This window comes from Micromonospora sp. C31, assembly GCF_018070575.1.
In the GTDB taxonomy this organism is placed as follows: Bacteria; Actinomycetota; Actinomycetes; order Mycobacteriales; family Micromonosporaceae; genus Micromonospora.
In genome coordinates this window covers 1-57671 of the sequence record NZ_JAGPXN010000013.1, presented here as the reverse complement: position 1 = coordinate 57671, position 57671 = coordinate 1, and the positions used below count along the sequence as shown (strand labels likewise).

The following is a 57671-nucleotide window of genomic DNA, read 5'->3' as shown; positions in this document are numbered from 1 at the left end:
CGACCACCTCGGGCCACAGGCGCTGGCCCGGATGGTGGCCGCAGCCGACGAGTGGGGCTCCGACGTGCTGCTCGGCCGGATGGTCGGGGTCAACGAGCGCTACGTGCACCAGGCGGTCTTCGAGAGCACCCGGGCCGAGGTGGACCTCTTCGCCTCCGCGTTGCCGTTCGCCCTGTCGAACACCAAGCTGTTCCGGCGCGACCTGATCGAGAAGCACGCGCTGCGCTTCCCGGAGGACATGCCGGTCGGCAGCGACCAGCCGTTCACCCTGGAGGCCTGTCTGCGGGCCGGGCGCATCTCGGTGCTCGCCGACTACGACTACTACTACGCGGTGAAGCGGCTCAACGCCGGCAACATCACCTACCGCAGCAACCACCTGGCCCGGCTGCGCAGCGTCGAGCGCGTCGTCGACGTGGTGGCGGAGCTGATCGAGCCCGGCGAGCGGCGCGACGCGGTGCTGTACCGGCACTTCACCTGGGAGATCGCCAAGCTGCTCCAGGACGACTTCCTCACGCTGGAGCCCGACGTGCAGGAGCAGGTCCGCTCCGGCGTGGCGAACCTGGCTCGCAACCACCTGACGGACCGCATCCGGGACCGGCTGGGCGTCATCGCCCGGGTCCGCATCGGCGCCGCCTGGCTCGGGTCGCTCGCCGACCTGCGCGCGGTGATCAGGCAGGACGTCGAGGAGGGCCTGCCGCCCACGGTGGTGCAGGACGAGCGCTGGTACGCCCTCTATCCCGGCTTCGGCGACCCCCGTTCCGCCCTGTCCGAGGAGTGGTTCGAGATCAGCCGCTCCGACGCCAGGTGGCTCGCCCGGCTGGAGACGGTCGCCGCGACCTGGTCGCCCGACCGGGGCGGGGAGCGGACGTTGACCCTCGCCGCGCGCAGCCCGTGGCCCGAGCTCGCCGAGCTCGCCGACGGCGGGCTCACCTTCAAGGTGGGTTCGGCCACCGGCACGGTCACCGGCCTGACGGAGGACCCGCTGGGCACCACCGTGCGGATCTCGTTCCGGGCCGCCGACCTGCTCGCCGGCCTGCCGCCGGGCGGGCGGACCCGTACCGTCCGGGTCACCGCCGTGGCAGCCGGGCAGGGCGGCACCACCCCGCTACGCGGGCCGCGTCCGCCGCTGCGGCAGCGGGTGCTGCACCGGCACGGCGGGCAACTGCACGTGTTCACCACGACCACGAACCACAAGGGGCACCTGGTGATCGCCGTCTCGCCGGTGACGCTGCGCCGGGTGGTGGCCCGACTGCGGCGCAGGCTCCCGCCCAAGGGAAGGTAGTTCCCTCACCGTCTGCGCGTCTTCTCGGGCATCGGCGGCTCAGCCGCGTCCGGCCCGGTCACTGCGACGCCAGGATCGACACGACCCGCTCGGCGGCCTGCCCGTCGCCGTAGGGGGTCCCGCGGTCGGCGGTGGGTGCCGGCCGGGTCGCCACGTCGATCCAGCCCGCCCGGCCCAACGCGTCCGGCTCGGGCACCAGGCGGTTCCAGTCACCTTCGAGGGTCTCGACCCACTCCGTCTCCGGGCGCAGCGTGGTGCACGGCCGGGCGAGCAGGTGGGCCTCCTTCTGCAACCCTCCGGAGTCGGTGACGACACCGACGGAACCGATGACGGCGGCGACCATGCCCGCGTACGGCAGTGGCCGCCCGACGTGCACCGCGCCCCGGGCGAGCTTGACGCCGTGCTCCTCGGCCTTGGCCACCAGGCGCGGATGCGCCAGCAGCGCGACCGGCAGGGGCAGGTCGGCCAGCGCGTCGGCCAGGGCGGCCAGCCGCTCGGCGGAGTCGGTGTTCTCGGCGCGGTGCACGGTCGCCAGCAGGTACGGCTCGCCGGGGTCTACGCACTCCGGCAGCGCGGGGGCCGGGTGCCGGCCGGCCAGCACCGCGTCGCGTACGGCGAGACAGATGTCGGCCATCACGTCCCCGGCGAGCACGGACCGGTCGGCGAGTCCTTCCGCCCAGAGGTGCCGCATCGCCTCCTGCGTCGGTGCGAGGAGCAGGTCCGCGGCGTGGTCGGTGAGGATCCGGTTGTGTTCCTCCGGCATCCGCCGGTTGAACGAGCGCAGCCCGGCCTCCAGGTGCGCGACGGGCAGGTGCAGCTTGACCGCGCAGACGGCGCCGGCGAGGGTGGAGTTGGTGTCGCCGTAGACCAGGACCCAGTCGGGCTTCTCCGCCACGAACACCGGGTCCAGCGCGGCGAGGGCCCTGCCGGTCTGCACCCCGTGGGAAGCGGAACCGACGCCGAGGTGCACATCCGGGTCGGGGATACCGAGCCCGGAGAAGAAGACGTCGGAGAGGTCGACGTCGTAGTGCTGCCCGGTGTGCACGATGACGTGCTCGTGTTCCGTGCGGGCGAAGGCCGCGGCGACGGGTGCGAGCTTGACCAGCTGGGGACGGGCCCCGACCACGCTGATGACCTTCACCTGACTGGCTTCTCCGAGTGGTTACGGCAAGACGGCCACGCGCCCTCACTGGCGCGGCAGAATGCCATGAACCGGATAAAACCGGCGGAAGCGATACTGCATCCCTAACCGGGCGCAGGGCAAGTCCGTGAGGGGGGCCCTGAGCAGCAAGGACGGGACCGTCGTCGGCGGCCGCGACCGCGCGCCTCTCCGACGACGCTCGGATGTCACCGACCGGCCACCCGGGTGCCGTACACTCGCCGGGGTCCCGCCCGGGCCGCCGTCACAGTGAGAGGCAGACGATGAGGTTCGACGGGGAGAGCGTCCGGCCCAGCGTGCCGGATGTCAGCGTCGTCGTCGCGGTCTACGACACGATGCCCTACCTGACAGCCTGTCTGACCTCCCTGGTCGAGCAGACCATCGGCCGGGACCGGCTGCAGGTCGTCGCCGTGGACGACGGATCGACCGACGGCAGCGGCGAGGAACTGGACCGGTTCGCGGCGCGGTACCCGGAGACCTTCGTCGTGCTGCACCAGGCGAACTCCGGCGGGCCGGCCGCACCGAGCAACCGGGCGCTGGAGCGGGCCACCGGGCGGTACGTCTTCTTCGTCGGCTCCGACGACCACCTCGGGCCGGAGGCCCTGGAGCGCCTGGTCACCGCAGCGGACCGGTGGGAGTCCGACGTCGTGCTCGGCCGGATGGTGGGCACCAACAAGCGTTACGTGCACCAGGCGGTCTACGCCCGCAGCGAGCCCGACCTCGACCTGTTCGACAGCGACCTGCCCTGGTCGCTGTCGAACACCAAGCTGTTCCGTCGCGACCTCGTCGAGCGGCACCGGCTGCGCTTCCGCGAGGACATGCCCATGGGCAGCGACCAGCCGTTCACGCTGGAGGCCTGCTACCGCGCCCGGCGGATCTCCGTGCTCGCCGACTACGACTACTACTACGCCGTACGCCGCGAGAACGCCCAGAACATCACCTACCGCAGCCGGCACGAGCAGCGGCTGTGCTGCGCGGAGAAGATCGTCGACTTCGTCGCCGGCCTGATCGAACCCGGCGAGCGCCGCGACGCGGTGCTGGTGCGGCACTTCACCTGGGAGGTCGCGAAGCTGCTCCGCAAGGACTTCCTCGACCTGTCCGAGGACGTCCAGCAGCAGGTGCACACGGGGGTACGCAAGCTGGCCGAGCAGTACCTCACCGACGGCGTCCGGAGCCGGCTGCCGGCCGATGTCCGGCTGCGGCTGGCCGTCGCGCAGCAGGGCGACCTGACCCACCTGCGCGACCTGGTCCGCCAGGAGGCGGACCGGGACCTGCCCCCCGTGACGGTCGAGGACGGCCGGTGGTACGCGGCCTACGTCGGCTTCCGCGACCCCCGGCTGTCGCTCCCGGACGACCTCTACGACGTCACCCACCGCGCCGGCGAGATCATGTCCCGGCTCACCGCCACCGGCCTGACCTGGCGGCGGCACGCCGGGCGGCGGGTGCTGACCCTCACCGCCCACCCGTCGTGGACCGGCCCCGGCACGCCGACGTACGGGCCGCTGCGCGTCGGTGTGGGCGAGTCGACCGTCGACGCTGTGGTCTCTGCCGGCGGGCACGGTACCGTCGTGCGGGCGGACCTTCCGGCGGATGAGTTGGTGCGGGCCGTGGGCAGCGGGCACCGGCTGGTAGGGGCCCGGGCCGAGGCCAGCGGGTCCGCACCGGTGCCCGTCCGCGCCGAGCGGCGGCTGCCCGCGTCGCGTGCCATCGTCCGGCAGGGGGTCCGGTTCTACCTCGTCACGCCCACCGTCAACCATAAGGGCCAGGTGATCGTCGCGGTCACCGCCGTGACTCCGCGTCGGTTCATCGCCCGTCTCCGCCGTATCTGGTCCTCAGGAGGAAAGTAGTTCCATGAACATCTGCGTCGTCGCGCTGGGGAAGATCGGTCTGCCGCTCGCCGTGCAGTTCGCCACGAAGGGCCACCGGGTGATCGGTGCCGACGTCTCCGAGCGGGTCGTCGGGCTGGTCAACGACGGGGCGGTGCCCTTCCCCGGCGAGACCGACCTGGACGTCAAGCTCAAGGAGACGGTGGCCGCCGGGCTGCTGACCGCCACCACCGACACCGCCGCCGCGGTCGCCGAGTCCGAGGCGGTCGTGGTGGTCGTGCCGCTCTTCGTGGACGCCGAGGGCGTGCCGGACTTCGGCTGGATGGACGACGCGACCCGCGCCATCGCCGCCGGCCTGAAGCCGGGCACCCTCGTCAGCTACGAGACCACCCTGCCGGTCGGCACCACCCGCAACCGCTGGGCGCCGATGCTCGAGGAGGGCTCGGGGCTGACCGCGGGCAAGGACTTCCACCTGGTGTTCAGCCCCGAGCGGGTGCTCACCGGCCGGGTCTTCGCCGACCTGCGCCGCTACCCGAAGCTGGTCGGCGGCGTCGACGAGGCGTCGGCGGCGCACGGCGTGCGCTTCTACGAGGCGGTGCTGGACTTCGACGAGCGGTCCGACCTCGACCGCCCCAACGGCGTGTGGGACCTCGGCTCCGCCGAGGCGTCCGAGCTGGCCAAGCTGGCCGAGACCACCTACCGGGACGTCAACATCGGCCTGGCCAACCAGTTCGCCCGGTTCGCCGACACCGTCGGCGTGGACGTCACCAAGGTCATCGCGGCGTGCAACTCGCAGCCGTACAGCCACATCCACCGGCCGGGCATCGCGGTCGGCGGGCACTGCATCCCGATCTACCCCCGGATGTACCTGTGGAACGACCCGGCGGCCACCGTCGTCCGCTCGGCCCGCGAGGCCAACGCGGCCATGCCGGAGTACGCGGTGGACCTGCTCGCCGCCGCGTACGGCGACCTGACCGACGTCGGGGTGCTGGTGCTGGGCGCCGCCTACCGGGGCGGCGTCAAGGAGACCGCCTTCTCCGGTGTCTTCCCGACCGTGGACGCGCTGCGGCGGCGGGGCGCCCGGCCGTACGTGTCGGACCCGATGTACACCGCCGAGGAACTCACCGCGCACGGCCTGCCGCCGTACGCCGGTGAGCCGCTCGGCGCGGCCGTGGTGCAGGCCGACCACGCGGAGTACCGCACCCTCAGCCCGTCCGACCTGCCCGGCGTGACCGTGCTGGTGGACGGCCGCCGGGTCACCGACCCGGCCCGCTGGGCCGGCGTGCGGCGGGTGGTCATCGGCGGCTGACCGCCGACGCGTGTCACGGGGTCCCGGTCGGCAACGGCCGGGGCCCCGTCGCGTCGGGCCGGACGGCTCCCGTGGCCGAGCGCGCCGCCCGCCGGTGCGCACACCACGCCCGCCGATGGCCCGCCCGACGCCCGCCGGTGGGCCACCCGACACCCCGGCAATACTCGAAGGACATGCCACGTTAAGGTCGCACCTGCCCGGATTCGCCGGTGATCGATAGGGGAGCGTGTCCTTGTTCAGCAAACTGCGCAGGCAGCCGGAGGCCGGCCTCATCGGCGCGCTACTGCTGTCGTACGCCGTCCTGGTGCTGGCCGGGGCCCTCGGCTGGGTGGTCCCCTTCGCGGTCGCCGGCCTGGCCGCCGCCGCGGGCGAACTCACCCTGCTGCGCCGGCCCACCGGCGGGGTACTGCTGGAGAAGGCCGGGATCAGCCAGCTCCACCGGCACCTGGCCCGGGATCTCTCGGTCGTCCTGCTGATCGTGACGACGGTCCGCTCCGGTCCGACGGCGCTGGTCCTGGTCCTGCTGCTGCCCGCGGCGCTGCTCGCGCTCGCCCTCGGCACGGGGGTGCTGGCGCGGCTCGGCGAGCGCGGCGGCGCCGTCGCGTTCGTCCGCAACATCGACGTCGCGCGGTCCTCCGGGGCGCCCCGGCCGCCGGCGTGGGCCGTCGCCGTCGAGGGGGAGCGGCTGCCCCTGCTCAACCTGCTGCTGGTGCCGGCGGCCGTGGTCGCGGTGCTGACCGACGAGGCGGCGCCGGTGGTGCTCACCGCGGCGGTGACGCTGGCGGTCGGGGCGCTGGTCGCCGCGGTGCTTGCGCTGTCCTGGCTGCGGGGGCGGGGCCGGTCCGTCTCGGCGCTGCCGGTGGCGCAGAACTGGCTCGCCCGGGAGCAGCCGGACCTCGCGCTCTACTTCGCCGGTCCGGTCAAGGACGTCTATCAGGCCAACATGTGGCTCGCCCCGGTCGAGGCGACGGGCCGTCGGGCGGTGGTGCTGATGCGCCAGGAGGAGGCGTTCCGGGCGCTCGCCGACACCCGTGTGCCGGTGATCTGCGTACCCGCCGGCACCGACTTCATGAACCTCGAACTGGGCAGCCTCCGGGCCGCCCTCTACGTGGCGAACGTGGGCGCCAACATCCACCTGCTGCGCGAGCCCGGCGTGAAGCACGTCTTCGTGGGCCACGGCGACAGCGACAAGCAGGCCAGCGTCAACCCCTACAGCAAGGTGTACGACGAGGTCTGGGTGGCCGGGCCGGCCGGGCGGGAACGGTACGCCCTCGCCGGCGTCGGCGTGCTCGACCGCGACATCGTCGAGATCGGCCGGCCGCAGCTGGCGGGCGTGCACACCTTCGGCTCGGCGGCCACCGGCCGACCGTTCACCGTGCTGTACGCCCCGACCTGGGAGGGCTGGCTGGAGGAGGAGGTGTACCACACCTCCGTGGTGCTGATGGGCGAGCGGATCGTCGCCGGCCTGCTGGCCACCCCCGGGGTGCGGGTGGTCTACAAGCCGCACCCGCTCACCGGCAGCCGGTCGGCCAAGGCACGGTCGGCCAACGACCGGATCGTCCGGCGGATCCGGGACGCCGGCGGGCAGACCGACGCGACCTCGCTGACCGGTGATGCGCACCTCGTGGTCACCGGCCGGACGCCGGGGCTGTTCGACTGCTTCAACCAGACCGACCTGCTGGTCAGCGACATCTCGAGCGTGGTCTCGGACTTCATGCAGAGCCAGCGGCCGTACGTCATGGCGAACCCGGCCGGGCTGCCCGAGGACGAGTTCCGCCGCCGGTACCCCACGGCGCGGGCCGCGTACCTGCTGGGGGCGGACTGCGGCGAGCTGGCGAAGATCGTCGCGGTGACCCGGGCCGGCGCCGACCCGATGACCGAGGCCCGCCGGGAGCTGAAGACGTACCTGCTGGGCCCGGACGAGCCGAGCCCGATGGACCGGTTCCGCACGGAGGTCGACCGGCTCTGCGGCTGACGCGTCGACGCGGGGGCGGTGTCCGGGCGGTGCCGGGCGCCGCCCCCGCGTCCGTTCAGCCCCGCCGCGGCGGGTTGTCCACGTCCCGCGAGACCACCTCGCCGCGCTCGTCGACCCAGCCCTTCGGGCGCGCCGGGTTGCCGGCGACGAGCTGGTACGGCGCCACGTCCCGGGTCACCACCGAACCGGCGGCGATCATGGCGTACTCGCCGACCTCGATGCCGCAGACGAGGGTGGCGTTGGCGCCGATCGACGCGCCCCGGCGGACCAGGGTCGGGGTGATCGTCCAGTCCGGATTCTGCGCCCGGGGCCGGAAGTCGTTGGTGAAGACCGCGCACGGGCCGACGAAGACCTCGTCCTCGATGGTGACGCCCTGGTAGACCGAGACGTTGTTCTGGATCTTGACCAGGTCGCCGACCGTCACGCCGGCGTCGACGTACACGTTGCGGCCGATGACGCAGCCGGCGCCGACCTGCGCCGAGGACCGGACGTGGGCCAGGTGCCAGACCTTGGTGCCGTCGCCGACGCGGGCACCCTCCTCGACGTCGGCCGTCGGGTGGACGAAGACGGAGGGGGCGGGGGAACTGCTGTCAGTCATCCTTCAACTCGCATGGCTCGGGGCGCGGCGTCGCGCCGTCGGTGATCCACGTCGGCGTACGCCGGGCGGGCGTCGATCGCGCGGACCGGTTCTGCCACACCCGCCCCGGGCCACACGGGGGGCCGGGGGAGCGGACTCGGCGTAGCATATGCGACCCGTCAGGCGAGCAGCGTCGCCACCGCGTCGGCGGCCGGCCGGTCCGCCGGCAGCGCGTCGGCGGCCACGACGGCGGGCACCGGCAGCGGCCCGTACAGGTGCGGGAAGAGCGCCCCGTCGCGCGACGGCTCCCAGCGCAGCGCGACGCCCAGCCGGTCCGGGTCGACCGTCAGCAGGGTCAGCCCGGTGGCGTCGGCGAAGTGCCGCCGGGCCGTCTCGACCACCTGGTCGGCGCCGGAGAGGTGGACGAAACCGGACTGCCGGTCCAGCGCCGTACCGTCGAAGTGGCCGGCGGCCAGCGCGTCGTCCCACTCGGTGGTGGTGAGCAGCTTGTAGATCACCCGGGCAGCCTACGCGCGGCGGGACCGGTCGGTGCGGGACCTGCCCTCCCGTCGCGGGCGTACTTCTGCCACCATTCGGGGCGACAGACCGACGAATGGGGGCCCCGGGTGCGCATCCTGCTGGTCGAGGACGACCGCCGGGTGGCCGCCGCGCTCTCCGCCGCCCTCACCCGCCGGGGGTACGAGGTGGAGCACGCCGCGACCGTCGCCGCCGCGCTCTCCGCCGCCCCCTGCGACCTGGTGCTGCTGGACCTGACCCTGCCCGACGGGGACGGCACCGACCTCTGCCGGGAGTTGCGGCGGCGCAGCAGCCAGCTCGGCATCATCGCGGTGACCGCCCGGGGCGAGGAACGCGACCGGGTGCTCGGGCTGCGGCTCGGCGCGGACGACTACGTGGTCAAGCCCTTCTCCATGACCGAGCTGCAGGCGCGCATCGAGGCGGTGCTGCGCCGTGCGGCGCACGCCGTGCCGGAGCGCAACCTCATCGAGGTGGGGCCCGTACGCGTCGACGTGGCCGCCCGGACGGTCAGCGTCGGGGGCCGGCCGGTGGCGCTGACCCGCAAGGAGTTCGACGTCCTGCTCTCGCTGGCCCGACAGCCCGGTGTGGCGGTGGCCCGGGACCGGATCCTGCTCGACGCCTGGGGCACCACCTGGGGCGACGGGCACACCGTCGAGGTGCACGTCGGGTCGCTGCGCGGCAAGCTGGGCGACCCCGGCCTGGTGGAGACCGTGCGCGGGGTCGGCTACCGGCTGCGCGGCGAGTAGGCGACGCCGTGCGACGTCGGCTGGTGATCAGCTACCTGCTGCTGATGGTGCTGGTGCTGATCGCGCTGGAGACCCCGCTGGCGATAACCCTGGCCAACCGGGAGACCGACCGGGTACGCGCCGACCGGTTGGCCGACGCCACCCGGTTCGCCTCGCTGGCCGGCCCGGCGCTGCGGGGCGGCACCCCCGGCCCGCTCGACAACGAGCTGCGCAGCTACGACGACCTGTACGACGTCGGCGCGGCGGTGGTCGACCGGGACCACCGGACGGTGGCGGCCTCGGAGAGCTGGCGGCCGGCCTCGGGTTCCCGCGAGGCGCTGGACACCGCGCTCTCCGGCCAGCAGGCCAGCGGGCCGGACTCGGTCTGGCCCTGGGTCGACGGGCCCATCGTGGTGGCGGTGCCGATCAACGACGGCGGTGAGGTGCTCGGGGCGGTGGTCATCACCACCCCCGCCGACGCGGTCCGGCAGGCCGTGGCGGTGTGGTGGCTGGCGCTGGCCGGAACGGGGCTGCTCGCCGTGCTGGCCTGCGTGCTGACCGCGTTCGGACTGGCCGGTTGGGTGCTGCGCCCGGTCACCGAGCTGGACGCGGTCACCCACGAGATCGCGGAAGGCGACCGTGGCGCGCGGGTGCAGCACCAGCAGGGCCCGCCGGAGCTGCGCCGCCTGGCAACCAGCTTCAACCACATGGCCGACGTCGTCTCCGACGTGATGGACCGGCAGCGGGCGTTCGTGGCGCACGCCAGCCACCAGCTGCGCAACCCGCTGACCGCGCTGCGGCTGCGCGTGGAGGAGCTGGGGCCGAGCCTGACGGACGCGGACGGACGCGCCGAGCACCGACTGGCCCTGGAGGAGACCGACCGGCTGGCCCTCGTACTGGACGCGCTGCTGACCCTCGCCCGCGCCGAACGGCGGGAGAACCAGCGGGTCACCGTCGACGCGGCGGCCGTCGCCGCGTCCCGGGTCGCCGCCTGGGAGCCGCTGGCCCGGCACCGCCGCCTCGCCCTGCGGCTGGTGGCCGAGGACGCCCCGGCGTACGCGCGCACCGTGCCGACCGCCATCGACCAGGCCCTGGACGCGTTGATCGACAACGCGGTGAAGTTCAGCGACGCCGGTGGGGAGGTGACGGTGACCGTCCGGCACGACGACGACGGCACCGCGCTGGAGGTCCGCGACACCGGCCCGGGCATGACGGCGGGCCAGCTCGGCCAGGCGACCGAGCGGTTCTGGCGGGCCCCCGAGGTGCAGAACGTCGACGGTGCCGGGCTGGGCCTCACCATCGTCGCCGTGCTGGTCGACGCCTCGGACGGGCGGCTCACCATGCGCGGCGGCGAGCCGCGCGGGTTGGTGGCGGGGCTCTGGTTCCCCGCTCCCCACGACGCCGCTCCCGGTGGCGCCGCTTCCGGTGGCGCCGCTTCCGGTGGCGCCGCGCTCGCCGCAGCCCACGACGACACCGTCGCGTCGCCTCCGGCGGAGGCCGCCGCACCGACCTCCGCCGGGGTCCCGTCGGACCGTCGGCCGGAGCGGACGGCCGAGCGCTGAGGCCGGTCCGGGCCGATACGGCTCACGCGCGGGTGGTGCGGTCGGCCCCTGTCGAGCTGCCCCGTCCATGGGACCTGCCCCGTCCATGAGACCTGCCCCGCACCACGGGGCAGCTCGACAGCGGCGCCGGGGTGGGTGGGTGAGGGTCTGGGGGCGCGGTAGGAGTTGGGGGCGCGGGGGGTGGGGTGGGCGAGGGCTCGGCGGCGCGGTAGCAGTCGGTGGTGCCGGGGTGGGTGAGGGTGTGGTGGTGCGGTTGCGGTGGGTGGCGTCGGCGTGTCGGGTGGGTCAGGGTTTGGCGGCGCGGTACCAGTCGGCGGCACCGGGGTGCAGGGGCAGCGGGGCGGTGGCGATGGCCGACCGGGGGCTCATCCGGCCGGCGGCCGGATGCGCGGCGGCCAGCTCCTGGCGGCGCTCCATCAGCAGCCGGGTCACCTCCCGGATCAGCCGCGTCGGCAGATCGGCCCGGACGATCAGGAAGTTCGGGTTGGCCACCGTGGTCACCGGGTCCGTGCCGTACACCGAGCGGGGGATGTCCCGGGAGACGTAGACCTCGGGGTTGCTCTCGCGCAGTGGTCCCGTCCACTCGCCGAGGTCGACGATCCGCGTCGCGCTGCCGTCCGTGAGCTGTTCCACCGCCCGGACCGGCAGCCCGCCGGAGAAGAAGAACGCGTCGATGGTGCCGGCCCGCAGCGCCGCGACCGAGTCGTCGAGGCCGAGCCGCTCCTGGCGCACCCGGCCACCGCCCAGGCGTGCCACCTCCAGCAGCCGGATGGCGGTGATCTCGGTGCCGGAGCCGGGCGCGCCCACGGAGACCCGTCGCCCGCGCAGGTCGGCCAGCGTGCGCACGGGCCCGCCGGCGGTGGTGACCAGGTGCAGCAGGTCGTCGTAGACCCGGGCGACCGCGGCCACGGAGGGGTGCGCCGCCGGCGCCGCCGGCAGCACGTCGGCCTGGGTGAAACCCAGCTCCGCCTCGCCGGCACCGACCAGCCGGACGTTCTCCGCCGAGGCGGCGGTCACCACCACGCTGGCCTGGACGCCTGGCAGCTCCCGGTTGAGGACGGTGGCCAGCGACTGCCCGAAGGCGTGGTAGACCGCCGTCGGGCTGCCGGTCGCGATCCGGATCCGCACCGGCGGATCCGGGGCGTCCTGGCAGGCGGCCAGGCCGGGCGACGTCACCAGCAGCAGCAACACCAGCAGCGCCGGCGGGCGGACGGGGTGCGGGCGGACACGGCGGAACCCGGTGCGACTCACGGGCTGCACTCTGCGCCGTGCGGGCCGCCGCCGCAACCCGCCGCCCACCCGTCGGACCAGGGCCGCGGCGCGGCGGCTCGACGGTGACGGTCAGTTCGCCGGGAACGTCACCGCCGCGCCCGTTGGGCGATCACGACACCGATCGGGCTCACCCGGCAGTCATGACCGCCCGCGCAGCCGGGGCGGGATCCAGCGCGGTGCTGTGCAGGATCCGCTGCCGGTCCGGGCCGTCGGCGACGCAGACCAGGTAACACCCGGTGCCGGGGCGCAGCAGCGCCGGCACGTCCAGCAGGGCGGCACCGCGTACCAGGATGGCGGCCAGCTCCCGGTCGGTGATCCGGACGCCGAGAATGTGCCGGCGGACGTGCCGCCCACCGGCGAGCAGGGCGGCCCGCCAGGCCGCCGCGGCCAGCCGGGGCCGCCACGACCGCCGTACGGTCGACGCGCCCGGGACCGGCCCGCCCAACAGCTCGCGCCGGCCCTGCCGCCAGCCGGCCTCCAACGTCCGCGCGTACGCCGGCCGGTGCTCGATCGGCACGGAGAGCCGGTGCAGTTCGAAGCGGCGGCGCAGACCGCCGACGGTCACCTCGTGCTCGATGGGGACGTCCAGGCGGCCGAGCAGCTGTCCCATCCGGTGCGCCGCCTCCTCCCGGTTGAACTCCACCGACGGGGGGCGGGGCTCCGGCACCGGCCGGCGGGTGCCGGCGACGGCCGGCGGGGGCGTGCAGCGCAGCAGGCAGGCGGCCTCGAACGCGTCGGCCAGGGTCGACCAGTCCAGCGGCGGCGGGGTCGAGGGCAGGCGCGGCCGGTCGAGCAGGATCTGTTCGGGAGCCAACTCAGGCACTCCTTGTCGGCGTCGGGGGTCCTCCTACCGTGGCCCGCCGACGCCGAGGGGGAAACCGATCGGCCCCAGCCTTGAGGAAATCTTGCGGGTGTCCTACAACTCCGTGACGACCACGTCGACCTGGCGTGGCCGGCCGGTGGGGCCGGGCTGCTCCAGCACCGGATACTTCAGGTCGCGCAGCGCGGTCAGCAGCCCGTCGGCGGTACGCGGCCGGGCACCCGCGGTCAGCAGGTCGCGGACCAGCCGGCCCTTGGTCGCCTTGTTGAAGTGGCTCACCACCGAGCGGACGGGCACCCCGTCGACCTCCCGTTCGTGCAGCACCCGGACGGTCACCGTGCGCTCGGCCACCTCGCCCCGGGGCGCCCAGCTGGCCGCGTACGCGCCGGAGCGCAGGTCGAGCACGGGCCCGTCGCCGGCCGCCGCGGTCATCGCCGGCCCGAGCGTCCGTCGCCAGTACGCCGACAACGCGCCGACGCCGGGCAGCCTCGCCCCGATCGGGCACCGGTAGGGCGGGATCCGGTCGGTGAGGCGTACCGCGCCCCAGAGCCCCGAGCTGATCAGCACCGACCGGCGGGCCGCCCGCTGCGCGGTCGCCGGCAGCGAGGCCAGGTCGAGCGCCTCGTAGAGCACCCCCGTGTAGACGCGACCGGCGGGCGCGGTGGCCGCCGCCCGCAGCCGCGCGTTGCGGCGCAGCTCGCCGCGTTGGCCCGCGCTGAGCCCCAGCGCCGCCCGGGCCGCCTCCTCGTCGCCGTCGGCGCTGAGCGCCACCAGCGCCGCCAGGACCTCCTCCCGGGCGCCGGTCAGCTCCGGCAGGGAGAGCCGGGCGAGGTCCAGCCGTCGGCCGGTGCCGGCGTCGGCCTTCCCCTCGGAGGGCGGCAGCAGGATGAGCATCGGTGGACTCCTCGGCTCGGCGCGGCATCCGCGCGCCGGTGCGGCCAGCGTACGGGCCGGCCCTACCGCCACGGCCGTACCGGCGTCTGCGGGTGGTACACGCGGTAGCCGCCCACCTCGGCGACCAGCGCGGCGTCGGCCCGGTCGCCCAGCAGCCCGCGCAGCCGCCGCTCCGCCGCCGACCCGGTCTCCAGCGCGTACCCGGGTCGGTCGGCCCGTCCCACCTGCCGCCAGTACGCCGGGTAGCGGTTCTGCCCGGGGGTGAGGCTGTCGTCGAGCACCCCGCACACCACCGACTCGGCCGTGTTGAAGATCAGCCGGTTGCAGGTCCAGTAGTCCCCGTACACCTCGCGGGGGCCGCCCGCGCGTAGCCGGTCGGCCAACTCGCGGGCCTGCCGCTCCTCGACCCGGGACGCCCCGGCGCCGGTGACGGCGAACAGCACGGTGACCATCAGCATGGTCGCGGTCAGCGCGGCGAGCACGGCGGTGGCGAGCGCCCCGGCCAGCCGGCCGAGCGCCCCGACCGTGCCCCGCCAGCAGGCGACGGCCGCCAGCCAGAGCGGCCAGAGCACCGCCGGCAGGGAGAGCTGGAGCACCGACAGGTAGCGGGCGTTGTCCAGCGGGCTGGTGGCGGCGAGCGGGCTGCGCACGTACGACATCAGGGTCAACGCCGCGCCCACGACCAGCGCGAGGTGCACCACCGGGCCGACCCGCTCGCCGCGTGGGGCGCCCGCGGCCCGGCGGTACGCGACGACGGCGAGCCCGGCGGCGACCACCAGCAGTACGGGGTAGAGCAGGCCGAACCAGCCCTGCCAGCGGGCGCAGCCGTCCACCGGGCAGAGGCCGGTGGCGAGCGGCACCCCCTCCAGCAGCCCGCCGTCGAGCCGCCGCGACCATGGCGGCGTCGGCCCGGTGCGGGTGCTGATCTCGCGGAACACCGACAGCGAGTCCTCGCCTGGCGGGGCGAGAAGGTTGTCCCGGATCATCGGCGCGATCCCGACGGCGAACCCGGCCAGCAGCAGCACCCCGGCCCAACCGAGCAGCTCCCGGCGAGCCACCCAGAGCAGCGCCAGCGCGGCCACCGCGAGGTAGGGCAGGATCAGCCAGTCCGACCAGGCGGCCACCCCGGCGAGCAGGCCGAAGAGACCGACGGCCAGCCGGCGGTGCCGCACCGTTCCCCGGGCGAGTCCCACCGCGGTCAGCAGCATCAGCAGCACCGCGACCTTGACCTCGGGACGGCCACCGACCACGGTCAGCTGGTCGCGGACGACCCGTTCCCCGCCCAGCGCCAGCAGTCCGACGACCCCGGTGGCGAACCAGGGCGAGCAGACCCGCCGGGTGAGCCGGTGGATCAACCACAGGAAGAGGGCGTAGAGCACCAGCAGCGGCAGGCGCAGCAGCGGCCAGCTCGGCCCGGCCGCCGCGATCAGCGGCGCGGCCAGGTAGGACTCCAGCACCCCCATGTAGCGCTGCCCGTAGAGGAAGACCGGCAGCTCACGGCCCTGCGCGATGTGCAGCGCGGCCAGCCCGAACGTGGCCTCGTCGCTGTTGGAGACGGGCACCGTGTGCAGGGTCAGGACCAGCCGGTAGCCGACCCCGGCGAACCCGAGCAGCAGCGCGACGAACGCCGGCCGGTCGAGCTGCGGGCGCCACCGCCCACGCTTGCGCACTGGTTGCGACACGACCAACGCCCCCGTCGTCGTCCCGACCGGAGTGTTTCACGCCGCCGGGGTCGGCCGGGGCGGATCGGCAGGACGGGCCGGTCACCGAGGCTCCGCCGCAGATCGGCGCAGTGCGGACGATCTGCCGGATCACGGCGGGCCTGGCGGCGGGCTTCCCGGCGGCCGGGGAAGATCGCCTCCCCTGGCCGAGGCGGCGGGGAAGATCGCCTCGCGTGGCCGAGGCGGCCGGGTTGTGGCAGGGTTGCTGACGTGCCACCCACTCCCGCCGGCCAGTTGGCCGTACCGAACCTGCACCGGGCCGCGCGGATCGAGGACGCCGTGCACTCGCTGGTCGAGCGCCGGCTGCGGCGCACCGGCTGGCGGACGAACATCGTCGCCTACACCGGCTACGGCTCGCCCGGCTGGGTGCGGGTGATGTGCCGGGTGCTGCTGGGCCGGCCGGACACCCGCCAGCAGGGCCGGCTGGAGAAGGTACGCGGCTGGCGCAGCTTCACCACGCTGCCGGCCAAACACGTCACGGTGACCATCGAGGCCGGCGGGGCGCGGCACGAGGCGCGCGCCGACCGCAGCGGGTTCGTCGACGCCATGGTCGAGGCGGACCTGCCGCCCGGCTGGGGCTCGGTGCGGATCAGCCTGCCGGACGCCGACCCGGTCGAGGCGCCGGTGCGCATCCTCGACCCGGAGGTGCGCTTCGGCATCCTCTCCGACATCGACGACACGGTGATGGTCACCGCGCTGCCCCGGCCGCTGCTCGCCGCCTGGAACACGTTCGTCCTCGACGAGCACGCCCGCAACGCCGTGCCCGGCATGGCGGTGCTCTACGAACGGCTGGTCACCGCGCATCCCGGCGCCCCGGTCTTCTACCTCTCGACCGGCGCCTGGAACGTGGCGCCGACGCTGACCCGGTTCCTGTCCCGGCACCTCTATCCGGCCGGGCCGCTGCTGCTGACCGACTGGGGGCCGACCGCCGACCGCTGGTTCCGCAGCGGGCGTGAGCACAAGCGGGTCACCCTGGCCCGGCTGTCCCGGGAGTTCCCCGACGTGAAGTGGCTGCTGGTTGGCGACGACGGGCAGCACGACCCGGAGATCTACCGCGAGTTCGCCGCCGCCCACCCGGAGAACGTGGCCGGGGTGGCGATCCGCCGGCTCTCGCCCACCCAGGCGGTGCTGGCCGGTAGCCTGCCCACCCCGGCCGGCGAGTCGTCGGCGGGGCCGGTGGGGCAGAAGTGGCTCTCCGCGCCCGACGGTGCCGGTCTGTGGAAGCTGCTGCGCGGCGCCGGCCTGGTCTGACTCCGCCGCCCACCCACCTCACCTCATCGCTGGGCCGTGCCAGGTGCCGCGTGAAGCGGGCTTGAGCTCAACCCGGTTCTCGTCGGTCCGCCCATGACGACAAGGCACCCATCGAGCGGCCCGGCCTGCGGACCTGTGAAAGCCGTTCGATCACGCAGAGTGTCTATCCGCAGCGCTCGCCTAACCTCGCTCCGCTCCCTTTGCTCTGCATACATATCCGCACCGGACACGATAAGTAATCGGTGCGTATGGGGATGCAGAGCAAAGGGCGCGTGGCGGTGTCAAGGTGGGGTCAAGTCTGCCGACTCGAAGTCGCTGCTCAGTGCGCCGTCTGGCAGCGGAGGCCAGGATTGGATGCTTGACACAAGGCGGAGCGGTGATTACACCGAGTGAGGCAGGGGGCGATCTGCGGAAAGTGACACTCCGTCACGCCGCGATGCGGTCCCGGTCGGCCAGGAGCGGGTGTGCGGGGCCGCAGAGGATTTCGCACGGGATGCCTGACCGGACGTTCACCGTGGGGTGTGGCCGTGACCTCGCGCGGTGAAAGTGCTGAAGGATACTTGCGCAACGGCCCGACAACATTGAACATCTTTTCGTGCGCAGAGAATTTGGTCGATTCCTTCCCGGCGCGGCACTGGTGGCGGCGCTGGCCCTCGGCGCGGCCGTCCCCACGGGCGCCCCCGTCTCCCGTCCCACCACGCCGGAGGCCGTGCCGGTCGCCGCCCAGGCGGCCTGCGTGACCGACCCGGCCACCCCGAAGCGGCAGCTGCGCGGCATGTGGATCGCCAGCGTGGCCAACATCGACTGGCCGAGCCGCACCGGGCTCACCCAGGCCGCCCAGAAAACGGAGTACCGGGGCTGGCTCGACCTGGCCCAGCAGCGGCGGATGAACGCCGTCGTCGTCCAGATCCGCCCCGCCGCCGACGCGTTCTGGCCGTCGACGTACGAGCCGTGGTCGCAGTGGCTCACCGGCACCCAGGGCGGCAATCCCGGCTACGACCCGCTGGCCTTCATGGTGGCCGAGGCGCACGCCCGCAACCTGGAGTTCCACGCCTGGTTCAACCCGTACCGGGTGGCGAACCACACCGACCTCAGCAAGCTGGCGGCCAGCCACCCGGCCCGCAAGAACCCGGGCTGGACCGTCTCCTACGGCGGACACATCTACTACAACCCCGGCATCCCCGCCGTCCGCGCCTTCGTGCAGGACGCGATGATGGACGCCGTCAAGCGCTACGACATCGACGCGGTGCACTGGGACGACTACTTCTACCCGTACCCGGTCAGCGGGGTGGCCTTCCCCGACCAGGCCACCTACGCCCAGTACGGCGCCGGCTTCAGCAACATCGGCGACTGGCGGCGCAACAACGTCAACCTGCTGGTGCGGGAGATGCGCGACAAGATCCGGGCGGTCAAGCCGTGGGTGAAGCTCGGCGTCAGCCCGTTCGGCATCTGGCGCAACGCCGGCACCGACCCGCTCGGCTCGCGCACCAACGGCCTCCAGTCGTACGACGCGATCTACGCCGACACCCGCCGCTGGGTGCGCCAGGGCTGGGTCGACTACATCGCCCCGCAGATCTACTGGCACATCGGCCACCCGGCGGCCGACTACGCGGAGCTGGTGCGCTGGTGGTCCGAGACGGTGACCGGCACCAACGTGCAACTGCTCGTCGGCCAGGCCACCTACCGCTCCGGCGCGACGGGACAGGACCCCGCCTGGCAGGACCCGACCGAGCTGACCGACCACCTGACGCTCAACCGCAGCCACCCGAGGATCGTCGGCGACATCCACTTCAGCGCCAAGGACGTCCGCGCCGACCGGATCGGCGCGGTCTCCCGGGTGGCCACCGACCACTACCGCCGACCCGCGCTGGCGCCGGCCGGGGTGGGCGGCGCCGCGCCCGCCGCACCGAACCTCACCTCGGCGGTACGCGGCACCGGCGGCGTGACCCTGAGCTGGCAGCGCGGCGCCACGGGCAGCACGGCCGCGTACGCGGTGTACCGGCTGCCCGGCGACGGCGCCGTCGACGCCTGCGACCTGGCCGACGCCCGGAACCTGCTCGGCACGGTCCGTGCCTCGGGCACGACCGGGACGTTCACCGACGCCACCGCCGCGGCCGGCTCGACGTACCGCTACCTAGTGACGGCGCTGGACCGGCTGCACCACGAGAGCGCCGCCAGCAACGCGCGGGTCGTCACCGGCACCGGCGGGACGTTCAGCGTGATCGTGGACAACGCCACCGCCGGCGGCTTCACCGCCGCCGCCACCTGGGGCACGTCGTCGTACCTTCCGGCGCGCTACGGCGCCAACTACCGGTTCGCCAACCCGCAGGCGGTCAGCGACCCGGCATGGTTCACCGCGACCCTGCCCGCCACGGGCAGCTACCGGGTCGAGGTCTGGTACCCGGCCGACCCCGGCTACAACAGCGCCACGCCGTACCTGGTGGCGACGGCGAACGGGACCGTGACGGCCAGGGTCGACCAGCGCACCGGCGGCGGGCAGTGGCGGGTGCTGGGCACCTACGACCTCGCCGCGGGAACGCGCCAGGTCGTCGGGGTCAGCCGCTGGACCAGCACCCAGGGGTACGTCATCGCCGACGCCGTACGGATCACCCGAGTCTGAGGTGAGCCGATGGAGAGCTGCCGTACGGTCGAAGCCGTGCCGGTCCGCCCGGCCGTAGGTGTCTCCTGTTTCCACCCTTCGGAAGTTGCGTTCCGCTTCTTGGGATGATCGGAGATCTTGGTGGGAATCGGCCCCTCAAGGGGCCGATTCCCACCAAGATCTTCATGAGGTCGGTCGTGGCCCCGGCTGGTCGCCGGGAATGGGGCTCCTGGCCGTGGTACGCGGTTTGAGGTGCGTGCTGACGACGTCGGATCAGTCGCGGCGCAGCCAGAGCACGCCCAGCGGCGGGACCCGTAGCGCCGCCGAGGCGGGCATCCCGTGCCAGGGCACGTCCTGCGCGTGCACGGCACCGAGGTTGCCCACGCCCGAGCCGCCGTAGTGGTGGGCGTCGGTGTTGAGCACCTCCGCCCAGGTGCCGCCGGCCGGCAGCCCCACCCGGTAGTCCTCCAGCGGCAGGGCGGAGAAGTTCGCCACGCAGACCAGGGTCGCGCCGTCGGGGGCGATCCGGACGAACGAGACCGTGTTGTTGGCGACGTCGTCGCCGGCTATCCAGCGGAAGCCGGCCGGTTCGGTGTCCTGCGCCCACAGCGCCGGGGTGTCCCGGTAGACGCGGTTGAGGTCGCCGACGAGGCGCTGCACCCCGGCGCGGGCCGGGTCGTGCAGCAGGTGCCAGTCGAGCCCGCGCTCCTCGCTCCACTCCCGGTCGTCGGCCAGCTCGCAGCCCATGAAGAGCAGCTGCTTGCCCGGGTGCGCCCACATGTACGCCAGCAGGGCGCGTACGTTGGCCAGCCGCTGCCAGGTGTCGCCGGGCATCTTGCCGGCGAGGGAGCCCTTGCCGTGCACCACCTCGTCGTGGCTGATCGGCAGCACGTAGTTCTCGCTCCAGGCGTACGCCAGGGAGAACGTGAGCTGATGATGGTGGTGCTGCCGGTGGACCGGGTCCTTCGAGGTGTAGAGCAGGGTGTCGTGCATCCAGCCCATGTTCCACTTGAATCCGTACCCGAGCCCGCCGGCGTCGGTGGAGCGGGTGACGCCCGGCCAGGCGGTCGACTCCTCGGCGATCAGCACCACCCCGGCGTGGTGCTTGTAGACCGTCGCGTTGACCTCCTGCATGAACGCGATGGCCTCCAGGTTCTCCCGGCCGCCGTGGCGGTTGGGCAGCCACTGCCCCTCCTGCCGGGAGTAGTCCAGATAGAGCATCGAGGCCACCGCGTCCACCCGCAGCCCGTCGACGTGGAACTGCTCGCACCAGTAGAGCGCGTTGGCGACCAGGAAGTTGCGCACCTCCGGGCGGCCGAAGTCGAAGACGTACGTGCCCCAGTCGGGGTGCTCGCCCCGGCGCGGGTCGGGATGCTCGTAGAGGGCGGTGCCGTCGAAGCGGGCCAGCGCCCACTCGTCCTTCGGGAAGTGTGCCGGCACCCAGTCGAGGATCACGCCGATCCCGGCGGCGTGCAGGGCGTCCACGAGGTGACGGAACTCGTCGGGGTCGCCGAAGCGGGACGTGGGCGCGTAGTAGCCGGTGACCTGGTAGCCCCAGGAGCCGCCGAACGGGTGCTCCATGACGGGCAGCAACTCCACGTGCGTGAAGCCCAGCTCGGTGACGTACGCGGTGAGCTGCTCGGCCAGCTCCCGGTAGCCCAGCCCGGGGCGCCACGAGCCGAGGTGCACCTCGTAGACGCTCATCGGCTCCTGGTGCGGCTGCCGCCGGGCCCGCCGCGTCAGCCAGTCGGCGTCGCCCCACTCGTACCTGGAGTGGTGCACCACCGAGGCGGTGGCCGGCGGCACCTCCGCGTACGCGGCCAGGGGGTCGGCCTTGTCCCGCCACCGCCCGTCGGCGCCCAGGATCCGGTACTTGTAGCGGGCGCCCGCCCCGACGCCCGGGACGAACAGCTCCCACACCCCGCTGCCGCCGAGCGAGCGCATCGGCCAGCCGTCGTCCGGCGCCCAGCCCGCGAAGTCGCCGACCACCCGCACGCCGCGCGCGTTCGGGGCCCAGACGGTGAACGCCACGCCCTCGTCGAAGACCCGCGCGCCGAGCACCTCCCAGAGCCGTTCGTGCCGGCCCTCGGCGATCAGGTGCAGGTCCAGGTCGCCGAGGGTGGGCGGATAGCGGTACGGGTCGTCGTGCAGGTGCCCGTCGACCTCGACGCGGTAGTCGAGCACCTCGCCCGACACGGTCGCCTCGAACACTCCGACGTCGTGCACCCGCCGCATCCGGTGCCGCTCGCCGTCGACGAGGAGGGTGACGTCGGTGGCGCCCCGGCGCAGCGTCCGGACGACCGTCCGCCCGTCGGCCGGGTGCGCGCCGAGAGTGGCGTGCGGGTCGTGCGTGGCACCGGCGATCAGCTTGTCCATCGGGCGTCGTCCTTCTGGGCGGGTGCGGTGGGGGCGGTGCCGCCCGAGAGGTCGTCGGGAACGTCGGCGACGGTCAGGTCCGGCGCCCCGGTCGCCGACGCCGGGCCGGCGGCGGGATCGGCGGTCGGCCGGAGCACGGTCAGCACGTGCGCCGGTTGCAGGTAGGGGTCGAGGCGTACGGCGTTGCGCTGCCCCCAGTCGTAGCTGGCGCCGGTCAGCTCGTCGCGCACCGTGAACCGGTCGTGCCAGTCGAGCCCGAGCGCGGGCATGTCCAGCGTGGTGTTGCCCCACTGCACGCTCTGCGGGTCGAACGAGCAGACCACGACGACGGTGTTGCCCGTCTCCGCGTCGTGCTTGGACCAGCAGAGCAGCGAAGGGTTGTCGATCTCGTGGAAGACCAGGTTGCGCAGCTGGTGCAGGGCCGGGTTCTCCCGGCGTACCCGGTTGAGCACGGCGATGAACGGGGCGAGGGAGCGGCCCTGTGCCTGCGCGCCGGCCCAGTCGCGGGGGCGCAGCTCGTACTTCTCGTTGTCGAGGTACTCCTCCGCCCCGGGGCGGGCCACGTGCTCGAACAGCTCGTAGCCGGCGTACATGCCCCAGGAGGGGGAGAGCAGCGCGGCCAGCACCGCCCGGATCTTGAACATCGGCGGGCCGCCGTGCTGCAACGACTCGTGCAGGATGTCGGGCGTGTTCGGCCAGAAGTTGGGCCGCATGTAGTCGGCCGCCTCGACCAGCTCCTCGCAGTACGCCCGCATCTCGGCGGCCGACGTGCGCCAGGTGAAGTACGTGTACGACTGGGTGAAGCCGATCTTGCCGAGCCCGTGCATGATCGCCGGCCGGGTGAACGCCTCGGCGAGGAAGAGCACGTCCGGGTCGACCTTCTTCACCTCGGCGATCAGCCAGTGCCAGAAGTCGAACGGCTTGGTGTGCGGGTTGTCCACCCGGAAGATCCGGATGCCCTCGCCGACCCAGTGCAGCACCACCCGCAGGACCTCGGCCCGGATGCCCTCCGGGTCGTTGTCGAAGTTGACCGGGTAGATGTCCTGGTACTTCTTCGGCGGGTTCTCCGCGTACGCGATGCTGCCGTCGGCCCGGGTGGTGAACCACTCCGGGTGCTCGGTCACCCACGGGTGGTCCGGCGCGCACTGCAACGCCAGGTCCATCGCCACCTCCAGCCCCTGCTCGGCGGCGGCGGCGACGAAGTCCCGGAAGTCCTCCGGCGTACCCAGGTCGGGGTGGATCGCGTCGTGGCCGCCCTCGGCGGCGCCGATGGCCCACGGCGAGCCGACGTCGTCCGGCCCGGCGGTGAGCGCGTTGTTGCGGCCCTTGCGGTTGACCCGGCCGATCGGGTGGATCGGCGGCAGGTAGAGCACGTCGAAGCCCATCGCCGCGACGCCCGGCAGGCGCTCGACGGCGGTGGCGAACGTGCCGGAGCGCGCCGGCGCGTCGACGGTGGCCGGGACGGCCCCCTCCGAGCGGGGGAAGAACTCGTACCAGGCGGAGAAGAGCGCCCGCTGGCGGTCCACCCACAGCCGGTGCTCCGCGCCGGTGGTGACCAGCTCCCGCACCGGGTGCTCCCAGAGCAGTTCGGCCAGCTCCAGCGCGGGGGCGACCCGCCGGGGCAGCTCCCGTCGCTCGTCGCCCAGCGCGGCCACCGCCGCCTCGACCCGCTCGCGGTCCGCGGCCGGCACCAGGTCGACGGCGGCACTCAGCACGCGTACGCCCTCGGCGAGGTCGTTGGCCAGCTCCTGCGGCCCCTGACCGGCGGCGATCTTCTTGGTGACCGCGTTCTGCCAGGTCAGGTACGGGTCTCCGAAGGCCTCGACGGTGAACGACCACTCGCCGACCGCGTCGGGGCGGATCACGGCGTGCCAGCGGTCCTGGCCCGGTTCACCCGGCCGCATCCGGGTGAACGGGCGGGCCCGCCCGTCGGGGCCGAGCCACACCACGTTGCAGCCCAGCGCGTCGTGCCCTTCCCGGTAGGCGCGCGCCGACACCGGCACCGGCTCGTCGACCACCGCCTTCGCCGGGTAGCGACCGCAGGAGACGACGGGGGAGACGTCTTCGATCGGGAACCGTCCACTCACCGGTTCAACCTACTGCGCGAGATCGTCTCGTGCTCGGTCAAGCACCCCCTCCGCCCTCCTCGGCACCGCGCGGCGCCGGGTGCCGCCGGGTGGGGCGGGCGGCGTCGGGTGGGCGCCGAGCGGCGTCGGGCGGGGCGGGCGGCCGCCGGACGGCGGGGCGGGTGCGGCGGTGGCGCCAGGTGGCGGCGTCGGGCGGGGCGGGCGGGGCGAGCGGCGCGGGTGCGGCGGTGGCGCCGGGTGGCGGCGTAGATCTTGGTACCTAAGGGCCCCTTGGCGGGCCGTTTCCTGCCAAGATCTACTGCTGTCCCGAGTACTGGAACGCTTTGCCCGGAAGGTGGAAGGGTTGGGGTTCAGGAAGGTGGCTCCGCCGCCACGAACGAGCCCTTGCCCTGGTGCACCTCGATCCAGCCCCGCTCATCGAGGATCCGGAGGGCGAACCTGATCGGCGTGGCGCTGGCGCGGTACTGCCCGCACAACTCCGTGATCGACGGCAGCTTGTCTCCGGGCTGCAGGGTGCCGGATTTTATCGACGCGATCACATCCGCGATGACTTGCTCGTATACGGGTTGTCTGGGCATGGCAGTGGCCGCCTCTCGTCAGCCCCTTGATCTTGCCACGCACACAGCATCCTGTGCATGGTGTGTTGACTCTGCACACACTGCACACTAAGTTGACGGCAGAGGTCCTCTCGTCAGCAGCGGAGTGCCTCGGATCAGGGCGGGGTGGTTCCCCCGTGCCACCCCGCCCCCACCGCAATCGAGGAGGCGCCGATGCGTGAGCGTTCGGAAGGCGGGCCGCTGCCCCCGGCACGCCCGGTTCCGGGCGGTCGTCCGCCGCAACCCGACGGCGACCGGGTGCCCGATCCGTCGCGTGCCGAGCCGAGCGGCGTGACGCGCGACGGCGAGCGGCTGCCGTCGACGCGTCGCCAGTACGCCTACGGCGGCGCGGTGGCGTTGCTCGTACTCGTGCTGCTCGTGGTCGGGATCCTCCGGTGAGCGGGACGGGCCGGGCGGTGCACGACCTGCCGGTCGGCCGGCGGGTCGCCCAGTGGCGGGTGCGGCGCAACATGACCCAGCAGCAGTTCGCCGACCGCCTCGGCAAGTCGAAGAGCCGGGTGGACAAGGTCGAGCGCGGAGTGCGCCCGCCGGAACGGATGTCCCACCTGCGGGAGGTCGCCGAGGCGCTGCGGATCGACATGGAGGTTCTGCTCGCGGAGCGGATCGGGCAACCGGACGTCGCCGTCGCCGGTGTGGCGCGGGTTCGGGCCGCCCTGGCCCGCTACCACGTCGAGGCGTCGCCCCGGCCGCCCGACGTCGCGAAGGTGCGGGCCCGCCTCGACCACGCCGAGCAGAGCTACCGGCACGCCCGGTACCCGATCCTGCTCGGCCTGCTGCCCGGGTTGCTCGACGCCGCCCGCGAGGCGCGGGTCGCCCGCCCCGGCCGGGTCGCCGACGAGCTGCTGGTGTCCGCGTACGGGCTCGTCGCCCTGGTGCTGGTCAAGGTCGGTCAGGGGGAGTTGGCGTGGCTGGCCGCCGACCGGGGGATGACCGTCGCGCTCGCCCGGGACGAAGCGCGGCTGGCCGCCGTCGCGACCGTACCGCTGTGCCAGGCGTTGCGGGCCGTGGGCCGGCGGCGTTCCGCGATGGACGCGGCGGTCGTGGCCGCCCGCCGCCTTCCGCCGTGCGGGTCGGCCGAGGACGCGCTGTCGCCGGGCGCCGACGATGCCGCGTCGCTGCACGCGACGCTGCTGCTCCAGGCCGCCCTCGCCGCCGCCGGCCGGGGCGACGAACGCCGCGTCCCCGGGCTGCTCGACGAGGCCGCGGCAGTCGCCGGGCAGGCCGGGGCCGGCGGCGGAGGCTTCGGGCCGGCGGCGGTCGAGGCCGCCCGGGTGGTGGCCGAGGCCGCCGTGGGCGACGTCCGGGCGGCGACGGTACGCCACGAGCGGCTGGTCCGCGGTGAGCAGTGGCGGTGGCTGCCGCCCGAGCACCGGGCGGCGTACCTGCTCGACGTGGCCCGCGCGCACGCCCTCGCCGGCGACCTGCCCCGGGCGGGCCGGGCGCTGCTGGACGCCGAACGCACCGCGCACAGCGAGGTGCACGCCCGGCCGGCGGCGCGCGACCTGGTCGCCGCCGTGGCCCGGCACGCCGCCGATCCCGCCGGCCTGGCCCGCCTCGCCGCCACCCTGAGGGTCTAGCTCGACCGTTGCGCGACGAACACGAACTCCCGACCCGGGCGGTCGGGTGCCTCCCGCACGTCGAGGACCCGGTAGCCGTTGGCGGCCAGACTCGACTCGACCTCGTCGCGGCTGCGGAACCGGAGAGTCGAGTCCGACGTGACGACCACACCGTTGGCCAGGAACCGGTACGTGTGCCGGAAGGAGACGAACGGCAGGTCGATCTCGGTGACCTCCAGCCGTTGTTCCACCGGCCCGACGCCCGGCACGTCACGACTGACCGGAGCGGCGTCCGCCCACGCCTCCCACGCGCGACGCTCGGGGCGTCTGGTCTCGAAGACGAGGTGGCCGCCCGGGCGGAGAGCGCCGTGGATGCCCCGGAGGGCCTGCACCCAGTCGGCGTCGGTGCGGAAGACCTGGGCGACGTTCCCGGTCATCGTGGCCAGGTCGACCCCGATCGCCGGCAGCGCGGTGGCGTCGCCATGGATCCAGCGGACCTTCCCCGTCGGATCCTTCGACCGTGCCACCTTGAGTGACGCCTCGGCCGGGTCGACGCCGACGACCGGGTGGCCGAGTTCGGCGAGCAGGATCGCCAGCGACCCGGTTCCGCAGCCGACGTCGAGCACCATCCTGGCGTTCAGTTCGCCAGTGATCGCCAGGTAGGCGGCCAGATCGTCGCGGTCCCCGTCGAACGCGTCGTAGACCGTTGCGAGCAGCGGATGGGCGAAGATCGCATCGGGCACCCGGCGACCCTACCGCCGGCTCCGCCTCCGGTCAGCCGAGGTCGTGCTCGGCGGGGCTGGTGTTGAGCACCCAGGCGAGCGGCATGCGTGCCCGTACGCCGTAGTCCTCGCCGTCCAGGGTGTGCATCGTGACGGTCTGTGCCGGGTCCTGCTCCACGATCCAGTACTGCGGGATGCCGGCCGTGGCGTACTCGCCGCGCTTGGTCACCGTGTCGGTGCCCTCGGACCCGGGCGAGACGATCTCGACCACGAGAAGGACGTCACCGGCCGGCAGCCACACCCCGTCGGACTGGGTCTTGCTCCAGACGGCCAGGTCGGGGATGCGCCCGCCGACCCCGCCGCTGCGGCCCGGGATGCGCAGCCCGACCGCCTGGGCGAGGCGGTCCGCCGGCACACCGCCCTGGGCGAGCCACACCATGAGCCGGGTCGCGATGATCGCATGGGCGTATCCCGGCGGCGGCATGATCGAGAGAACTCCGTCAGGGCTGATCTCGTACCGATGGTGCTCGTCCGCGGCCATCATCGCGGCCAGATCGTCGAGCGTCACGACCGGGGGCATCGACCTGCCAACCGCCTCTGCGCTCATGCCGGCATCGTACCGGCCCCGGCGGGGTGACGACCGCGACGAACACGCGTGGGGTCAAGGCCGACGGCCTTCATTGCACGGAGCGGTAGAGCTCCAGGGTGCGCGCGGCGATCGCGTCCCAGGAGAAGTGCTCGACCGCCCGGTGCCGGCCCGCGATCCCGAACTCCCTCGCGCGGCCCGCATCGGCGAGCACCTCGTTGATCCGCGCCGCCAGGTCGGCCACGAAACGGTCCGGGTCCAGCGGCCGGCCGGAGCCGTCGGTGGCCTGCTCGATGGGGACCAGCAGCCCCGTCTCGCCGTCGGCGACCACCTCGGGGATGCCGCCGGTGGCGGTGGCCACCACCGCCGTCTCGCAGGCCATCGCCTCCAGGTTCACGATGCCCATCGGCTCGTAGACGGAGGGGCAGACGAAGACCGTGGCGTGGGTGAGCACCTGGATCACCTCGTGCTTCGGCAGCATCTCGGCCACCCACACCACCCCGGAGCGCTTCGCCCGCAGCTCCGTCACCAGGCCCTCCACCTCGGCGGCGATCTCCGGGGTGTCCGGCGCCCCGGCGAGCAGCACGAGCTGGGTGTCCGCCGGCAGGTCGCGCGCCGCGCGCAGCAGGTAGGGCAGGCCCTTCTGCCGGGTGATCCGCCCCACGTACACCACGCTGGGCAGGGCCGGATCGATGCCGAGCCGGTCCACCACGTCGGTGCCGTGGTCCGGGGCGTACTGCGTCGTGTCGATGCCGTTGTGCACCACCCGGACCTTGTCGGGGTGCACCGCCGGGTAGGCGGTCAGCACGTCGCGCCGCATCCCCTCACTGACCGCGATGACCGCGTCGGCGGCCTCGAACGCCGTGCGCTCGCACCAGGAGGAGAGCGCGTAGCCGCCGCCGAGCTGCTCGGCCTTCCACGGCCGCAGCGGCTCCAGGCTGTGCGCGGTCACCACGTGCGGCACGCCGTGCAGCAGCTTCGCGGCGTGCCCGGCGAAGTTGGCGTACCAGGTGTGGCTGTGCACCACGTCGGTGCCGGCGCACGCCGCCGCCATCTCCAGGTCCACGCCCATCGTCCGCAGCGCGGCGTTCGCGCCGGCCAGGCCGGCCGGCTCGGCGTACGCGGCGACGCCCGGCTCCGAGCGTGGCGCGCCGAAGCAGTGCACCCGTACGTCGGCGAGTCGGCGCAGCTCACGGGCCAGGTACTCGACGTGCACGCCGGCGCCGCCGTACACCTCGGGCGGGTACTCACGGGTCAGCAGGTCGACGCGCAGCCCGGCGGAGTCGTTCATGAACGGCACCCTAGTGCAGAACGCGCCGCCGCACCGGCTGCACAACTGTGCCGTACGAGTGGTGAACTGGCGGCGGGGTAGATAGCGTCTGGACATGGCTGCCAAGGTGCTCGCGATCGTCCTGGCCGGCGGAGAGGGCAAGCGCCTGATGCCGCTCACCACGGACCGGGCCAAGCCGGCCGTCCCGTTCGGCGGGATGTACCGCATGGTCGACTTCGTCCTGTCCAACCTGGCGAACGCCGGCTATCTCAAGATCGTCGTGCTGACCCAGTACAAGTCCCACTCGCTCGACCGGCACATCACCAAGACGTGGCGGATGTCGACCCTGCTCGGCAACTACGTCACACCGGTGCCGGCGCAGCAGCGCCGGGGCCCGTGGTGGTTCGCCGGTTCCGCCGACGCGATCTACCAGAGCTTCAACCTCATCCACGACGAGCAGCCCGACCACGTGATCGTCTTCGGTGCCGACCACATCTACCGGATGGACCCGCGGCAGATGGTGGAGGACCACATCGCCTCCGGCGCCGGCGTCACCGTGGCCGGCATCCGCCAGCCGCTGTCGATGGCCGACCAGTTCGGCGTCATCGAGGTCGGCGAGGACGGCCGGCGGATCCGGGCGTTCCGCGAGAAGCCCACCGACGCGGTCGGCCTGCCCGACGCGCCCGACCAGATCTACGCGTCGATGGGCAACTACGTGTTCAGCACGAAGGCGCTGTGCGAGGCGGTCGAGCGCGACGCGGAGGACAAGACCAGCAAGCACGACATGGGCGGCAGCATCATCCCGATGCTGGTCGAGCGCGGCGAGGCCAACGTCTACGACTTCCGCGACAACGAGGTGCCGGGCAGCACCGACCGGGACCGCGGCTACTGGCGCGACGTGGGGACGCTCGACTCCTTCTACGACGCCCACATGGATCTGATCAACGTGCACCCCGTGTTCAACCTCTACAACTTCGAGTGGCCGATCTACACCGACCAGCCGCCGTACCCGCCGGCCAAGTTCGTCCACCAGTGGGGCGAGCGGGTCGGCCGGGCGGTCGCCTCGATGGTCTCGCCCGGCGCGGTGATCTCCGGCTCCCTGGTGGAGAACTCGATCGTCTCGCCCAAGGTCAAGGTGCACTCCTGGGCGCAGGTGGACGGCGCGGTGCTGATGGAGGGGGTCGACGTCGGCCGGCACGCGGTCGTCCGCCGGGCCATCCTCGACAAGAACGTGGTCGTGCCCGAGGGCGCCGAGATCGGCGTCGACCTGGAGAAGGACCGGCAGCGCTACACCGTCTCCGACAACGGCATCGTGGTCATCGGCAAGGGACAGAAGGTGGAACCGTGAGCAGTCATCCCCGGGCCGGCAGGCCCGCCCAGCCCGCCGACCTGGTCGACGTGCCACGGCTGGTGACCGCCTACTACGCCGAGCACCCGGACCCGCAGGACCCGGCGCAGCAGGTCTCCTTCGGCACGTCCGGGCACCGCGGGTCGAGCCTGCGCAACGCGTTCAACTCCGACCACATCCTCGCGGTCACCCAGGCGCTCTGCGACTACCGGCGCGAACAGGGCCTGGACGGGCCGCTCTTCCTCGGCCGTGACACCCACGCGCTCTCCGCCCCGGCGGCGGTGGACGCGCTCGAGGTGCTCGCCGCCAACGAGGTCACCGTGCTGCTGGACGCCCGCGACGGCTACACGCCCACCCCGGCGGTGTCGCACGCCATCCTCGCCCACAACCGGGGACGCACCAGCGGGCTCGCCGACGGCATCGTCATCACCCCGTCGCACAACCCGCCCGACGACGGCGGCTTCAAGTACAACCCCACCCACGGCGGCCCGGCCGACTCCGACGTCACGAGGTGGATCCAGGACCGCGCCAACGCGATCCTCGCCGACGGCCTGAAGGAGGTCCGGCGGATCCCGTACGCGCGGGCCCGCGCCGCCGACACCACCGGGTCGTACGACTTCCTCGCCCGCTACGTCGACGACCTGCCGGCGGCGATCGACGTCGACGCGATCCGCGACGCCGGGGTGCGCGTCGGCGCCGACCCGCTCGGCGGGGCGAGCGTGGCCTACTGGGGCGAGATCGCCGAGCGGCACCGGCTGGACCTGACCGTGGTCAACCCGGCGGTCGACCCGACCTGGCGGTTCATGACCCTGGACGGCGACGGCAAGATCCGGATGGACTGCTCCTCGCCTAACGCGATGGCCTCGCTGATCGCCGCCCGCGCCGACTACCAGGTCTCCACCGGCAACGACGCCGACGCCGACCGGCACGGCATCGTCACCCCCGACGGCGGCCTGATGAACCCCAACCACTATCTCGCCGTGGCGATCGCCCACCTGTTCCGCACGCGCACGCAGTGGGGGCCGGCCGCCGCCGTCGGCAAGACCCTGGTCTCCTCCTCGATGATCGACCGGGTCGCCGCCGACCTGGGCCGCCCGCTGCTGGAGGTGCCGGTCGGCTTCAAGTGGTTCGTGCCGGGGCTGCTCGACGGCGCGGTGGGCTTCGGCGGCGAGGAGAGCGCCGGCGCGTCCTTCCTGCGCCGCGACGGGGGCACCTGGACCACCGACAAGGACGGCCTGCTGCTCTGCCTGCTCGCCGCCGAGATCATCGCGACCACCGGCCGCACCCCCAGCCAGCACTGGACGGAGCTGGCCGAGCGCTTCGGCGCCCCCGCGTACGCCCGGATCGACGCGCCGGCGACCCGGGAGGAGAAGGCCGTGCTCGGCAAGCTCTCGCCGGAGCAGGTGACCGCCACCGAACTGGCCGGCGAGCCGATCACCGCGATCCTCACCACCGCACCGGGCAACGACGCGCCGATCGGCGGGCTCAAGGTGACCACGGAGTCCGGCTGGTTCGCCGCCCGGCCGTCGGGCACGGAGGACGTCTACAAGATCTATGCCGAGTCGTTCCAGGGCCCGGAGCACCTGGCCCGGATCCAGCAGGAGGCGAAGGACCTGGTGTCCGACGTGCTGGCCGGGTCCTGACCCCAGCCGCGGTCAGCGGGGCGGCGGGAGCTGGCGGCGGTCGAGCTGCTCGCGCAGGTTCTCGGGGAGTAGTTCGCGCAGCTGCTCGGGCAGTAGCGGCAGGTCGAGCAGGCTGAGCTTGAGCTGGTTGCGCTCCTGGTAACGGCGCGGGTCGAGGCGCACCACCAGGCCCGCGCCGCGGCGGTAGCGCACCTGCAACGCGCCGGAGGTGGCGGCGGCCCGGAAGATCCGGCCGTCCATCTCGACGGCGACCGGGGCGGAGCCCGGCGTCAGCTCCAGCCGGATGGTCTCGTCGGGGGAGAGCACCACCGCCCGGGAGATGCCCGCCATCGGGGCCGACGGGGTCACCACCACGGCGTCGCTGGCGGGGGAGACGAGTGGGCCGCCGGCGGCGTAGTTGTACGCGGTCGATCCGGTCGGTGTGCTCACCACCAGCGCGTCGCAGCGGTAGTAGCCGTACTGCTGACCGTCGATGGCGAGGGTGGCGGACACGAAGCCGGCGCCGGGCTGCCGCACCAGCGCGATGTCGTTGAAGGCCACGAGGTCGTCGCCGCACACGTCGCAGGAGAGGCAGCTGTGCCGCTCCACCGTGTAGTCCCCGGCGGCCAGCCGGTCCAGCGCCGCCGGCAGCTCCGGGGGGTCGATCTCCACCAGGAACCCCAACCGGCCCAGGTGCACGCCGAGCACCGGCTTCGGGTCGTGTACGGCCGAACGCAGCGCGCCGAGCATCGTGCCGTCCCCGCCGATGCTGATCAGCGCGTCACAGGCCGCCGGCACCTGGTCGACGGGCAGCGGTTCGACGCTCGCCGGCGCCCGGCGCCGGTCCTCGGCGCGGACCGCGAGGGTCACCCCCTGCCGCTCCGCCCAGCGCTCGACGATCCCGACCACCTCGGTCACGTCCCGGGTCGGGTGCAGCACCAGCCCGAGCCGCATCCGTCCCATGGCTACAGCTCACCACATCCCGGCCGTGCCGGGCGGCCGGAACGCGCAGCCGCGCGGGTGGTGCATGGGACCGGCAGCCTGCCGGCCGTCCCGCTTCGCACGACAAGGACGGGCGTGCTGCGTACCTTGCGCGTGGCGTGCTCGTTGAGCAGGCGATGAAGGGCGTCGCGCGACGAGTGGAGGGGCGATGCATGTCGTGATCATGGCCGGCGGTGCGGGCGTACGACTGCGCCCCTACACGTCCACCCTGCCGAAGCCGCTGGTGCCGATCGGCGAGAACTACGCCATCCTGGAGATCATCCTCCGGCAGTTGGCGGCCCGCGGCTTCACCCACGTCACGCTGGCCATCAACCACCTCGGTTCGCTGATCCGGGCGTTCGTCGGCGACGGCTCGCGCTTCGGGCTCGCCGTCCGGTACGCCGAGGAGCGGGTGCCGCTGTCCACCATCGGCCCGCTGTTCGGCCTGCGCGACGAGCTTCCCGAGCACTTCCTCGTCATGAACGGCGACATCCTCACCGACCTCGACTACGCCGACCTGCTCGCCACGCACCGGCTCTCCGGGGCGCCGCTGACGGTCGCCACCTACCGCCGGACGGTCAAGATCGACTTCGGGGTGCTGGAACTGGAGGGCGACAAGATCTCCTCCTTCTCCGAGAAGCCGGTCCTGGAATACCAGGTCAGCATGGGTGTCTACGGGCTTTCCCGCAGCACCATCGCCGCGTACCCGGTCGGCATGCCCTTCGGGTTCGACGAGCTGGTGCTGGACCTGCTGCGCCGGGGCGAGCCGCCGGCCGGCTACGCGTTCGACGGCTACTGGCTCGACATCGGCCGCCCCGAGGACTACGACGAGGCCAACCGCTGCTTCGCCGAGGTGGAGCCGATGCTGCTGCCCGCGCGGGCACCCTCCGCGGTATGAGCAGGACCCTCGTCCTCGGCGCCTCGGGCTTCCTCGGGACACACGTCCGGCGGGCCCTGGAAGTCGACGGCGACCTGGTCTGCCCCACGCGCGCCGAGTGCGACCTCGCCCGCTGCGACACCGAGGACCTGCGCGCACTGCTCACCTCGGTACGCCCCGACGCGGTGGTCACCTGCGTGGGCGCGGTGAGCGGGACCGCGGCCGACCTCGTCCTGGCGAACACGGTCGTCGCCGCGCGGCTGGTGGAGGCGGTGGCGGTCGCGGCGCCGACGGCCCGCCTGGTGCGGCTCGGCTCGGCGGCCGAGTACGGACCGACGCCGTTCGGGTCGTCGATGAGCGAGGACGACCCGGCGCAACCGGTCAGCGACTACGGCGTCAGCCAGGCCGCGGCCACCCGGCTGACCGAGCTGGCGGCCCGCGCCGGCCGGGTCGACGCCGTGGTACTGCGGGTCTTCAACCCGATCGGTCCGGGGCTCCCGGCGACGACGCTGCTCGGGCGGGTCGCCGCGCTGCTGCGCCGGGGCGCGCCCGACGCCGAACTGCGCACCGGTCCACTGGACGCCCACCGCGACTTCGTCGACGTCCGCGACGTGGCGGCGGCCGTGCGCGCCGCCGTGCACGCCCCCGCCCTCCCGGCCCGCATCGTCAACGTCGGCAGCGGTCGTGCCGTCCGGGTGCGCGACGCGGTGCGGCTCCTGGTCGAGACGGCGGGCACGACGGTACGCCTGCACGAGGACCGCTCCCCGTCACCCCGGTCGGCGGCGGTCGACTGGGTCCGCGCCGACATCCGCCGGGCCCGATCCACGTTGGGCTGGGCGCCGCGACACGACCTGGCCGACTCGATCCGGACCGTCTGGGGCGCGGCGGTCGCCGCGCCCGACGTTCGTCCGTTCGCGCCCGCCGGCTGACGCCACCGCGGCCCCGGTGGGGCCGCCAGCAGAAGAAGAAGGAGCAGAGGACATGACGGCACACCCCGTCACGGATCCGGTGGTGGTCACCGGTGCGGGCGGCTTCATCGGCTCGCACCTGGTCGAGGCCCTCGCCGCCGCCGGTCACCGGGTGCGCGCCTTCGTGCACTACAACGGCGCCGGCACGCACGGTTGGCTGGACACGTTCGGTCCCGAGCAGCTCGCCGACGTCGAGGTGGTCGCCGGGGACATCCGGGACCGTGGCATGGTCCAACGCCTGGTCGACGGCGCCTCCGTCGTCTACCACCTGGCCGCGCTGGGCGGAATCCCGTACTCCTATCTGGCACCGCAGTCCTACGTCGACACCAACGTCACGGGCACCCTGAACGTGCTGGAGAGCGCGCGGTCCGCCGGCACCGGCCGGGTCGTGGTCACCTCCACCAGCGAGGTGTACGGCACCGCGACGACGGTACCGATGACGGAGGAACACCGGCTGCGTGGGCAGTCCCCGTACGCCGCCACGAAGATCGGCGCCGACAAACTGGCCGAGAGCTACCACCTCAGCTTCGGGCTGCCGGTGGTCACCCTGCGCCCCTTCAACACGTACGGGCCCCGGCAGTCCACCCGCGCGGTCATCCCGACCATCGTCAGTCAGCTGGCCCGGGGCACCGGCGCGGTGGAGCTGGGCGCGCTGCGTACCACCCGGGACCTGCTCTACGTCACCGACACCGTGGCCGCCTTCCGCGCCGTCGGGGAGGCGCCGGAGTCGGCCGTGGTGGGGCGGGTCTTCCAGGCGGCCACCGGTCAGGAGACGGCCATCGGGGAACTCGTGCGCCGGATCGCGGCGATGTTCGGCGCCGAACCGGAGATCCGGGTCTCCGAGGCGCGGCTGCGCCCGGCCGACTCCGAGGTGGAGCGGCTGGTCGGCGACAACCGTCTGCTGCGTACGGCCACCGGGTGGCAGCCGGTCGCCACGCTCGACGACGGGCTCAAGGCGACCGTGGAGTGGTTCCTCGACCCGGCCAACCTGGCCCGGTACCGGGCGGAGCGGGCGGTGTGAGCCGGCTCGCCCAGCCGGTGCCGGCCGGCCCGCACGCCACGACGCGACCGGGACGCCGCACCGGCGCCTGGTCCACGCTGGTGCGTGCGGTCACCGTGATGCTCCTGCTGAACTTCGACCAGTTTCCACGCGCGTTCGGGCGGGCCTTCCTGCTGACCGCGGCGGCCCTGGCCGTGCTGATCGTCTTCAACGAGATGCTGCGGCCCGAGTCGCGGGCGCGGGTCGTCGTCTTCTGGGTCGTGGTGGTGTTCGGTGTCCTCGCCCTGCCCGGTGTCCTGCGCCGGCCGGAGACGGACTACGGCCAGCTCAAGTTGATCCTGCTCGTCACCGTGACCCTGCTCGCCACCGTGGCCGTCGCGGTCATCCGCAGCCAGCGGGACATCGAGGCGTTCGCCCTGGCCGTCGTCCTCTGCGGTGTCGTACTGGCCGTCGCCGCGCTGGCCAGCGGTGCCCGTGACGGTCGGGCGGCCGGCTTCGGCTCCAACCCCATCTGGTTGGCCCGCGCCATCGGCCTCGCGGTCGTCGCCGCCATCTGGCTCTACTTCTGCCGGCGGTTGTCCATGCCGCGGGCCTCCGCCCTGGTGGTGCTGCTCGCGCTGGGGCTGTTCGCCACCGGCTCCCGTGGGCCGCTGGTGGCGGCGGTCGTCGCGCTGTTCGCCCTGGTCCTGTCCGGGTTTCGGCGCAAGGTCCGCCGCGGGCGCCGCGAGTGGGTCGGCGTCGGTCTGATGGGCGCGTTGGTCGTCGTGGTGCTGGCCCTGCCGTCCCTGCTTCCGCCGCGGATGTACGCCCTCGTCGTGGATCCGTCGGAGGAACTGGCCGAGACCGCGCGGGCGGAGATGCGCGAGCGCACGATGTCGATCATCGCCGAGCATCCGGGTGGCGTCGGCTACGGCAACTGGACCAGCCACTCCTGGATGGTCGAGCACGACTACCCGCACAACCTCTGGCTGGAACTGCTCGCCGAGGCGGGCTGGCTGGTGGGCGGCGCCTTCATCCTCCTCTGCCTGGTGACGGCGGTGCGGCTGTGGGGCGCGGCGCGGTCGGACGCGGTCGCCGGCTTCGTCCTCGCGATGGTGGCGTTCAACGCGGTGGCCGTGTCGACGTCCGGGGACGTCAACGCCAGCCGTGGGCTGTTCGTGTCGCTGGCTCTCGGTCTGCTGGTGCTGCTGCTGCGGGGGCGGAGGCCGGCGGACACGACCCCGACCGGGACGGGGCCGCCGCGGCACACCGGGCCGGCGGCGCACCCGCGCGGCCACCGGGGGTACGCGCGCCGGTGAGGGGCATGCCGTCGGCTCGGATGTCGGCGAGCCTGCGGGGGGTCCTCTCGATCGCCGCCGGCTCGGCCGGGGGGCAACTGCTCGCACTGGCGGCGGCGCCTCTGCTGGCCCGGCTCTACCGCCCGACCGACTTCGGAACGTTCGCCGTCGTCACGGCCCTGGTGGCGATCATCGGTACGGTCGCGGCCCTCCGCTTCGAGATGGCCGTCCCGCTTCCCGAGCGGGAGCGTGACGCACACGCCCTGGTCGTGCTGGGATGCGTCGCCGCCTGCACCACCGCCGTGGTGGGCGCGGTGGCCGTCGGGGTCTGGGGCGGTCGGCTTGCGGCCCTGTTCGGCCAGCCCGCGCTGGAGCACTGGTTGTGGATGGTGCCGCCCGCGGCGGCGGCGATGGGTGTGGTCCTGGTGCTGAACCAGCTCGCGGTGCGTCGCCGACGCTTCGGCGTGATCGGCCGACGGAACCTGGCGCAGTCCGCCGCCATCGTGACCACCCAGCTCGCGGCGGGCCTGGCCGGGCTGCGCCCCGGTGGGCTGGCGCTCGGTCTCGGGGCCGGGCAGATCGCCTCGGCGCTGGTGCTGCTGCGCGGCGCGGGCCTGTGGGCCCGTCAGACGCGCGCCGGGCGGCGTGACCTGCTGCGGGTCTCGCGCCGCTACCGGCGTTTCCCGCTGCTGCTCGCACCCTCGGGGCTGCTGAACGTCCTCGGGACGCAGCTTCCCGTCCTCCTCGTGGCGGCCTGGTACGGCAGCGCCGTCGCCGGTTGGCTGGGGATGACCCAGCGCATCATCGCCGTACCCACCGCGCTGGTGGCGTCCGCCGTCGCGCAGGTCTACCTCGCGGAGATGTCCCGGGCGGTGCGGGAGAGCCCCGGCTCGGCCCGGCTGATCTTCGTACGCGCGACCAGGAAACTCGTGCTGGTCGGTGCGGTCAGCGCCATGGCCGTCGCCGTCGCCGCGCCCACCGCGTTCGGGCTCGTCTTCGGCGCGCAGTGGCGGACCAGCGGCACGTACGCGCAGGTCATGGCCCTCTTCATGGCCACCCAGTTCGTCGCCACACCGCTGTCCCAGGCGTTGGTCGTCTTCGAGCGCCATGGCTGGCAACTCGGCTGGGACGTGGGCCGGGCACTGCTCGTCTCGGGCGCGGTCTGCGTGGTCGCCGTGAGCGGTCTGCCGCCGCTGGCCGCGATCTGGTCCCTGAGCGTCACGGGCGCTCTCGCGTACGCCGCGTCGTGGTGGATGGCGCTGCGCGTGGTCACGGCCGCCGCCCGCGCGGCGCCGGACGTCCCGACCGGGCGGGAACTCCTCGCGAGCGGGTGAGGACGCCTGCGGGAAGGGCCTGCCAGCTTCCGGCGTGTCCTGACCGCCGGGGACTCGTTGACCGATTGTCGATGTGGAGAGGAGCCCGAAGCGATGCGTGCCGCCACGGCGAGACGCCAGCCACCACCGGTGCGGGGAGCCGACGATGAGAGGTGATTCTGCGGGCGGGGCCGGTACGGGCGACGCCCAGCCCGCCGACCTGCCGAGGCCCGCGTCGTCCGACGGTCGCGACTCGCCGCGGCTGCTCATCGTGTCGTACCACTTCCCGCCGGCGGAGACGGTCGGCGCCCGCCGGCCGGCCGCCCTCGCCGGGTTCGCCCGCGACCACGGCTGGGACGTCCGCGTCCTCACCGCCGTCGCGCCGTCCCCCGAGGGGGGCGACGCCGGCCTGGCGGAGGCGTCGATCGTCCGGGCGGAACCGACGCCGCGTCTGCCCCGGCTCAACCGGTCGGCCGGTACGGGCGAGTCGGCGACCGGTGGCGCGGCACCGGCGCCGAGCAGATTCGCGTCGGCCCGCGCCGTCGCGAAGGGCTGGGTCTGGAAGGCCGGCATGGAACTGCTCGTGCCCGACCCGCAGGTCAACTGGATCAGGGCGGCCGTCCGGGGGTTCCTGCGCGGGCCGGACCGGTGGCGTCCCGACGTGATCGTCGCCTCCGGCCCACCGTTCTCCGGATTCGTGGTGGCGGCGTCCCTGGCCCGGCGGCTCGGCGTTCCCTGGGTGGCCGACTACCGCGACCTCTGGTCGGTCGGCAACGAGTACTGGGTCCGGTCCGGTCCCCGCCGCGCCCTCGACCGGCGGTTGGAGCAGCGGGTGCTGCGAACGGTCACCACCTGCGTGACCGTCTCCGAGCCGCTGGCGGACACGTTGCGGCGTGCCTTCGGCGTCGACGCCCGCGTGGTGATGAACGGCATCGACCGCCGGCCGGCCCCGTCGCCGGCCGGCGGCCCTTCGGCGACGTCCACGCTGACCCTGGCCCACACCGGTTACGTCTATCCCGGCAAGCGCGACCCGGGACCGCTCCTGGACGCCATCGCGCTGCTGGGCCCGGACGCGACCCGGGTGCACGCGGTCTTCGCCGGTGACGACCACGGCATCGTCCGGGCGGCCGCCGAGCGGGCCGGCGTCGTCGACTCCGTCACGCTCCTCGGCCACGTCTCCGCCGAGAAGTCCTGGCGTGTCCAGGCCGAGGCGGACGTACTCGTCCTGCTCATGTGGAACGACCCGCGCGACATCGGCACGTACACCGGCAAGATCTTCGACTACCTGCTCGCCCGCCGCCCCATCCTGCTGCTCGGCTACGAGGGCGGCGTGGCGGCCCACCTGCTGCGTACCCGCGGCGCCGGAGTGGTCGGCAACGACCGGGAGACGATCGCGGCCCGGCTCCGCGAGTGGCTCGCCGTCAAGGACCGGACCGGACAGGTACCCGCCGTCCCCGCCGCCGCCCTCGACGGTCTCTACCGGGAGGACCAGCTTCGCGGTTTCCTGGAGATCCTGCGGGAGGCCGCGCAGCGGGGCACGACCGGCTCGCAGGCCGGCACCGCCACGACCAACCATCGCCGCTAGGCACCGCACGGACAGCGTCCCGGCGCACCGATCGTGGTGCGCCGGGACGTCGTCGTCACGGGTGCGTCGCTCAGCGCGCGACCGGCACCGGGAGACCCCGCCCCGACCGGCGGCGCGTCGTCTCGGCGACCGCCCGGTAGTAGGCGGCACGCCGCTCGTCCAACTCCGCGGCGGCGTACCGCCGGGCCCGTGCCAGGTTGCGGGCCGACGCCCCGGCCAGCCGGTCCGGGTCGGTCAGGAAGGCGGCGATCCGGTCGGCCAGGGCCGCCGGGTCGTCCGGTGGGACCAGGTCGTCGCGGGTGAGCAGCTCCGGAATGCCGCCGACGGTCGAGCCGACGGCCGGCAGCGCCCGGGCCATGGCCTCGATCAGGGCCCGCGGCAGGCCCTCGGTCCGCGACGGCAGCACGAACAGGTCCGCGGCGTCCAGTTGCGCGCGGACCGTCTCGACGGTGGGCAGCAGCCCGGTGAAGGTGACCCGGCCGGCGACACCGAGCCGTGCCGCGAGCTGTTCGAGCTGCGGACGGTACGCGCCGACCCCCACGTGCACCAGCCGGACGGCCGGGCCGTCACCGGTCAGCAGCGCCAGCGCCTCGATGAGGGTGTCGATGCCCTTGTAGAGCTGCTCCAGCGAGCCGATCGAGACGAGCGTCGCCGCCGACAGCCGCGGCCGGACCGGCCGCGGCCGGGGGACGTACGCCGCCGGGGGGAGGTCCACGCTGGAGATGCCGGCCGTCGGGACCGTCGGCAGTGCGGGGTAGCGGCTCTGCAGGTGCCGCTCCGTCTCGTACGCCACCGCGGCGGCGCTGCGGCACTGCTGCCGCAGCCGCCGCGTCGACGCGGCCCGCAGCACCGGTCGTAGCGGATGCCGGACCACGCCGGGGGCCAGCACGTCGTACGGGTCACCGATCACCTCGAGGGCGTACGGCAGGCGGGCGCGCTCCCGCGCCACGGCCAGCAGGGACCCGACCGGCGAGGGCACCCGGAGGATGACGGCGTCACCGGGACCGGCCGCCGACGCCGCCGCCCGGGCCAGCGCGCGGCGCTGACGCACGTACTGGCCGAGACCGACGTAGTAGGGCAGCGGCCAGACCTCGACACCGTCTCCGTCCACCCGGGCGGCGCCAGCGGGTGCCTCGGCGACGTCCCGCGTGCGGGCGGCTATCCGCACCCGGTCGAACGCGACCAGGTAGCGCCGCCAGACCGAGTGGTCCGGGCCGGCCTCGACCCAGACCCGCCCGTCGGGCGTCCGACTGAACCGCGACTCGGTCGTCACCACGACCCGGGCCGGCAGGTCACCGCCGGGGCCGCTCACCTGCGCCCCGCCACGGCCGCCACCCGTTCGCAGACGTCGGCGACCGTCCGGGCGGTCCGCCGGTTGTCGAACAGCTCCACCATCCGGTCGCGCGCGGCGCGGCCCCGGTCGGCGAGACGGCCCTGCGCGAACTCGGCGTACGCGTCGTCGAGCGCGGCCAGCAGCGCCGCCGGGTCGTCGCGGGGAACCACCCACCCGGACCGCTCGTCGACCGTCTCCGGGAGCCCGCCGGCGTCGCTGACGATGCTCGGCACGCCCATCGCCCCCGCCTCGACCGCCGCGCCGTGGCTCTCGCTCAACGACGGGCTCACGCTCACGTCGGCGGCGTGGTAGCAGGGACGGACGTCGGGCACGGTCTCCAACCAGGTGATGGTCGGATCCTCGGCGACCCGGAACCGTTCGATCAGCTCCCGGCGGTGCGCCACTCCCGCCTCCGTCCAACCGCCGCCGACCAGCAGCAGGTGCGCGTCCGGATGCCGCCGGCGGAACTCCGGCCACGCCGCGAGCAACACGTCGTGTCCCTTGATGCCGCGCCCGCCGTGCACGAGCCGCTTCGGCGGATACACGTAGGCGACCATGACGGCGAGGAAGGCGTCGCGGGGCAGGCCCAGTTCGGCGCGGGCGGCCAGCCGGGTCCCGGGGCCGGCGCCCGTCGGGTCGAAGGCGCTGGTGTCCACCCCGTACGTGGCCACGGCCCGGCGCGGCGCGGGGCAGCCCAGGGCGCCGTACCGCTCGGAGGCGTTCACGCAGCCGCAGATGATGGTGTCGTCCAACCGCCACAGGAGACGTTCGGCCGTTCTGATCACGGGAGAGTCGAGGTAGAGCGGCCCGGCCACGGTGTGCACCCGGCGCACCGGCAGACCGACCGTCGCCATCCGGGCCACGTACGCGGACGCGATCAGGTGGTATTGCAGCACGTCGGGTCGCAGCCGGCGGATGAGGCGCCGGAGCCGCCACAGCCCGGTCAGCATCGACGGCCCCGGCCGGAAGGGGAACGGGCAGTCGACCACGTCGACGTGGCGCCGGCGCAGCTCGTCGCTGAGCCGTCCGGCACCCGGTGGGAGCACCACGACGACCTCGTGTCCCCGCTGGCGCATGGCCTCCACCTGCGGCAGGATCCAGAGCCCACCGTCGTTCGTCTTGATCAGGACCGCGATCCGGAGTGGCCTGTCCGCCGGCTGCCGCTCCCGCCCCGGCACCTGCTTCTCGTCGGTCGATGTCACCTGGAGGAACTCCCTTCGTCCTGCTTGCCGACACACCGGTGGGGCGCCGGCAGCGGCCCGGCGGTCGCCTCCTGGACGCGCCGGGCCGCTCGGTTCACACGTCAGCGGCGCAGCGGTGTCTCCTGCGCGAGGTCGAACAGCGGGTCGAGCGGCGAGACGCAGAGCAGGGCGAGTTGCTCGATGACCTTCTCCGGGTCGTCGTACGGGTCCAGCCCGGTGATCTCGATCGGGTCCAGCGCCGGAACCGGGACGTGGGAGACGAGCGGGTGGAACGGCCGCGTGTCGGTCTCCCCGGCGCCCAGCAGGTCCTCGTGCAGCTTCTCGCCCTCGCGGAGCCCGGTGTAGACGATCGGCACGGAGCTTTCGGCCTGCTCGATCAGCTGTCGGGCCATGTCGAGGATCCGGACCGGTTCACCCATGTCGAGCACGAGTGCCTCGCCGTCGCGCCCGATCTCGGTGGCCTGGAGCACCAGGTGCACCGCCTCCTCGATGGTCATCAGGTAGCGGGTCACGTCGGGGTGGGTGACGGTGAGGGGATTGCCGGCCTCGATCTGCCGCTGGAACGCGGTGACCACCGAGCCGCGGCTGCTGAGCACGTTGCCGAACCGGACGCTGAGGAAGGTGCCGGGGAACCGGGACGCCGCGTGCGCGGTGAGTCGCTCGGTGATGCGCTTGGAGTAGCCGAGGACGCTGATCGGGTCGGCGGCCTTGTCGGTGGAGATGTTGACGAACCGTTCCACCTCACGGCAGGCGTCCAGCACCGAGAGCGTGCCCCAGACGTTCGTCATGACCGCCTCGCCGGGGTGCCGCTGGAGCAGGGGCAGGTGCTTGAGCGCCGCCGCGTGGAAGATGACGTCCGGCCGGCGTGCCCGGATGATGCGCCGGATCCCCTCGTCGTCGCGCAGGTCGGCGAGGATGAGTTCGGGCCCGTCCAGCAGCGCCCGGCCGTCGAGGGACATCTGGAGCCCGTGCAGGGCGGACTCGTCGCGGTCCAGCATCATCAGTTCGCCCGGATCGGCCTTCATCACCTGCCGGCAGAGTTCCGAGCCGATCGAGCCGCCGGCGCCGGTGACGAGGATCCGTCGGCCGGTGAGGGTGCTGGCGCTCAGCGGCAGGTCACCGACGACCTGACGGCGACCGAGCAGGTCGCTGATGCGCACGTCCCGCACGTCGGTGACGGTGATCCGGTGGTCCACCAGGTCCCGCATGGGCGGCAGCACCTTGAACGCGGCCCCGGTCTCCAGCGTCGCCTCACGGATCTCGCGGATCAGGGCGGCGTCGGCGTTGGCCACCGCGAAGATGACCGTCGTCGCGCCGGTGCGGCTGACGGCGGCGGCGATGTCGTGCCGCCCACCGAGGACGCGTACGCCACCGATGCGCAGGTCGCGCTTGTCCGGGTCGTCGTCGAGGGCGCCGACGGGCAGGTACCGGCTGCGCGGGTCGCCGAGCATCGCCCGGAGCAGGCCCTGTCCCGCCGTACCCATGCCGAACAGCAGCACCGGTGTCGCGGAGCGTACGTCCGGCCGCATGGCGAGGTCGCGACGGTGCCGGTACGCGAACCGGGTGGCGAGCATGAACAGCAGGGCCAGCGCGCCGGCGACCAGCGGGGTGCTCGCCGGGACCGGCCGGTCCGTGGACGGGAGCAGCGCGAGCAGCACGATTGCCGAGGTCGTGATCGTCGTTCCCGCGACGCCCTGCACCTCCTGGAGGCTGCCCAGCGGGTGTCGTCCGGAGTAGAGCCGGCGGACCGCCGCGACGACGATGTGCACCAGCGCGGCCACGGCGCCGATGCCGACGGCCCGGGGCAGCAGGCCCGGTGGCAGGTGGAACTCGTAGCGCGTCCAGGCCGCTGCGAGGAAGCCACCGAGCCAGGCGGTGGTGTCCGTGGCGAGGAACCCGGCGGCGCGGCGTCGGGCCCGGGCACGACGACCGGCGGCCGGTGAGCGTCGCGAGGTGTCCGTGTCCAGCGGCATGTGTGCTCCTTGTCGCGTCTGTCGACCACTTCCCGCACGGGCGGGCGGAGAACGTCCTGTAAAGGGTTTTACTACCTTTTAGTGCCCATGTGGGCACTTTTCGTAGATGGGAGGGAACGTCGGGTCGGGTGGGCGAATCCGGGCGTCCGGCTCAGCGGGCCGGGACTCCCTTGACCACCACGCCGTCGGGGACGTCGCGGACCACGCAGGCGCCCGCACCGACCGTGCTGTCCCGGCCGACCCGCAGGCCCTGCAACACCGCGGCGGTCGTACCGATCAGGACGCCCTCGGCCAGGTGGCAGTCACCGGAGACGGCGGCCAGGGGGTTGACCGACACGAAGTCGGCGAGCGTGCTGTCGTGCCCGACCGTGGCGTTCTGGTTGAGGTGCACGTGCCGGCCGAGGATCACGTTGGTGGTGACCCGGGCTCCCGCGAATGCGACGAAGCCCGGGCCGTGTACGGTGTCCGGCCCGATCGTCGCCGCCGGGTGGACGACGCTGGCCGCCGCCGTGCCGTAGCCCTCGACCCGCCGCGCCACCGCGCGCCGGATGCGGGGGTCCCCGATGCCGATCACGTGGTGCGTGTCCGGCGGCGCGTCCCGTAGCCAGGCGAGCCCCCCGAGGAAGGGCACGTCGAGCCGCTGCACCCGCTTGAGGTTCTCCTCCGAGGGCCGGTCGTCGACGAAGCCGAGCAGTCGCCAGCGCGGCCCGCGCGCGTCGGCGTCCATCGTGCGGGCGATGGTCAGGACCTCCCGGCCGTGGCCGCCGCAGCCGACGACCACCAGTGGGATCGTCACGCCGCCGTCACGCCCGTCCGGGCGGCCAGGAACTCGTCGATCGCCTCCAGGATCGACGTCACCTGCTGCTCGGTGAGCCCGCTGCCGCTGGGTAGCGTGAGCCCGTCGGCGAAGAGCGCGTCGGCGGCACCGGTCAGCAGGCTCTCGGCGCCCGCGAAGACCGGCTGGCGGTGCATCGGCTTCCACACCGGGCGTGTCTCGATGTTCCGGCCGGCCAGGTGCGCGCCCAGCTCGGCGGCACGCCAGCCGGACCGCTCCGGGTCGACGCGGATGCAGGTGAGCCAGCAGTTGGCTTCGGCGTCCTCGGCGCCGATCAGCTCGACGCCCGGTACCGGCGCGAACAGCTTGGCGTAGTGCTCGCGGAGCTGCCGGCGGCGCCAGATCATCCCGTCCAGCCGTACCAGCTGGGCTCGGCCCAGCGCGGCGAGCAGGTTGCTCAGGCGGTAGTTGAAGCCGATCTCACGATGCTCGTAGTGCGGCGTGGGTTCCCGTGCCTGGGTGGCGAGGTGCCGGGCCCGGCTCAGCAGCGCCGGGTCGTCGGAGACCAGCATGCCGCCACCCGACGTCGTGATGATCTTGTTGCCGTTGAACGACAGGGCGCCGATCCGGCCGAACGAGCCGGCGGCCCGACCGTGGTGGTGCGCGCCCAACGCCTCGGCGGCGTCCTCGACCACGGGTACGTCCGCCTCGGCGCACACCGGCAGCAGCGCCGTGTAGTCGACACAACTACCGAACATGTCGACCGGCACCACGGCGGCAACCCGCTCACCCCGTTCGCGCAGCCGACCCAGCAGTTCGGCCAGCAGGGCGACGTCGATGTTGCCGCTGTGCCGATCGCAGTCGACGAAGACGGGCCGCGCGCCGACGTAGCGGACCGCGTTGGCGGTGGCGACGAAGGTCAACGTCGGTACGACGACGACGTCTCCGGGACCGACGCCGACACCGAGCAGGGCCAGGTGCAACGCGGCGGTTCCGGAGCTGACCGCCACCGCGCCCCGCGTGCCGACCCGATGGGCCACCTCGCTCTCGAAGGCGTCGAGATCCGGACCGACCGGGGCCACCCAGCCCGACCGGAGGGCCGCGAGGACGTACGACTCCTCCAGCGGCCCGACGTCGGGCGGGGAGAGGTAGATCATTCGGCTCATCGCGGGCTCCCGAGGAACTCGGGTGCGGTCGCCGACCCCGTCGCGGAGATCCCCTCGCGGCGCAGGACGGTCCGTACGGTCGCACCGAGGATCGCCAGGTCGAGTCGGAGGCTCCGGTTGTCCACGTAGGCCACGTCGAGCTCCAGCTTCTCCGCCCAGTCCAGGCTGTTGCGTCCGCGTACCTGGGCCAGGCCGGTGACGCCGGGACGGACCTCGTGCCTGCGGGCCTGGGTCGGCGAGTACCGGGTGAGGTACTCGGGCAGCAGCGGCCGGGGGCCGACCAGGCTCATGTCGCCGCGCAGCACGTTCCACAGCGTGGGCAGTTCGTCCAGGCTGGTGGCCCGCAGCCAGCGTCCGAGTGGCGTGAGCCGTTCGGCGTCGGTCACCAGCCCGCGGCGGCCGTCCACGGGACGCATGGTCCGGAACTTGACCAGCTCGAACGGCAGGCCGTGCCGCCCCGCACGGCATTGCCGGAAGAGCACCGGTCGGCCGAGTCCCACCGCGACGAGAACGGCGACCACCGCGAGCACCGGCGCGGCCAGGACCAGCAGCGTGATCGCCGCGGTCACGTCGAGGAGCCGTTTGCCCCGTCCCGGCCGCGTCGACCCCGGTGCGGGACGCCCGGCAGCGTTCACGAGTCCAGACACCGACACCGATCCGACCTCCCGGCATGACCGTCAGAAGCTACGAAAACGTCTCATCAGGAGAAATGCTCGGAGAACCGACAACTACGACAGTCCCCATGCAATCCGTCGGATCAACCTCGAAAGTCCCGCCGAGGACACGGCTCCGACCAGGCCGACCTTCGCGCCCGGCCGACCTTCGCGCCCGGCCGACCTTCGCGCCCGGCCGACCTTCGTGCCGGCCTGGCATCGCGGGCGGTGGAGTGCTCGGCGGCTGACCGACGAGAGAAGAGGCAAGGCGGCAGGCGTGGCCGGGATCCCGGGCGGAAGTCGGCTCCGCCCCGATCGGCGTCAGGGGCCGTCGGGCCCGTCGAGGCGCCGGGCGAGCAGGACCGCCAGCGGGATCGACTCGCCGTCGCGACCGCCCGCGCCGACGACCAGCGGCGGCGGGCTGGGCTCCGGGTCGGCACCGAACAACCGCGCGCGCAGACCGCCCGGCACGGTCAGCAGGTGGAACCGTCCGTCGGTGTCCACGGCACGGCTGCGGGCCCGGTCGACGTACCAACCACGCAGCCGCGTCCGATACCGCCCTCGTCCGTCATAGGACCGCGCGGTCAACGGCGTGGGCGGCAGTCCGCGCCGGACGGCCTCGGCGACGAACCGGGCGACCAGCTCAGCCGCCTCGGCCCGCTCTGCCGCCCGGCGTCGCTCGTCGGCCGCCGCGTGCGCCGACACCGCCTGACGCTGCCGCTCCCGCCAGTCCGGGCCGTCGTCGGATGCCACGACCCCGAAGGTACGCGACGCCGCGCACCGTCGGGCCGCGTGACGCCCCTGTCCGCCCCTGGGGCGGGTGCGCCTGTCCGCCGTGGGCGGTGCGGCGCCGCGCCGTCCGGGCCGGGCAACGGCCCGCACCGTCGGGGGTGCGCCTCTGTGCGCCGTGGGGCGGTGCGGCGCTCCGCCGTCAGGTGGACCGTGACCCACGGCGCGCTGTCGAGCTGAGCCGCACCCGACATCAGGGGTCCTGACGCACCGGCGGCATCAGCTCGACAGCGTCCGTTCCGGCGTACCGGTGCCGGGTCCGGGTCGTTTCTGGGTGAGGAGCAGGGCGAGGGGCCAACAGCCACCACACATGCCCCGTCGCCGCGAACACCGGTGCTCGGCCGGCGCTCAGGCGAGGCCGGCGCGGCGCAGCGCCTCGGCCATCGCGTCGTTGGCCGGCGCCGCCGCGCCACCACCGCGCCCCGACCGCTGCTGCGCTCCACCGCCGCGGCCCTCCCGGCCGCCGCCCTGTCCGCCGCGACCACCGCCGCCGCCCTGCCCGCCGCGACCACCGCCGGCGGCCGGACCGCCACGGCCACCCTGCCCGCTGCCGCCTCGCCCGCTGCCACCCTGCCCGCCGCCGCTCTGCCCGCCGCCGCCTTGCCCGCCGTCGCGCGCGCGCCGGCCACCGCCCTGCGCCTCGCCGCGCCCGGCGTCCGCGTCGTCCTCCAACCGGAGGGTGAGCGAGATCCGCTTGCGGGGCACGTCGACGTCCAGCACCTTCACCCGCACCACGTCGCCGGACTTGACGACCTCGCGCGGGTCCTTCACGAACGTGCGGGACAGGGCCGAGACGTGCACGAGCCCGTCCTGGTGCACGCCGACGTCCACGAACGCGCCGAACGCGGCCACGTTGGTCACCACGCCCTCCAGCACCATGCCGGGCACCAGGTCGCCGATCTTCTCCACCCCCTCGACGAAGGTGGCGGTGCGGAACTCCGGCCGCGGGTCGCGGCCCGGCTTCTCCAACTCGGCGAGGATGTCGGTGACGGTGGGCAGGCCGAAGGTGTCGTCGACGAAGTCGGTGGCCCGCAGCCCGCGCAGGATCGTGCTCCTGCCGATCAGCGAGCGCAGGTCCTGCCCGGTGGTGGACAGGATCCGGCGCACCACCGGGTACGCCTCGGGGTGCACGCTGGAGGAGTCCAGCGGGTCGTCGCCGCCGGGGATGCGCAGGAAGCCGGCGCACTGCTCGAAGGCCTTCGGCCCGAGCCGGGCGACCTTCTTCAGCTCCGAGCGGGTGCGGAACGGGCCGTTGGCGTCGCGGTGCAGCACGATGTTCTCCGCCAGCCCGGCACCGATGCCCGAGACCCGGGTGAGCAGCGGCGCGGAGGCGGTGTTGACGTCGACGCCGACCGCGTTGACACAGTCCTCGACCACCGCGTCCAGCGACCGCGACAGTTTCACCTCGGACAGGTCGTGCTGGTACTGGCCGACTCCGATCGAGCGCGGATCGATCTTGACAAGCTCGGCGAGCGGGTCCTGGAGCCGGCGGGCGATCGAGACCGCGCCGCGCAGCGAGACGTCGAGGCCGGGCAGCTCCTGCGAGGCGTACGCCGAAGCGGAGTAGACCGAGGCGCCGGCCTCGGAGACCATCACCTTGGTGAGGTTGAGCTGCGGGTGCCGCTTGATCAGCTCACCGGCCAGCTTGTCGGTCTCCCGGCTGGCGGTGCCGTTGCCGATGGCGACCAGCTCGACGCCGTGCGCCCCGGCCAGCCGGGCGAGGGTCTCGATCGAGGCGTCCCACTGCCGGCGCGGCTCGTGCGGGTAGATCGTGTCGGTGGCGAGCACCTTGCCGGTGGCGTCGACGACGGCGACCTTCACCCCCGTACGCAGGCCCGGGTCCAGCCCCATCGTGGGTCGGGTGCCGGCCGGCGCGGCGAGCAGCAGGTCCCGCAGGTTGGTGGCGAAGACCCGCACCGCCTCCTCCTCGGCCGCCTGCCACAGCCGCATCCGCAGGTCGGCGCCGAGGTGGATGAGGATCCGGGTACGCCACGCCCAGCGCACCGTGTCGGCCAGCCACCGGTCGGCCGGCCGGCCCTTGTCGGTGACGCCGAACCGCCCGGCGATCGCCGCCTCGTAGCGGCTCGGCCCGGTGGGCACCGCGTCGGCGTCGCCGGCCTCCTCGGGCTCCATGGTCAGGTCGAGCACGCCCTCCTTCTCGCCCCGGAACATGGCCAGGATCCGGTGCGAGGGCAGCTTCCGGTACGGCTCGGCGAAGTCGAAGTAGTCGGCGAACTTCGCGCCGGCCGACTCCTGCCCGTCGCGTACGCGCGAGACCAGCCGGCCCCGCGACCACATCTGCTCGCGCAGCGTGCCGATCAGATCGGCGTCCTCGGCGAAACGTTCGATGAGGACGGCCCGGGCGCCCTCCAGGGCGGCGGCCGGGTCGGCGACGCCCTTCTCCGCGTCGACGTAGCCGGCGGCGGTCTCCCGGGGGTCCTGCGACGGGTCGGTCAGCAGCGACTCGGCCAGCGGCTCCAGCCCGGCCTCGCGGGCGATCTGCGCCCGGGTGCGGCGCTTGGGCTTGTAGGGCAGGTAGATGTCCTCCAGGCGGGACTTCGAGTCGGCCGCCATGATCTGCGCTTCCAGGGCCTCGTCGAGCTTGCCCTGACCGCGGATCGACTCCAGCACCGCCGCGCGCCGCTCGTCCAGCTCGCGCAGGTAGCGCAGCCGCTCCTCCAGGGTGCGCAGCTGGGTGTCGTCGAGCAGGCCGGTGGCCTCCTTGCGGTAGCGGGCGATGAACGGCACGGTCGCGCCGCCGTCGAGCAGCTCCACGGCCGCCCGTACCTGACGCTCGGCGACGCCGAGCTCGTCGGCGATCCGCTGATGAACAGAGAGGGTCACGATCTCGATCCGCCTTCGGTGTGGGTTCCGCTGTGCATTCTGCCGCCCGGCACCGACGCCCGTCGCCGCCCCCGGCCCGGCGCGCCGCCCACCCACCCCAGGGCTGCCAGGGTGTAAGGAAGGGCCCCTTCCTATCACCTGCGGTAGAGGAAGGGGCCCTTCCTTACACCGCCTCGCCCGCGACGTCGGCTGCTGCGCTAGCGTGGCGATCATGGAACCTCCCGCCGACCCGCGCGCCCGGCGGCTCTTCGGCGGCAGTGCCCGGGCGCTCGGCGACCTCGCCGCCAGCCCGTTCCGGGCCGACCGGGACCGCATCGTGGCCTCGCCGTTCTTCGCCCGGCTCAACGGCGTGACCCAGGTGGTCAGCCCCGGCGGCTCCGGCCTGCTCGTGCACAACCGGCTGACCCACAGCCTGAAGGTGGCTCAGGTGGCGCGCGCCATCGCCGAGCGGCTCACCGCCGACGAGGCGCACCGCGACCTGCTGGAGAAGCTGGGCGGCTGCGACCCGGACGTGGTGGAGGCCGCCGCGCTCGCGCACGACCTCGGCCACCCGCCGTTCGGGCACCTGGGGGAGCGGGTGCTGGACCGGCTGGCCCGCCACCGGCTCGGGCTGACCGACGGGTTCGAGGGCAACGCCCAGTCGTACCGGATCGTCACCAGCACCGAGATCCGCGGCGCGGCGACCACCGGACTGGACCTCACGGCGGCGGTGCGGGCGGCGCTGCTGAAGTACCCGTGGACGCGCCTGGACCATCCCGATCCGCACCCCCGGCTGCTGGACCCGCCGCCGCGCGGCGCCACCCCGCCGCCGGACGACCCGGGCAGCGGCTCGTCGAAGTTCGGGGCGTACCGGACCGAGGTCGACGACCTGCGGCAGGCCCGGGAACCGTTCGTGGGCCGCATCCCGGACTGGCAGCAGACCGCCGAGGCGTCGATCATGGACACCGCCGACGACATCGCGTACGCGATCCACGACGTGGAGGACTTCTACCGGGTCGGGGTGCTCCAGCAGGGCACGGTGGCCGCCGAGCTGATGGCCTGGCAGCGCGAGAGCGGGCACTTCCGGGCCATCACCGACGCGGCCCTGGCCACCGCCGCCCGCCGGCCCGGCTCGGCCATCGAGCGGTTGCGCCGGCAGCTGCACCGCAAGGACGCCTGGGTCGCCGACGACGAGGCGTTCGCCGCCGCCGTCGAGCACGTCCGCGAGGAACTCGTGGAAGGGCTGCTGGCCATGCCCTTCGACGGCTCGATCGAGGCGGAGCAGTACGTGGCCCGGTTCTCCGCCCGGTGGACGACCCGCTTCGTCGACGCGATCACCGTGGTCGGGCAGCCGGCGGTCCGCTCCGGCCACGTGCTGCTCGCCCCGGCACAGTGGCACGAGGTGCAGGTGCTCAAGTTCGTCCACCACCGGTTCGTGCTGGCCCGGCCGGACCTGGCCCTGCACCAGCGCGGGCAGGCCCGGCTGCTGGGCACCCTGGTGGAGGCGTTGCTGGAGTGGCTGCTCGACCCCGAGGAGGAGTCCCGGCTGCCGCGCCGGCTGCACGACCTGGTGGAGCTGGCCGAGGCGGAGCTGCACCCGCGTACGCCGGACCGGATCGGCAAGGCCCGCGGGCGGGCGATCGTCGACTTCGTCGCCCAGCTCACCGACGGCCAGGCGGTCGCCATGCTGGACGCCCTGTCCGGCCGCTCCGGGGCGCTCTGGACCGACGCCTTCGTCCTCTGACCCACGCGTCGCGCCACCCGAGATGTTAGGAAGGGCCCCTTCCTCTACCGCAGGCGTTAGCAGGGGGCCCTTCCTAACATCTCAGGCGACCGCCTGCCACCAGCCGTCGACGGCCGGCGGGTCGTCCACCACCACCCGCTCGCCGGGGCGGGGCACGGCGAGGCGCACGTCCCGGGCCTTCGCCTCGGCCCAGATCCGGTCCACCGGCTCGGACCAGGCGTGCAGGGCCAGGTTGAACGTCGCCCAGTGCACCGGCACGAGCAGCCCGCCGCGCAGGTCGAGGTGGGCGGCGACGGCCTCCTCGGGAAACATGTGGATGCTCGGCCAGGCCCGGTCGTACGCCCCGATCTGCATCAGCGTCACGTCGAACGGCCCGTGCCGCTCGCCGATCTCGGCGTAGCCGTCGAAGTAGCCGGAGTCGCCGGTGTAGAAGACCTTCCGGTGTGCGCCGGCGACGACCCAGGAACTCCAGAGCGTCCCGTCGCGGCGCAGCCCCCGGCCGGAGAAGTGCTGGGCGGCGGTGGCGGTGATCTCCAGCCCCGCCACCCGGTGGCCCTCCGACCAGTCCAGCTCGACGATCCGCTGCGCCGGCACGCCCCAGCGGTCCAGGTGCGCGCCCACCCCGAGGGGCACCAGGAACGGCGCCGACTGGCTGCCCAGCAGCGCCTGCACGGTCGCCATGTCGAGGTGGTCGTAGTGGTCGTGCGAGATCAGGATCGCGTCGACCGGGGGCAGTTCGTCGAGGCGTACCGGCGGCTGGTGCAGGCGGCGCGGGCCGACCATGCTCGACGGCGAGCACCGGTCGCTCCACACCGGGTCGAGCAGCACCTTGCGGCCCTCGATCTCGATCAGGGCGGAGGCGTGGCCGTACCAGACGACGTTCAGTTCGCGCCCGACGTCGACGGCCGGGGCGGCATCCGGGCGCAGCAGCGGCACGGCGGCGCCCGGGCGGCGCTTCTGCTTGCCGAAGACCAGCTCACGGATCAGGTTGCGGTCGGGGGTGCCGGCCATCGAGCGGGAGCCGCCCGGGTTGTGGAAGGTGCCGTCGCGGAACCGGGGCGAGCGGGCGGCCCGCTCCGCGCGGGCGCCGGTGAGCCGGCCGCCGAGCGCCGCCGGCACGTCCCGGGCCACCCACGCGAGCCCGGCCAACGCGGCCAGCCCGGCCGCCCCGCGCAGCCGCCGTCCGAGCGTCGCGTCGCGTCCCGCGCGTTCCGGTGGTGCGCCCATCGTCGTCCCTCCGCCGTGTCCCGTCGTACACGGTAGCCCGGCCGTGCAGGGGCCGCCGGAAGGTCGGCGGGGCCCGCCGCGGCGGCGGGCCCCGCGTGTCGACGGGCGGCTCAGCCGCCGTTGCTGGGCCGCTGCGCGGTGGGTCGGTGGGTGATGCCGGTGCCGGTGAGGCGGTCGACCGCGGCGAGGAGGCGCCGCCCCATCCGGGCCCGGGCGGCGACGGCGGGGTGCGTGGCGCCGTAGTCGCCCGGCTCGGCCTGCCCGTCGGCGAAGAGGGCGTACGTGAGCACGGGCGCGCCGGCCGTGTCGAAGATCACCCCGGCCTCGTGCCGGGCGTCGGCGAACCAGCCGGCCTTCGTGGCGACCCGGGCCCGCTCGGTCGAGGACATCACCCGCCGGACCCCGTCGGTGTGAGCGACGGGGGCGCGCAGCAGCCGCAGCACGAACGCCGTGCCGGCCGGCGAGAGCAGGGTGCCGGCCACCAGGGCGCGCAGCAGGTCGTGGGTCTCCCGGGGGGTGCTGGTGCCGAGGAAGAACCGGTTGGGGTTGGCCACCGGCTGCACCTGGGTGTTCGGGAAGCCCTTGCCGCGCAGGATCTCGTTGAGCTCGGCGGCCGGGCAGACCAGGCCGCACAGCCGTACGGCCGTGTCGTCGGAGACGGTCAACAGGTTGGCCAGCACGTGGCCGAGGGTCACGAAGCTCGGGTACGCCCCGTCGAGGCTGAACACGCCGTCGCCACCGGGCACCACTATCGCCTCGGTCACCTCGACCCGCTGCTCGAGCGTGAGCAGCCCCCGGTCGACCTTGTCGAGCACCGCCACGGCAACCGCGACCTTGTTGACGCTGTACGCCTCGAGCAGCCGGTCCGGCTCGTCGGACACCGCCACCACCGGCGCGCCGGCCGGGTCGGCGACGCTGACGTACGCCTGCCAGTTGCCGCCCGCACGCACCGTCTCCCGGGCGTAGATCGCGGCCACCCGGCGGGCGGCCTGGCGGGGCGTCGCCGGGGCCGGCTCGGCGACCTCGGGGGCGGCGGACGCCAGCGCGGCGGTGCCGAGCACCGTTCCCGCCGTGCCCAGCGTGCCCAGCGTGCCCAGCCCCAGTGCGGTCCTGCGGTTCACCCGGATGGTCAATCGTCTCTCCCGTCGTGGTGGGCCGGAGCGCTTACCGGCCCACCACCCTAGGCGAAACGATCGACGCCGGTGATCCCGCGACGCATTCACCGCAGCCGGCGTCGGACGGCCGCGACGACCGGGCCGGGCAGTTCACCGACGGCCCGCGCCACCCGCCCGAGGTCGGGCAGCCAGCCGCCGCGCACGGACGCCGCGGCCGGGTCCGGCGCGAACACCACGCCGTCATGCGGCGCGACGGGACGGTCGGTCAGCCCGATCAGCCGCATCAACGGGCCGACGAGGGCGTCGTAGGCAGCGGGGAACACGGTGAAGCCGACCCGCATGACCACGTTGACCCGACCCACCGACACCTCCCGGCGCGGCCGGTCGGCGCAGTCCACGATGGCCCGCGCCACCCGCTCCGGCGTGGTGACCGGCAGCGGCGGCCGGGCGACGCGGCCGAGGTAGTTCGCGGCCCGCTGGTAGACCGGCGTGTCCACGCTGCCCGGGGTGACGATGCACACGTGCACGCCCGGGGTCTCCCGGGCCTCCTGCTGCAAACTGCGGGCCAGCCCCTGCAAGCCCCACTTGCTCGCCACGTAGCCGCTCATGTACGGCGTCGTGATGTGCCCCAGCACCGACCCGGTGAGGACCAGCGTCCCCCCGCCGTCCGCCCGGAAGCGGCGCAGCGCCACCCGGGCCACCGCGGCGGCGGCGAGCAGGTCGGTGCGTATGACCTGCTCGAAGACCCGCTCCGGGGTCTGGTCGAACCGGCCGTACGCCATCACCGCCGCCGTGTGCACCCAGACGTCGATGCCGCCGAACCGGCCGACGGCCGCGTCGGCGAGCGCCGCCAGCGCGCCGTCGGCGGTGATGTCGGTGGGCACCTCCAGCGCCTGCGCGCCGGCGGCCCGGCACTCGTCGCCGACGGCGGCGAGGACGGTGGGGGAGCGGGCGGCGAGCACGAGGCGGTCGCCGCGTCCGGCGAAGGCGCGGGCCGCCGCCCTGCCGATCCCGCTGGTCGCGCCGGTCACGACCACCGTGCGGGTCACGGCGCGAGCACGACCTTGACGCAGCCGTCCTCCTTCTTCTGGAACATCTCGTACGCCTGCGGCGCCTGTGCCAGCGGCATCCGGTGGGTACGCAGGTCCTCCACGCCCAGCGGGTCGTCGTCGCCGGAGAGCAACGGGATGATCTCGTCGGTCCACCGGCGCACGTGGCACTGTCCCATGCGCAGCTGGACGCCCCGGTCGAACATCTCCATCAGCGGCATCGGGTCGACCTCGCCGCCGTAGACGCCGGAGACGGAGACGGTGCCGCCCCGGCGGACGGCCTTCAGCGCGGCCTTGAGCACGACCAGCCGGTCGACGCCCACCTTGTCGGTCATGGTCCGCGCCAGCTTGTCGGGCAGCAGCCCGGCGGCGCTCTGGGCGAGCTTGCCGAGCGGCGCGCCGTGGGCCTCCATGCCCACCGCGTCGATGACGGCGTCGGGGCCACGCCCGTCGACGAGGTCGATCAGCGCGCCCGGCACGTCGTTCAGCTCGCTGACGTCGAGGACCTCGATGCCGTGCCGGCGGGCCATCGCCAACCGCTCCGGCACCAGGTCCAGCCCGATGACCCGGTCCGCGCCGAGGTGCCGGCCGATGCGGGCGCAGAACTGGCCGACCGGCCCGAGCCCGAAGACGGCGAGGGTGCCGCCGCGCGGGGTGTCGGCGTACTTCACCGCCTGCCACGCCGTCGGCAGGATGTCGGACAGGTAGAGCCAACGCTCGTCGGGCCCGGTGTCGGGCACCTTGATCGGGCCGAACTGGGCGTGCGGCACCCGTAGGTACTCGGCCTGCCCGCCGGGCACCGAGCCGTAGAGCGAGGTGTAGCCGAACAAAGCGGCACCCTTGCCCTGGGCGGTCACCTGGGTGGTCTCGCACTGCGCGTAGAGCTGCCGGTCGCACATCCAGCAGGAGCCGCAGGAGATGTTGAACGGCACCACCACCCGGTCGCCCGGCTTGAGCCGGGTCACCCCCGGGCCGACCTCCTCCACGACGCCCATCGGCTCGTGGCCGAGGACGTCGCCGGGCTTCAGGAACGGCCCGAGCACCTCGTACAGGTGCAGGTCCGAGCCGCAGACCGCGGTCGAGGTGATCCGGACGACGGCGTCCGTCGGCTCCTCGATGCGCGGATCGGGGACCTCCTCGACGCGTACGTCCCGTTTGCCCTGCCAGGTCAGTGCCTTCATGTCACGTCATCCCTTCCGGTGCCGTCTCCGGGGAGGGCTACCCGCCGACGGCGACTTGAACCGGCGGCCCACCTGACGGCCCACCTGACGGCCCACTCGGCGGCCCACCTGGCGGCCCCCTCGGCGGCCCGGTCCTTTGCCGACCCGGTCCTTCGCCGACCCGATCCCCCGGCCGGCCTTTCCGCCAGGCCCGGCGAGTCCCGTGGTTCCGCCGTGGGGGTGTCGCGCGGGCGCTGTCGAGCTGCCCCGTGGGGCGGGGCAGCCCCCGGTGTGGCAGACGGGACGCGGCATGGGGCTGGCGGGAATGGCCTGGTGCCGGTGGGGACGGCCTGGGGCCGGTGGCGACGGCCTGGTGAGGGCGGGGACGGCCTGGGGCCGGCGGGGGCGGCACTGGGCCAGAGAGGGCCGGCGGGGGCGGCACTGGGCCAGAAGGGGCAGGCGGGATGCGGGCGTGAGCTGGGTGCCGACCGTGGCGGACCTCGGCGGCCCAGCGTTCCCCGTCGCCGCCGTGCTGTCGGCCGCTCGGCGGGCAGGTCCGATGGACGGGGCAGCTCGACAGGGACCGCACTTGCAGTGGCCCGCCGACCCAGCTCGAGTTCGGAGAATGCCGGATCGCGACGATTGCGGCGCCGGACCAAACCGGACCGGGACCGGACCGGACCGGGACCGGACCGGACCGGGACCGGACCGGACCGGGACCGGACCGGACCGGACCGGGACCGGACCGGACCGGACCGGGACCGGACCGGACCGGACCGGAGCGGGACCGGACCAGACCAGACCGCACCGGACCGGAACGGGACCAGACCAGACCGCACCGGACCGGAACGGGACCAGACCGGGCCGGGCCAGGTCGGATCGGACCGGGTTAGGTCGGAATTGGCGGGGCGAAGTCGCGCCGGGCGGGCGGGCCGGGCCGGGCGGGGGCGCGCAGGGCGGGGGCGCGG

General features: G+C 73.9%; 45 protein-coding genes (1 of these 45 running past the window's edge). 19 read left to right on the top strand and 26 right to left on the bottom strand.

Annotation, left to right across the window (positions count from 1 at the left end):
• Positions 1-1282, top strand: partial view of a glycosyltransferase gene (locus tag KBX06_RS18230; protein WP_210836411.1) — the 3' portion only. The gene continues 290 nt to the left of window position 1, outside the view; the window shows 1282 of its 1572 coding nt (coding positions 291-1572); the start codon falls outside the window, past its left edge; the stop codon is at positions 1280-1282.
• Between the two features lie 58 nt (positions 1283-1340).
• Here the strand turns inward: KBX06_RS18230 and wecB are convergent, their stop codons facing one another.
• On the bottom strand, positions 1341-2423 hold the full coding sequence (gene wecB, locus KBX06_RS18225) for a non-hydrolyzing UDP-N-acetylglucosamine 2-epimerase (protein ID WP_210836410.1): 1083 nt from the start codon (positions 2421-2423) through the stop codon (positions 1341-1343).
• A gap of 281 nt (positions 2424-2704) precedes the next feature.
• On the opposite strand from wecB, the gene KBX06_RS18220 reads away from it, so the two are divergent.
• The 3 genes from KBX06_RS18220 (at position 2705) to KBX06_RS18210 (ending at position 7551) form a co-directional block, all read left to right on the top strand.
• The gene (locus tag KBX06_RS18220) at positions 2705-4288 is read left to right on the top strand and encodes a glycosyltransferase (RefSeq protein ID WP_210836405.1); all 1584 of its coding nucleotides are present in this window, start codon (positions 2705-2707) and stop codon (positions 4286-4288) included.
• A 4-nt stretch (positions 4289-4292) separates the two neighbouring features.
• Positions 4293-5576, top strand: coding sequence for a nucleotide sugar dehydrogenase (locus tag KBX06_RS18215; protein ID WP_210836403.1), 1284 nt, complete (start codon positions 4293-4295; stop codon positions 5574-5576).
• Between the two features lie 232 nt (positions 5577-5808).
• Positions 5809-7551, top strand: coding sequence for a CDP-glycerol glycerophosphotransferase family protein (locus tag KBX06_RS18210; RefSeq protein ID WP_210836395.1), 1743 nt, complete (start codon positions 5809-5811; stop codon positions 7549-7551).
• Between the two features lie 55 nt (positions 7552-7606).
• On the opposite strand, the gene KBX06_RS18205 is transcribed toward KBX06_RS18210, so the two are convergent.
• Together KBX06_RS18205 and KBX06_RS18200 are read right to left on the bottom strand one after the other, a co-directional pair.
• Entirely contained in the window at positions 7607-8149 is a 543-nt protein-coding gene (locus KBX06_RS18205) for an acyltransferase (RefSeq protein ID WP_210836394.1), read from the bottom strand.
• Positions 8150-8307: 158 nt separating this feature from the next.
• Complete coding sequence (locus tag KBX06_RS18200) at positions 8308-8646, bottom strand: DUF952 domain-containing protein (RefSeq protein ID WP_210836393.1); 339 nt, start codon at positions 8644-8646, stop codon at positions 8308-8310.
• 108 nt (positions 8647-8754) lie between these two features.
• Between KBX06_RS18200 and KBX06_RS18195 the strand changes: the two genes are divergently transcribed.
• Positions 8755-9411 carry a response regulator transcription factor gene (locus KBX06_RS18195; protein WP_210836392.1) on the top strand — a complete coding sequence of 219 codons (657 nt, stop codon included), beginning with the start codon at positions 8755-8757 and terminating at the stop codon, positions 9409-9411.
• 8 nt (positions 9412-9419) lie between these two features.
• Positions 9420-10952 (top strand): ATP-binding protein, encoded by a 1533-nt coding sequence (locus KBX06_RS18190; RefSeq protein WP_210836391.1) that lies wholly within the window; start codon positions 9420-9422, stop codon positions 10950-10952.
• A gap of 285 nt (positions 10953-11237) precedes the next feature.
• Here KBX06_RS18190 and KBX06_RS18185 read toward each other — a convergent pair whose 3' ends face one another.
• The 4 genes from KBX06_RS18185 to KBX06_RS18170 form a co-directional block, all read right to left on the bottom strand.
• Positions 11238-12203: a TAXI family TRAP transporter solute-binding subunit gene (locus KBX06_RS18185; protein ID WP_210836388.1), complete on the bottom strand. Its 966-nt coding sequence runs from the start codon at positions 12201-12203 to the stop codon at positions 11238-11240.
• 148 nt (positions 12204-12351) lie between these two features.
• Complete coding sequence (locus KBX06_RS18180; protein ID WP_210836387.1) at positions 12352-13038, bottom strand: hypothetical protein; 687 nt, start codon at positions 13036-13038, stop codon at positions 12352-12354.
• Between the two features lie 102 nt (positions 13039-13140).
• On the bottom strand, positions 13141-13938 hold the full coding sequence (yaaA, locus tag KBX06_RS18175) for a peroxide stress protein YaaA (protein WP_210836386.1): 798 nt from the start codon (positions 13936-13938) through the stop codon (positions 13141-13143).
• 62 nt (positions 13939-14000) lie between these two features.
• Positions 14001-15620: a hypothetical protein gene (locus tag KBX06_RS18170; RefSeq protein WP_210836384.1), complete on the bottom strand. Its 1620-nt coding sequence runs from the start codon at positions 15618-15620 to the stop codon at positions 14001-14003.
• A 249-nt stretch (positions 15621-15869) separates the two neighbouring features.
• On the opposite strand from KBX06_RS18170, the gene KBX06_RS18165 reads away from it, so the two are divergent.
• Together KBX06_RS18165 and KBX06_RS18160 are read left to right on the top strand one after the other, a co-directional pair.
• The gene (locus tag KBX06_RS18165) at positions 15870-16910 is read left to right on the top strand and encodes an App1 family protein (RefSeq protein WP_210836382.1); all 1041 of its coding nucleotides are present in this window, start codon (positions 15870-15872) and stop codon (positions 16908-16910) included.
• Between the two features lie 595 nt (positions 16911-17505).
• Positions 17506-19530, top strand: a complete 2025-nt coding sequence (locus tag KBX06_RS18160; protein ID WP_374225653.1) for a family 10 glycosylhydrolase — start codon at positions 17506-17508, stop codon at positions 19528-19530.
• 252 nt (positions 19531-19782) lie between these two features.
• Here the strand turns inward: KBX06_RS18160 and glgB are convergent, their stop codons facing one another.
• The 3 genes from glgB to KBX06_RS18145 form a co-directional block, all read right to left on the bottom strand.
• Entirely contained in the window at positions 19783-21885 is a 2103-nt protein-coding gene (gene glgB / locus KBX06_RS18155; RefSeq protein ID WP_210836380.1) for a 1,4-alpha-glucan branching protein GlgB, read from the bottom strand.
• Complete coding sequence (locus tag KBX06_RS18150; protein ID WP_210836379.1) at positions 21873-23972, bottom strand: alpha-1,4-glucan--maltose-1-phosphate maltosyltransferase; 2100 nt, start codon at positions 23970-23972, stop codon at positions 21873-21875. The genes glgB and KBX06_RS18150 overlap by 13 nt, the downstream gene beginning before the upstream one ends.
• Before the next feature lie 350 nt (positions 23973-24322).
• On the bottom strand, positions 24323-24550 hold the full coding sequence (locus KBX06_RS18145) for a winged helix-turn-helix domain-containing protein (RefSeq protein ID WP_210836378.1): 228 nt from the start codon (positions 24548-24550) through the stop codon (positions 24323-24325).
• A gap of 192 nt (positions 24551-24742) precedes the next feature.
• On the opposite strand from KBX06_RS18145, the gene KBX06_RS18140 reads away from it, so the two are divergent.
• Positions 24743-24967 carry a hypothetical protein gene (locus tag KBX06_RS18140; RefSeq protein WP_210836377.1) on the top strand — a complete coding sequence of 75 codons (225 nt, stop codon included), beginning with the start codon at positions 24743-24745 and terminating at the stop codon, positions 24965-24967.
• Positions 24964-26166: a helix-turn-helix transcriptional regulator gene (locus KBX06_RS18135; protein WP_307854674.1), complete on the top strand. Its 1203-nt coding sequence runs from the start codon at positions 24964-24966 to the stop codon at positions 26164-26166. Before KBX06_RS18140 ends, KBX06_RS18135 begins: the two co-directional genes overlap by 4 nt.
• Here the strand turns inward: KBX06_RS18135 and KBX06_RS18130 are convergent.
• The 3 genes from KBX06_RS18130 to glgA form a co-directional block, all read right to left on the bottom strand.
• Positions 26163-26888: a class I SAM-dependent methyltransferase gene (locus KBX06_RS18130; RefSeq protein ID WP_210836376.1), complete on the bottom strand. Its 726-nt coding sequence runs from the start codon at positions 26886-26888 to the stop codon at positions 26163-26165. The two genes, KBX06_RS18135 and KBX06_RS18130, sit on opposite strands and share 4 nt — an antisense overlap.
• A 31-nt stretch (positions 26889-26919) precedes the next feature.
• The gene (locus KBX06_RS18125) at positions 26920-27474 is read right to left on the bottom strand and encodes a Uma2 family endonuclease (protein WP_247686166.1); all 555 of its coding nucleotides are present in this window, start codon (positions 27472-27474) and stop codon (positions 26920-26922) included.
• A gap of 70 nt (positions 27475-27544) precedes the next feature.
• Positions 27545-28744 carry a glycogen synthase gene (glgA, locus tag KBX06_RS18120; protein WP_247686165.1) on the bottom strand — a complete coding sequence of 400 codons (1200 nt, stop codon included), beginning with the start codon at positions 28742-28744 and terminating at the stop codon, positions 27545-27547.
• A 94-nt stretch (positions 28745-28838) separates the two neighbouring features.
• Here glgA and glgC point away from each other — a divergent pair, with 94 nt between their 5' ends.
• Positions 28839-30071 carry a glucose-1-phosphate adenylyltransferase gene (gene glgC / locus KBX06_RS18115; protein WP_210836375.1) on the top strand — a complete coding sequence of 411 codons (1233 nt, stop codon included), beginning with the start codon at positions 28839-28841 and terminating at the stop codon, positions 30069-30071.
• Positions 30068-31714 (top strand): phosphoglucomutase (alpha-D-glucose-1,6-bisphosphate-dependent), encoded by a 1647-nt coding sequence (pgm, locus tag KBX06_RS18110; RefSeq protein WP_210836374.1) that lies wholly within the window; start codon positions 30068-30070, stop codon positions 31712-31714. The genes glgC and pgm overlap by 4 nt, the downstream gene beginning before the upstream one ends.
• Positions 31715-31726: 12 nt before the next feature.
• On the opposite strand, the gene KBX06_RS18105 is transcribed toward pgm, so the two are convergent.
• The gene (locus KBX06_RS18105; RefSeq protein ID WP_210836372.1) at positions 31727-32656 is read right to left on the bottom strand and encodes an NAD(+)/NADH kinase; all 930 of its coding nucleotides are present in this window, start codon (positions 32654-32656) and stop codon (positions 31727-31729) included.
• Between the two features lie 187 nt (positions 32657-32843).
• Here KBX06_RS18105 and KBX06_RS18100 point away from each other — a divergent pair, with 187 nt between their 5' ends.
• From KBX06_RS18100 to KBX06_RS18075, 6 genes are all read left to right on the top strand, one after another.
• Positions 32844-33572 (top strand): sugar phosphate nucleotidyltransferase, encoded by a 729-nt coding sequence (locus tag KBX06_RS18100; RefSeq protein WP_210836369.1) that lies wholly within the window; start codon positions 32844-32846, stop codon positions 33570-33572.
• Positions 33569-34480 (top strand): NAD(P)-dependent oxidoreductase, encoded by a 912-nt coding sequence (locus tag KBX06_RS18095; RefSeq protein WP_210836368.1) that lies wholly within the window; start codon positions 33569-33571, stop codon positions 34478-34480. Before KBX06_RS18100 ends, KBX06_RS18095 begins: the two co-directional genes overlap by 4 nt.
• A 52-nt stretch (positions 34481-34532) precedes the next feature.
• Positions 34533-35540, top strand: a complete 1008-nt coding sequence (locus KBX06_RS18090) for an SDR family NAD(P)-dependent oxidoreductase (RefSeq protein WP_210836367.1) — start codon at positions 34533-34535, stop codon at positions 35538-35540.
• Positions 35537-36817, top strand: a complete 1281-nt coding sequence (locus KBX06_RS28505) for an O-antigen ligase (RefSeq protein ID WP_210836364.1) — start codon at positions 35537-35539, stop codon at positions 36815-36817. Before KBX06_RS18090 ends, KBX06_RS28505 begins: the two co-directional genes overlap by 4 nt.
• Before the next feature lie 20 nt (positions 36818-36837).
• Positions 36838-38130: a lipopolysaccharide biosynthesis protein gene (locus KBX06_RS18080; RefSeq protein ID WP_210836362.1), complete on the top strand. Its 1293-nt coding sequence runs from the start codon at positions 36838-36840 to the stop codon at positions 38128-38130.
• Positions 38131-38275: 145 nt separating this feature from the next.
• Entirely contained in the window at positions 38276-39694 is a 1419-nt protein-coding gene (locus KBX06_RS18075) for a glycosyltransferase (RefSeq protein WP_210836359.1), read from the top strand.
• A 70-nt stretch (positions 39695-39764) separates the two neighbouring features.
• On the opposite strand, the gene KBX06_RS18070 is transcribed toward KBX06_RS18075, so the two are convergent.
• The 8 genes from KBX06_RS18070 to KBX06_RS18035 all read right to left on the bottom strand — a co-directional run bounded on the left by KBX06_RS18070 (position 39765) and on the right by KBX06_RS18035 (position 50429).
• Positions 39765-41006 carry a glycosyltransferase family 4 protein gene (locus KBX06_RS18070; protein WP_307854673.1) on the bottom strand — a complete coding sequence of 414 codons (1242 nt, stop codon included), beginning with the start codon at positions 41004-41006 and terminating at the stop codon, positions 39765-39767.
• Complete coding sequence (locus KBX06_RS18065) at positions 41003-42229, bottom strand: glycosyltransferase family 4 protein (RefSeq protein WP_307854672.1); 1227 nt, start codon at positions 42227-42229, stop codon at positions 41003-41005. Before KBX06_RS18065 ends, KBX06_RS18070 begins: the two co-directional genes overlap by 4 nt.
• Before the next feature lie 101 nt (positions 42230-42330).
• On the bottom strand, positions 42331-44202 hold the full coding sequence (locus tag KBX06_RS18060; RefSeq protein ID WP_210836357.1) for a nucleoside-diphosphate sugar epimerase/dehydratase: 1872 nt from the start codon (positions 44200-44202) through the stop codon (positions 42331-42333).
• A 151-nt stretch (positions 44203-44353) separates the two neighbouring features.
• Positions 44354-44998: a NeuD/PglB/VioB family sugar acetyltransferase gene (locus tag KBX06_RS18055; protein ID WP_210836356.1), complete on the bottom strand. Its 645-nt coding sequence runs from the start codon at positions 44996-44998 to the stop codon at positions 44354-44356.
• Entirely contained in the window at positions 44995-46143 is a 1149-nt protein-coding gene (locus tag KBX06_RS18050) for an aminotransferase class I/II-fold pyridoxal phosphate-dependent enzyme (protein ID WP_210836352.1), read from the bottom strand. Before KBX06_RS18050 ends, KBX06_RS18055 begins: the two co-directional genes overlap by 4 nt.
• On the bottom strand, positions 46140-46778 hold the full coding sequence (locus KBX06_RS18045; RefSeq protein WP_210836639.1) for a sugar transferase: 639 nt from the start codon (positions 46776-46778) through the stop codon (positions 46140-46142). Before KBX06_RS18045 ends, KBX06_RS18050 begins: the two co-directional genes overlap by 4 nt.
• A 339-nt stretch (positions 46779-47117) precedes the next feature.
• Positions 47118-47549 (bottom strand): hypothetical protein, encoded by a 432-nt coding sequence (locus KBX06_RS18040; RefSeq protein ID WP_210836351.1) that lies wholly within the window; start codon positions 47547-47549, stop codon positions 47118-47120.
• A 384-nt stretch (positions 47550-47933) separates the two neighbouring features.
• Positions 47934-50429 carry a Tex family protein gene (locus KBX06_RS18035; RefSeq protein WP_210836350.1) on the bottom strand — a complete coding sequence of 832 codons (2496 nt, stop codon included), beginning with the start codon at positions 50427-50429 and terminating at the stop codon, positions 47934-47936.
• Between the two features lie 211 nt (positions 50430-50640).
• Between KBX06_RS18035 and KBX06_RS18030 the strand changes: the two genes are divergently transcribed.
• Positions 50641-52152 (top strand): deoxyguanosinetriphosphate triphosphohydrolase family protein, encoded by a 1512-nt coding sequence (locus KBX06_RS18030; RefSeq protein WP_210836349.1) that lies wholly within the window; start codon positions 50641-50643, stop codon positions 52150-52152.
• Between the two features lie 81 nt (positions 52153-52233).
• Here the strand turns inward: KBX06_RS18030 and KBX06_RS18025 are convergent, their stop codons facing one another.
• The 4 genes from KBX06_RS18025 to KBX06_RS18010 form a co-directional block, all read right to left on the bottom strand.
• Entirely contained in the window at positions 52234-53379 is a 1146-nt protein-coding gene (locus KBX06_RS18025; protein ID WP_210836345.1) for an MBL fold metallo-hydrolase, read from the bottom strand.
• Positions 53380-53489: 110 nt separating this feature from the next.
• Positions 53490-54512, bottom strand: a complete 1023-nt coding sequence (locus KBX06_RS18020) for a serine hydrolase (protein WP_210836342.1) — start codon at positions 54510-54512, stop codon at positions 53490-53492.
• Positions 54513-54598: 86 nt separating this feature from the next.
• Positions 54599-55543 (bottom strand): SDR family NAD(P)-dependent oxidoreductase, encoded by a 945-nt coding sequence (locus KBX06_RS18015; protein ID WP_210836341.1) that lies wholly within the window; start codon positions 55541-55543, stop codon positions 54599-54601.
• Positions 55540-56724 (bottom strand): zinc-dependent alcohol dehydrogenase, encoded by a 1185-nt coding sequence (locus KBX06_RS18010; protein WP_210836337.1) that lies wholly within the window; start codon positions 56722-56724, stop codon positions 55540-55542. The genes KBX06_RS18015 and KBX06_RS18010 overlap by 4 nt, the downstream gene beginning before the upstream one ends.
• Positions 56725-57671: the final 947 nt, after the last annotated feature.

Excerpts from the sequence above, each read along its gene's own strand:
- KBX06_RS18010 (WP_210836337.1), bottom strand. The coding sequence starts at position 56,724 with ATGAAGGCACTGACCTGGCAGGGCAAACGGGACGTACGCGTCGAGGAG.
- glgA (WP_247686165.1), bottom strand. The coding sequence starts at position 28,744 with ATGAACGACTCCGCCGGGCTGCGCGTCGACCTGCTGACCCGTGAGTAC.
- KBX06_RS18145 (WP_210836378.1), bottom strand. The coding sequence starts at position 24,550 with ATGCCCAGACAACCCGTATACGAGCAAGTCATCGCGGATGTGATCGCG.
- glgB (WP_210836380.1), bottom strand. The coding sequence starts at position 21,885 with ATGGACAAGCTGATCGCCGGTGCCACGCACGACCCGCACGCCACTCTC.
- KBX06_RS18125 (WP_247686166.1), bottom strand. The coding sequence starts at position 27,474 with ATGAGCGCAGAGGCGGTTGGCAGGTCGATGCCCCCGGTCGTGACGCTC.
- KBX06_RS18205 (WP_210836394.1), bottom strand. The coding sequence starts at position 8,149 with ATGACTGACAGCAGTTCCCCCGCCCCCTCCGTCTTCGTCCACCCGACG.
- KBX06_RS18095 (WP_210836368.1), top strand. The coding sequence starts at position 33,569 with ATGAGCAGGACCCTCGTCCTCGGCGCCTCGGGCTTCCTCGGGACACAC.
- KBX06_RS18220 (WP_210836405.1), top strand. The coding sequence starts at position 2,705 with ATGAGGTTCGACGGGGAGAGCGTCCGGCCCAGCGTGCCGGATGTCAGC.
- glgC (WP_210836375.1), top strand. The coding sequence starts at position 28,839 with ATGGCTGCCAAGGTGCTCGCGATCGTCCTGGCCGGCGGAGAGGGCAAG.
- KBX06_RS18025 (WP_210836345.1), bottom strand. The coding sequence starts at position 53,379 with ATGGGCGCACCACCGGAACGCGCGGGACGCGACGCGACGCTCGGACGG.
- KBX06_RS18100 (WP_210836369.1), top strand. The coding sequence starts at position 32,844 with ATGCATGTCGTGATCATGGCCGGCGGTGCGGGCGTACGACTGCGCCCC.
- KBX06_RS18090 (WP_210836367.1), top strand. The coding sequence starts at position 34,533 with ATGACGGCACACCCCGTCACGGATCCGGTGGTGGTCACCGGTGCGGGC.
- KBX06_RS18050 (WP_210836352.1), bottom strand. The coding sequence starts at position 46,143 with ATGAGCCGAATGATCTACCTCTCCCCGCCCGACGTCGGGCCGCTGGAG.
- KBX06_RS18030 (WP_210836349.1), top strand. The coding sequence starts at position 50,641 with ATGGAACCTCCCGCCGACCCGCGCGCCCGGCGGCTCTTCGGCGGCAGT.
- KBX06_RS18215 (WP_210836403.1), top strand. The coding sequence starts at position 4,293 with ATGAACATCTGCGTCGTCGCGCTGGGGAAGATCGGTCTGCCGCTCGCC.
- KBX06_RS18060 (WP_210836357.1), bottom strand. The coding sequence starts at position 44,202 with ATGCCGCTGGACACGGACACCTCGCGACGCTCACCGGCCGCCGGTCGT.
- yaaA (WP_210836386.1), bottom strand. The coding sequence starts at position 13,938 with ATGCTCATCCTGCTGCCGCCCTCCGAGGGGAAGGCCGACGCCGGCACC.
- KBX06_RS18075 (WP_210836359.1), top strand. The coding sequence starts at position 38,276 with ATGAGAGGTGATTCTGCGGGCGGGGCCGGTACGGGCGACGCCCAGCCC.
- KBX06_RS18105 (WP_210836372.1), bottom strand. The coding sequence starts at position 32,656 with ATGGGACGGATGCGGCTCGGGCTGGTGCTGCACCCGACCCGGGACGTG.
- KBX06_RS18080 (WP_210836362.1), top strand. The coding sequence starts at position 36,838 with ATGTCGGCGAGCCTGCGGGGGGTCCTCTCGATCGCCGCCGGCTCGGCC.
- KBX06_RS18140 (WP_210836377.1), top strand. The coding sequence starts at position 24,743 with ATGCGTGAGCGTTCGGAAGGCGGGCCGCTGCCCCCGGCACGCCCGGTT.